The 56671-nt window shown below is 75.2% G+C and carries 55 protein-coding genes, 1 tRNA gene and 1 pseudogene (2 of these 57 cut by a window edge); 29 read left to right on the plus strand and 28 right to left on the minus strand.

The genetic code is table 11. The features are described 5' to 3' along the window. Positions 1-712, minus strand: the 5' portion of a protein-coding gene (locus ACFTZA_RS01010; RefSeq protein ID WP_378189781.1) for a D-alanyl-D-alanine carboxypeptidase family protein. It extends 707 nt beyond the left edge of the window; 712 of the gene's 1419 nt are visible here — the first part of the coding sequence; its start codon is at positions 710-712; its stop codon lies off the left edge, out of view. A gap of 413 nt (positions 713-1125) precedes the next feature. Continuing rightward, positions 1126-1536 carry a hypothetical protein gene (locus ACFTZA_RS01015; RefSeq protein ID WP_378189783.1) on the minus strand — a complete coding sequence of 137 codons (411 nt, stop codon included), beginning with the start codon at positions 1534-1536 and terminating at the stop codon, positions 1126-1128. 119 nt (positions 1537-1655) lie between these two features. Between ACFTZA_RS01015 and ACFTZA_RS01020 the strand changes: the two genes are divergently transcribed. Further along, positions 1656-3266, plus strand: a complete 1611-nt coding sequence (locus ACFTZA_RS01020) for a mechanosensitive ion channel family protein (protein ID WP_378189786.1) — start codon at positions 1656-1658, stop codon at positions 3264-3266. Between the two features lie 18 nt (positions 3267-3284). Here ACFTZA_RS01020 and surE read toward each other — a convergent pair whose 3' ends face one another. Then, entirely contained in the window at positions 3285-4037 is a 753-nt protein-coding gene (surE, locus tag ACFTZA_RS01025) for a 5'/3'-nucleotidase SurE (RefSeq protein ID WP_378189788.1), read from the minus strand. Positions 4038-4095: 58 nt separating this feature from the next. Beyond that, the gene (locus tag ACFTZA_RS01030; protein ID WP_378189790.1) at positions 4096-5058 is read right to left on the minus strand and encodes a 1-phosphofructokinase family hexose kinase; all 963 of its coding nucleotides are present in this window, start codon (positions 5056-5058) and stop codon (positions 4096-4098) included. A gap of 100 nt (positions 5059-5158) precedes the next feature. Between ACFTZA_RS01030 and ACFTZA_RS01035 the strand changes: the two genes are divergently transcribed. Continuing rightward, positions 5159-5689 (plus strand): hypothetical protein, encoded by a 531-nt coding sequence (locus tag ACFTZA_RS01035; protein WP_378189792.1) that lies wholly within the window; start codon positions 5159-5161, stop codon positions 5687-5689. Positions 5690-5695: 6 nt separating this feature from the next. On the opposite strand, the gene ACFTZA_RS01040 is transcribed toward ACFTZA_RS01035, so the two are convergent. Together ACFTZA_RS01040 and ACFTZA_RS01045 are read right to left on the minus strand one after the other, a co-directional pair. Continuing rightward, positions 5696-6328 carry a TIGR03086 family metal-binding protein gene (locus tag ACFTZA_RS01040; RefSeq protein WP_378189794.1) on the minus strand — a complete coding sequence of 211 codons (633 nt, stop codon included), beginning with the start codon at positions 6326-6328 and terminating at the stop codon, positions 5696-5698. A 58-nt stretch (positions 6329-6386) separates the two neighbouring features. Continuing rightward, positions 6387-6569, minus strand: a complete 183-nt coding sequence (locus ACFTZA_RS01045; protein ID WP_378189796.1) for a hypothetical protein — start codon at positions 6567-6569, stop codon at positions 6387-6389. A 104-nt stretch (positions 6570-6673) separates the two neighbouring features. On the opposite strand from ACFTZA_RS01045, the gene ACFTZA_RS01050 reads away from it, so the two are divergent. Next, positions 6674-7267 (plus strand): ASCH domain-containing protein, encoded by a 594-nt coding sequence (locus tag ACFTZA_RS01050; RefSeq protein ID WP_378189798.1) that lies wholly within the window; start codon positions 6674-6676, stop codon positions 7265-7267. A 25-nt stretch (positions 7268-7292) separates the two neighbouring features. Here ACFTZA_RS01050 and ACFTZA_RS01055 read toward each other — a convergent pair whose 3' ends face one another. Beyond that, positions 7293-7892, minus strand: coding sequence for a pyridoxamine 5'-phosphate oxidase family protein (locus tag ACFTZA_RS01055; protein ID WP_378189800.1), 600 nt, complete (start codon positions 7890-7892; stop codon positions 7293-7295). Between the two features lie 48 nt (positions 7893-7940). Between ACFTZA_RS01055 and ACFTZA_RS01060 the strand changes: the two genes are divergently transcribed. Then, positions 7941-8573: a DinB family protein gene (locus tag ACFTZA_RS01060; RefSeq protein WP_378189802.1), complete on the plus strand. Its 633-nt coding sequence runs from the start codon at positions 7941-7943 to the stop codon at positions 8571-8573. Here the strand turns inward: ACFTZA_RS01060 and rlmC are convergent. Both rlmC and ACFTZA_RS01070 read right to left on the minus strand, forming a co-directional pair. After that, positions 8570-9700, minus strand: coding sequence for a 23S rRNA (uracil(747)-C(5))-methyltransferase RlmC (gene rlmC / locus ACFTZA_RS01065; protein WP_378189805.1), 1131 nt, complete (start codon positions 9698-9700; stop codon positions 8570-8572). The two genes, ACFTZA_RS01060 and rlmC, sit on opposite strands and share 4 nt — an antisense overlap. Positions 9701-9757: 57 nt before the next feature. Further along, positions 9758-10045 carry a DUF4287 domain-containing protein gene (locus tag ACFTZA_RS01070; protein WP_378189807.1) on the minus strand — a complete coding sequence of 96 codons (288 nt, stop codon included), beginning with the start codon at positions 10043-10045 and terminating at the stop codon, positions 9758-9760. A 139-nt stretch (positions 10046-10184) separates the two neighbouring features. Here ACFTZA_RS01070 and ACFTZA_RS01075 point away from each other — a divergent pair, with 139 nt between their 5' ends. Beyond that, positions 10185-10421, plus strand: coding sequence for a three-helix bundle dimerization domain-containing protein (locus ACFTZA_RS01075; protein ID WP_378189809.1), 237 nt, complete (start codon positions 10185-10187; stop codon positions 10419-10421). A 30-nt stretch (positions 10422-10451) separates the two neighbouring features. Next, positions 10452-10865, plus strand: coding sequence for a VOC family protein (locus tag ACFTZA_RS01080; RefSeq protein ID WP_378189811.1), 414 nt, complete (start codon positions 10452-10454; stop codon positions 10863-10865). 455 nt (positions 10866-11320) lie between these two features. On the opposite strand, the gene ACFTZA_RS01085 is transcribed toward ACFTZA_RS01080, so the two are convergent. Next, a tRNA-Lys gene (locus ACFTZA_RS01085) sits at positions 11321-11396 on the minus strand. 81 nt (positions 11397-11477) lie between these two features. Next, positions 11478-12209: a DUF429 domain-containing protein gene (locus ACFTZA_RS01090; protein WP_378189814.1), complete on the minus strand. Its 732-nt coding sequence runs from the start codon at positions 12207-12209 to the stop codon at positions 11478-11480. Between the two features lie 306 nt (positions 12210-12515). On the opposite strand from ACFTZA_RS01090, the gene ACFTZA_RS01095 reads away from it, so the two are divergent. Then, on the plus strand, positions 12516-12797 hold the full coding sequence (locus tag ACFTZA_RS01095) for a HesB/IscA family protein (RefSeq protein ID WP_378189817.1): 282 nt from the start codon (positions 12516-12518) through the stop codon (positions 12795-12797). Positions 12798-12920: 123 nt separating this feature from the next. Here the strand turns inward: ACFTZA_RS01095 and ACFTZA_RS01100 are convergent, their stop codons facing one another. Beyond that, positions 12921-13610, minus strand: coding sequence for a M50 family metallopeptidase (locus tag ACFTZA_RS01100; RefSeq protein WP_378190079.1), 690 nt, complete (start codon positions 13608-13610; stop codon positions 12921-12923). 392 nt (positions 13611-14002) lie between these two features. Here ACFTZA_RS01100 and ACFTZA_RS01105 point away from each other — a divergent pair, with 392 nt between their 5' ends. Both ACFTZA_RS01105 and msrB read left to right on the plus strand, forming a co-directional pair. Next, on the plus strand, positions 14003-15550 hold the full coding sequence (locus ACFTZA_RS01105; protein ID WP_378189820.1) for a DEAD/DEAH box helicase: 1548 nt from the start codon (positions 14003-14005) through the stop codon (positions 15548-15550). Between the two features lie 73 nt (positions 15551-15623). Beyond that, positions 15624-16052 (plus strand): peptide-methionine (R)-S-oxide reductase MsrB, encoded by a 429-nt coding sequence (msrB, locus tag ACFTZA_RS01110; protein ID WP_378189822.1) that lies wholly within the window; start codon positions 15624-15626, stop codon positions 16050-16052. On the opposite strand, the gene ACFTZA_RS01115 is transcribed toward msrB, so the two are convergent. From ACFTZA_RS01115 to ACFTZA_RS01135, 5 genes are all read right to left on the minus strand, one after another. Next, the gene (locus ACFTZA_RS01115) at positions 16027-16446 is read right to left on the minus strand and encodes a DUF2809 domain-containing protein (RefSeq protein WP_378189824.1); all 420 of its coding nucleotides are present in this window, start codon (positions 16444-16446) and stop codon (positions 16027-16029) included. The two genes, msrB and ACFTZA_RS01115, sit on opposite strands and share 26 nt — an antisense overlap. Then, entirely contained in the window at positions 16443-16934 is a 492-nt protein-coding gene (locus ACFTZA_RS01120) for a MarR family winged helix-turn-helix transcriptional regulator (protein WP_378189826.1), read from the minus strand. The genes ACFTZA_RS01115 and ACFTZA_RS01120 overlap by 4 nt, the downstream gene beginning before the upstream one ends. A gap of 85 nt (positions 16935-17019) precedes the next feature. Continuing rightward, complete coding sequence (locus tag ACFTZA_RS01125; RefSeq protein ID WP_378189828.1) at positions 17020-18762, minus strand: MDR family MFS transporter; 1743 nt, start codon at positions 18760-18762, stop codon at positions 17020-17022. Then, complete coding sequence (locus ACFTZA_RS01130) at positions 18759-19319, minus strand: MarR family winged helix-turn-helix transcriptional regulator (protein ID WP_378189830.1); 561 nt, start codon at positions 19317-19319, stop codon at positions 18759-18761. Before ACFTZA_RS01130 ends, ACFTZA_RS01125 begins: the two co-directional genes overlap by 4 nt. 193 nt (positions 19320-19512) lie before the next feature. Further along, entirely contained in the window at positions 19513-20967 is a 1455-nt protein-coding gene (locus tag ACFTZA_RS01135; RefSeq protein WP_378189832.1) for a sugar porter family MFS transporter, read from the minus strand. Positions 20968-21182: 215 nt separating this feature from the next. Here ACFTZA_RS01135 and ACFTZA_RS01140 point away from each other — a divergent pair, with 215 nt between their 5' ends. The 4 genes from ACFTZA_RS01140 to ACFTZA_RS01155 all read left to right on the plus strand — a co-directional run bounded on the left by ACFTZA_RS01140 (position 21183) and on the right by ACFTZA_RS01155 (position 25103). Further along, complete coding sequence (locus ACFTZA_RS01140; protein ID WP_378190081.1) at positions 21183-21782, plus strand: hypothetical protein; 600 nt, start codon at positions 21183-21185, stop codon at positions 21780-21782. 542 nt (positions 21783-22324) lie between these two features. After that, on the plus strand, positions 22325-22945 hold the full coding sequence (locus ACFTZA_RS01145; RefSeq protein WP_378189834.1) for a DUF47 domain-containing protein: 621 nt from the start codon (positions 22325-22327) through the stop codon (positions 22943-22945). A 5-nt stretch (positions 22946-22950) separates the two neighbouring features. Beyond that, complete coding sequence (locus ACFTZA_RS01150) at positions 22951-23958, plus strand: anion permease (RefSeq protein ID WP_378189837.1); 1008 nt, start codon at positions 22951-22953, stop codon at positions 23956-23958. A 215-nt stretch (positions 23959-24173) separates the two neighbouring features. After that, positions 24174-25103 carry a hypothetical protein gene (locus ACFTZA_RS01155; protein WP_378189840.1) on the plus strand — a complete coding sequence of 310 codons (930 nt, stop codon included), beginning with the start codon at positions 24174-24176 and terminating at the stop codon, positions 25101-25103. Positions 25104-25218: 115 nt separating this feature from the next. On the opposite strand, the gene ACFTZA_RS01160 is transcribed toward ACFTZA_RS01155, so the two are convergent. Genes ACFTZA_RS01160 through mshD form a run of 3 tightly spaced genes read right to left on the minus strand, consistent with a single transcriptional unit; the run spans position 25219 to position 29660 of the window. Continuing rightward, a complete protein-coding gene (locus ACFTZA_RS01160; RefSeq protein WP_378189842.1) occupies positions 25219-26256 on the minus strand; it encodes an NUDIX domain-containing protein in 1038 nt (345 codons plus the stop codon). Between the two features lie 4 nt (positions 26257-26260). After that, a complete protein-coding gene (locus tag ACFTZA_RS01165; RefSeq protein WP_378189844.1) occupies positions 26261-28594 on the minus strand; it encodes an RNA degradosome polyphosphate kinase in 2334 nt (777 codons plus the stop codon). Positions 28595-28637: 43 nt separating this feature from the next. Continuing rightward, on the minus strand, positions 28638-29660 hold the full coding sequence (gene mshD / locus ACFTZA_RS01170; RefSeq protein ID WP_378189846.1) for a mycothiol synthase: 1023 nt from the start codon (positions 29658-29660) through the stop codon (positions 28638-28640). Between the two features lie 101 nt (positions 29661-29761). Here mshD and ACFTZA_RS01175 point away from each other — a divergent pair, with 101 nt between their 5' ends. Then, positions 29762-31153 (plus strand): MFS transporter, encoded by a 1392-nt coding sequence (locus ACFTZA_RS01175; protein ID WP_378189848.1) that lies wholly within the window; start codon positions 29762-29764, stop codon positions 31151-31153. 4 nt (positions 31154-31157) lie between these two features. Here the strand turns inward: ACFTZA_RS01175 and ACFTZA_RS01180 are convergent, their stop codons facing one another. From ACFTZA_RS01180 to ACFTZA_RS01200, 5 genes are all read right to left on the minus strand, one after another. After that, positions 31158-32030 (minus strand): pentapeptide repeat-containing protein, encoded by an 873-nt coding sequence (locus ACFTZA_RS01180; RefSeq protein ID WP_378189850.1) that lies wholly within the window; start codon positions 32028-32030, stop codon positions 31158-31160. A gap of 34 nt (positions 32031-32064) precedes the next feature. Continuing rightward, positions 32065-34086, minus strand: coding sequence for an acetate--CoA ligase (acs, locus tag ACFTZA_RS01185; protein ID WP_378189852.1), 2022 nt, complete (start codon positions 34084-34086; stop codon positions 32065-32067). A gap of 96 nt (positions 34087-34182) precedes the next feature. Next, positions 34183-35040 carry an RNA methyltransferase gene (locus ACFTZA_RS01190; RefSeq protein WP_378189855.1) on the minus strand — a complete coding sequence of 286 codons (858 nt, stop codon included), beginning with the start codon at positions 35038-35040 and terminating at the stop codon, positions 34183-34185. A 2-nt stretch (positions 35041-35042) separates the two neighbouring features. After that, positions 35043-36455: an NAD-dependent malic enzyme gene (locus ACFTZA_RS01195; protein WP_378189858.1), complete on the minus strand. Its 1413-nt coding sequence runs from the start codon at positions 36453-36455 to the stop codon at positions 35043-35045. Positions 36456-36748: 293 nt separating this feature from the next. Beyond that, positions 36749-37567, minus strand: coding sequence for an HAD family hydrolase (locus ACFTZA_RS01200; RefSeq protein WP_378189861.1), 819 nt, complete (start codon positions 37565-37567; stop codon positions 36749-36751). A gap of 167 nt (positions 37568-37734) precedes the next feature. Between ACFTZA_RS01200 and ACFTZA_RS01205 the strand changes: the two genes are divergently transcribed. From ACFTZA_RS01205 to ACFTZA_RS01235, 7 genes and pseudogenes are all read left to right on the plus strand, one after another. Then, a complete protein-coding gene (locus ACFTZA_RS01205) occupies positions 37735-38445 on the plus strand; it encodes a pilus assembly protein FlpE (RefSeq protein ID WP_378189863.1) in 711 nt (236 codons plus the stop codon). Continuing rightward, entirely contained in the window at positions 38442-39587 is a 1146-nt protein-coding gene (locus tag ACFTZA_RS01210) for a TadA family conjugal transfer-associated ATPase (RefSeq protein WP_378189865.1), read from the plus strand. Before ACFTZA_RS01205 ends, ACFTZA_RS01210 begins: the two co-directional genes overlap by 4 nt. Further along, a complete protein-coding gene (locus ACFTZA_RS01215) occupies positions 39584-40297 on the plus strand; it encodes a hypothetical protein (RefSeq protein WP_378189867.1) in 714 nt (237 codons plus the stop codon). The genes ACFTZA_RS01210 and ACFTZA_RS01215 overlap by 4 nt, the downstream gene beginning before the upstream one ends. Continuing rightward, positions 40294-40866 carry a type II secretion system F family protein gene (locus tag ACFTZA_RS01220; RefSeq protein ID WP_378189869.1) on the plus strand — a complete coding sequence of 191 codons (573 nt, stop codon included), beginning with the start codon at positions 40294-40296 and terminating at the stop codon, positions 40864-40866. The genes ACFTZA_RS01215 and ACFTZA_RS01220 overlap by 4 nt, the downstream gene beginning before the upstream one ends. Positions 40867-41023: 157 nt before the next feature. Next, complete coding sequence (locus ACFTZA_RS01225; protein WP_378189871.1) at positions 41024-41248, plus strand: DUF4244 domain-containing protein; 225 nt, start codon at positions 41024-41026, stop codon at positions 41246-41248. A 47-nt stretch (positions 41249-41295) separates the two neighbouring features. Then, positions 41296-41679 (plus strand): TadE family type IV pilus minor pilin, encoded by a 384-nt coding sequence (locus tag ACFTZA_RS01230; RefSeq protein ID WP_378189873.1) that lies wholly within the window; start codon positions 41296-41298, stop codon positions 41677-41679. Further along, positions 41676-42065 (plus strand): annotated as a pseudogene (locus ACFTZA_RS01235) (Rv3654c family TadE-like protein); the annotation flags it as partial. The gene ACFTZA_RS01230 and the pseudogene ACFTZA_RS01235, both read left to right, overlap by 4 nt. A 36-nt stretch (positions 42066-42101) precedes the next feature. On the opposite strand, the gene ACFTZA_RS01240 reads toward ACFTZA_RS01235, so the two are convergent. Continuing rightward, complete coding sequence (locus tag ACFTZA_RS01240; protein WP_378189875.1) at positions 42102-44567, minus strand: DEAD/DEAH box helicase; 2466 nt, start codon at positions 44565-44567, stop codon at positions 42102-42104. Between the two features lie 87 nt (positions 44568-44654). On the opposite strand from ACFTZA_RS01240, the gene ACFTZA_RS01245 reads away from it, so the two are divergent. Beyond that, entirely contained in the window at positions 44655-45338 is a 684-nt protein-coding gene (locus ACFTZA_RS01245; protein ID WP_378190084.1) for an SRPBCC family protein, read from the plus strand. Here ACFTZA_RS01245 and ACFTZA_RS01250 read toward each other — a convergent pair. Next, on the minus strand, positions 45316-46749 hold the full coding sequence (locus ACFTZA_RS01250) for a M18 family aminopeptidase (RefSeq protein WP_378189878.1): 1434 nt from the start codon (positions 46747-46749) through the stop codon (positions 45316-45318). The two genes, ACFTZA_RS01245 and ACFTZA_RS01250, sit on opposite strands and share 23 nt — an antisense overlap. A gap of 35 nt (positions 46750-46784) precedes the next feature. Between ACFTZA_RS01250 and ACFTZA_RS01255 the strand changes: the two genes are divergently transcribed. The 5 genes from ACFTZA_RS01255 to ACFTZA_RS01275 all read left to right on the plus strand — a co-directional run bounded on the left by ACFTZA_RS01255 (position 46785) and on the right by ACFTZA_RS01275 (position 53216). Further along, complete coding sequence (locus ACFTZA_RS01255; protein ID WP_378189880.1) at positions 46785-47579, plus strand: alpha/beta fold hydrolase; 795 nt, start codon at positions 46785-46787, stop codon at positions 47577-47579. Between the two features lie 77 nt (positions 47580-47656). Next, on the plus strand, positions 47657-49981 hold the full coding sequence (locus ACFTZA_RS01260) for a sodium-translocating pyrophosphatase (protein WP_378189882.1): 2325 nt from the start codon (positions 47657-47659) through the stop codon (positions 49979-49981). A 315-nt stretch (positions 49982-50296) separates the two neighbouring features. Further along, on the plus strand, positions 50297-50905 hold the full coding sequence (locus ACFTZA_RS01265) for a hypothetical protein (protein ID WP_378189884.1): 609 nt from the start codon (positions 50297-50299) through the stop codon (positions 50903-50905). Between the two features lie 108 nt (positions 50906-51013). Further along, positions 51014-51553 (plus strand): hypothetical protein, encoded by a 540-nt coding sequence (locus tag ACFTZA_RS01270; RefSeq protein ID WP_378189886.1) that lies wholly within the window; start codon positions 51014-51016, stop codon positions 51551-51553. Between the two features lie 28 nt (positions 51554-51581). Continuing rightward, the gene (locus ACFTZA_RS01275) at positions 51582-53216 is read left to right on the plus strand and encodes a methyltransferase (protein ID WP_378189889.1); all 1635 of its coding nucleotides are present in this window, start codon (positions 51582-51584) and stop codon (positions 53214-53216) included. 37 nt (positions 53217-53253) lie between these two features. On the opposite strand, the gene ACFTZA_RS01280 is transcribed toward ACFTZA_RS01275, so the two are convergent. Continuing rightward, positions 53254-53952, minus strand: a complete 699-nt coding sequence (locus tag ACFTZA_RS01280) for a vitamin K epoxide reductase family protein (protein WP_378189891.1) — start codon at positions 53950-53952, stop codon at positions 53254-53256. A gap of 291 nt (positions 53953-54243) precedes the next feature. Between ACFTZA_RS01280 and ACFTZA_RS01285 the strand changes: the two genes are divergently transcribed. Continuing rightward, positions 54244-55992 carry a DUF3375 domain-containing protein gene (locus tag ACFTZA_RS01285; RefSeq protein WP_378189894.1) on the plus strand — a complete coding sequence of 583 codons (1749 nt, stop codon included), beginning with the start codon at positions 54244-54246 and terminating at the stop codon, positions 55990-55992. Continuing rightward, positions 55989-56671: the 5' portion of a DUF4194 domain-containing protein gene (locus ACFTZA_RS01290; protein ID WP_378189896.1), read on the plus strand. It continues 37 nt past the right edge of the window; only the first 683 of its 720 coding nucleotides appear in the window; the start codon lies at positions 55989-55991; the stop codon falls past the right edge of the window. Before ACFTZA_RS01285 ends, ACFTZA_RS01290 begins: the two co-directional genes overlap by 4 nt.

The following is a 56671-nucleotide window of genomic DNA, read 5'->3' on the forward strand; positions in this document are numbered from 1 at the left end:
CGGCCGGGGCGGACGCCGCCTCGGCGGCCTCCGCGTCCTCGGCCGACAGGGCGACGAGCGGCGCGGCGAGGGTCGGCGCGTCCTCGAGGGGCGCGGCGAGCTCGTCGAGCGGGGTCCGTGCGGTGGAACGGCTCGCGCGGTCGCCGTCGCGGGAGGCCAGGGCCTGCGCCGTCTCCTCGTCGGTCGTCGCGGCGGCGTCCTTCGCGGGGGCGTCCTGCGGTGCCGCGTCGGTCGCGGTCGTGCCCGCCCCGGTGTCCGTCCCCGCGCCGGTGCCGCCGGCCGGGGTGGCGGCCGCGGACGACCTGGCGTTCGCGAGCGCCGTCTCCAGCGCGGCGCGCGCCTTATCGATCTGGGCGGCCTTGTCGCCGGGGATGGCCGCGGAGGACTCGCGCGTGAGGAAGTCGGCACGGACGAGCTCGTCGCTGGCCGCGTCGACGACGGCGGGGTCGGCCGTCACGACAGGGGTGCCGAAGGCGGTCGCCGCGGGGCTCGCGGCCGCGGAGGACGCGCTCCGGGCGGTGGGCGCGCCGTCGAACAACGTCGCGGTGGCGGTGCTCGCCGTGAGCGCGACGGCCGCGACCGCGGCGCTCGCACCGACGAGCGATCGACGGGTCAGGGACCCGGCGGCACGGTGCGCGAGCCCGGCACCGAGGCGGGCCGTGGCGTCGAGCGCCGTGAGGACGGAAGGACGGGAGGCGGTGTGACGGCCCATGTTCAGCACTCCTCGCCGGTGGTCGGCCGGCGGGTCGCGCGGGCGTCGGGAAGCAGCAGAGACAAGCGAGCAGGTTCCGATCGTGAGGGGCGGTGGCCGGGCGCGGCGGCCGGCTGGCCGCTGTGGACGCGCGCGAATCGCCCGGGAGCGGGCGGTGACCACGATGGCGTGCGGGGCGTGGTGGAGCGGTCGGGCCGCGCACACCACGGTGCCGACGGTGCGGGTCGCGGTGCGGACCACTGGCCCCGACGGCTGTTCAATCCTCAACTAGACGCACGTCCAGACAGCCCGAAATCCGCGAGGATGCGTCGCGAATCGCGTGCGAGGCCGGTGCGCGGCGTGTGAAGACCGCCCGTCCCTCGCGTCTCGCGGCCACGCACACCTCGTCGTGAGCCGCCGTCAGCCCTCAGCAGTCAGTCGTCGGCGCTCGCGGTGACGAGGTCGAGCAGCGCGCGGGCGTAGGCGTCCGCGGGATCGGCGGCCGGGAACCGGCGCTCGGTCCCGAGCAGCTCCGTGCGCACCGCGTACCCGGCGTCGGTGCGCTCGAGGGCGCGGAACGTCCCGCCCAGCAGGTCCCGCAGCTGCCCCTCGAGGGGGTGCCACAGCGCGTCCTCGAGCGCGACGGAGTCGAGCGCCCACTCCGTGGTGCCGTTGAAGCCGAGGACGACCCCGGTGTCGAACTCGTGCGGCTCGATCGTCATGTCGCTCACCGTGTAGACGTCGCCGCCCGGCCCGGTCGCGAGGAGGCGGAACCGGTCGCCGGACACCGGCGCCCACCGCAGCCCGGCGTGACACAGGGCGAGCGCCAGGTCCCACGAGATCATGCGGCCCACCGTAGGGCGCGCCACGGCGGCGTGCTCGTCGCGCGGCGGGTCGAGCGGTGTGGCGTTGTTCGCACCCGACGGCGCGCGCGGCGCCCCACCGCGCTGCCTAACCTGACGGGATGGAACCCGAGATCGAGAACGCCACGGACGTCCTGGTGACGCTCGGCGCCGTCGCCGCCGGGCTGGTCGCCGCGTTCCTGCTCGGCAGCGTCCTGTCCGCCGTCGTGCGCCGCGTCGGCCACCGCAGCGCGCTCGCCCGCGACCTCTCGCGCCGCCTGCGCAAGCCGGACCGGGCCGTCCTCATGGTGATCGCGGTGTGGGTCGCGGTGCGGCTCACGACGGACCCGTCGGTCCCGTGGGTCCCGGTCGTCGAGCACCTGCTCGTCATCGCCCTGATCGGGGTTGGGGCCTGGTGGGTGGGGGCGCTCGCGTTCGTCCTCGAGGACTCGGCGCTCCAGCGCTACCGCGTCGACACGGCGGACAACCGGCACGCGCGGCGCGTTCGGACGCAGATCACCGTGCTGCGCCGCCTCACGGTGGCCGTCATCGTGGTGTGCGCCGTCGCCGCGGTGCTCCTCACGTTCCCCGGTGCGCGCGCCGCCGGGGCGAGCATCTTCGCGTCCGCGGGGCTCATCTCGATCGTCGCGGGCCTCGCGGCGCAGACGTCGCTCGCGAACATCTTCGCCGGCATGCAGATCGCGTTCACGGACGCGATCCGCGTCGACGACGTCGTGGTGCTCGAGGGCGAGTGGGGACGGATCGAGGAGATCACCATGACCTACGTCGTGGTGCACCTGTGGGACGACCGTCGTCTCATCCTGCCGTCCACGTACTTCACGACGAGCCCGTTCCAGAACTGGACGCGGCGCGCGGCCGACCTGCTCGGGACCGTCGAGCTCGACCTCGACTTCGAGGTCCCGGTCGGCGAGATGCGCACGGAGCTCAAGCGCCTGCTCGGCCTCACGGAGCTGTGGGACGAGCGGGTCGGGATCCTCCAGGTGACGGACGCCGTCGGCGGGCTCGTGCGCGTGCGCGCGCTCGTCAGCGCGCACGACGCGCCCACGCTGTTCGACCTGCGGTGCTACGTCCGCGAGGGCCTCGTCGACTGGGTCCAGCGGGCGGCGCCCTGGGGTCTGCCGCGCACGCGCTTCGAGGGCGCCGGCTCGGCGACGCCCGACGACGCGGGCACCGCTCCCGAGCACGAGGCACGGCCCGCCGAGGAGCCCGGTCCGTCCGCCGCGGGCACGGTCGAGGAGCCGACGGAGCAGGGCGGTCAGGAGCTGCCCGTGCCGCCCGCGCGGCCGCCCCGCCTGCCGGCGCAGCGTGGCGCGCGACGCGCCGACGCGCCCGTGGTGCTCGGCACGGTCCGGAAGGCCGGGCGTGCGGGCGCGACGCCCAGCGAGGACCTCACGACGGTGCTGGGAGCCGTGCCCGGGGCGGAGCCCGGCGGTCCCGTCCGGACCCGCGTGGTCGCGGGCACCGAGGACGAGGCCGCGCCCGCGGCCGCGGAGTCGGCCTTCTTCAGCGGGAGCGCGGAGGGCGAGCAGCGGTCGCGCGCGTTCGCCGGACCGGGCCAGGACGTCATCGAGGAGCGGGAGCGCACCGCCGAGCACGCCCGCGTGGACGACGACGGCGACGACCTGCGCGACGACCTGCGCGACGACGGGCGGGACGACGAGCGGGAGCGTCGCCACGACGACCCGGGCACCGACCACGACGAGCGCGGCTGACGGCCGGGCCGCGACGGCTCAGGGCAGCGCGGGCACCTCGAGGTCGTGCTCGGCGTAGGGCGCGCGCAGCAGGGTCGCCGTGGCCCAGCCGCGGGTGAGGAGACCGGTGTCGGACTCCGGCTCCGAGTGCCGCTCCGTGCCGGCGTACTGGAGCATGAGGTCGCGCTCCTCGTTCTCGTGGATGCGCGCCTGGACGAGGCCGAAGCTCGCGAGCGGCGCGTTGCGCAGACCGCGCAGCCGCTCCGGGGTGCAGTCCGGGACGTTGACGTTGAGGGTGCGCCCGTTCAGCGGGGTGCGGCGCACCCAGCCGAGCACGTGGTCGGTCACCAGGCGTGCGGTGTCCCAGTGCTGCGGCTCGGCCGCGTCGACGGACACGGCGACGGACGTGATGCCGTGGGTCGTGGCGGACAGCGCCGCGCCGACGGTGCCCGAGTGCAGGACGGCGTACCCCGTGTTGGCCCCTTTGTTGACGCCGGACAGCACGAGGTCGGGTTTCGGGCCGAACCCGCGGTGCGCGGCGACGAACGCGATCAGCGCGGGTGCGGCCCGCACCGCGAGCGACGTCACGCCCTCGGGCAGCCCCGGGGCGCGGCGGGGCTCGACGACGAGGCGGCCGTCGTGCTCCGCGCCGAGCAGCGACGCGCTCGCCCCGGAGGACTCGCGTGCGGGGGCCGCGACGGTCACGTCGTAGCCGGCGTCGAGCGCGGCCCCGGCGAGCACCGCGAGGCCGGGGGAGTCGATCCCGTCGTCGTTGGTCACGAGGGCGTGCACGGTGTCCTCCTGAGTTTCTCGTCGTGCCTGGTCATGGTCCGGAGCCGCGTCGCGAGCGTCACGAGACCTCCTCCACGGTGACGCGCTCGGCGAGGCGCTCGATCTGGTCCCGGCGCCCGCTGCCCAGTCCGCGCCGCGTCACGTTGAGCGCACCGGCGGACGCGCCGAGCCGGACGGCGTCGGGCAGCTCCAGCCCGCGCGCGAGCCCGACGGCGATCCCGGCGGTCATCGAGTCCCCGGCACCGCGGTGGTCGACCGTCGTGACGTCGGGCGCCTGCACGGAGTACGTGCGGTCGGGCGTGACGAGCAGCGTCGGGTCCTCGGCCCGCGAGACGACGAGGGCGCGGGGACCGCCCGCGACGAGCTCGCGGGCCGCGGCGAGGAGCGCGCTCTCCGAGTCGTCGTCGCTGAACCCGCTCTCGACCATCTCCTCGTGGCTGATCTTGAGGATCGCGCCCGTCCCGGACGCGACCGCCCGCGCCTGCTCCCCGGACAGGTCCGCGACGACGGTCCGCCCGGAGGCGTGCAGGTCGTTCGTGAGGCGTTCGAAGAAGGAGGGCGTGACGCCGACGTCGGTCTCGGACCCGGTGAGGATGGTCACGTCGGCGTCGAGCGCGCTGACGAGCACCGTGCCGTACAGGTCGTCGACCTCGTGCCGGTTCAGCACGTAGGGGTCCATGGTCACGACCTCCTGGCGCTCGCCGCTGCGGCGGTCGTGCACGAAGGCCCCGTTGCCGCCGGTCGTGGTGGCCCGCAGGTCGAGGTTCAGCGTGCGCGCGAGGTGGGCCGCGACGGTCCCCGTCTCGCCGCCGAACGGCCCGCAGACGACGACGTGCGCGCCGAGCGAGTACGCCATGCGGCCGAGCCACAACCCCTGACCGCCCGGGTGGACGTGCACCTCGGGCGACTCGTCGTGGGGACCGCCGGGCTCGATCTCGATGGTCAGCAGCGGGGTGAGGGCGAGCACGCACACCGTCGGGGCGTGCTCGTCGGGCGGGGGCGGCGGCTGGGTGTCGGCCATCCGTCGAGGCTAGGGCGCCCGGCGGCGCCTCACCCGTCGAACCGACGACCTGCGCCGCGGACGTCGGCGCCGTCCAGGTCCGGGTGGTTTCATGCTCCTCATGAGCGTCTCGCCCCGTCCTGCCCCCGGCCTCCGTGCCGTCCGGCCCGCCGTCGTCGCCGGCGTCGTCGGCGTCCTGCTGCTCGGCGCGTGCTCGGGGGGCGCGGACGGCACGGCCGACCCTGCGCCGTCGGACACCCCGACGAGCACCGCCACCGGGACGGCGTCGCCGGAGGGGACGCTCACGGTCCAGGAGGCGTGCAGCGCGATGTACGTCGACGGCGACACCTCGCTCGAGCGGCGCGTGGTCGCGGCGCTCGTCGACATCAGCGAGGGCGCGGACACCGACTCCGTGGCCACGATGACGGCCGTGGGCATCGAGCTGGGCTCCCTCTCGGTCGACGTGCCCGCCGAGCTGGCCGACGCCGTGGACGCGGTGCGCGTGCCGTTCCTCCAGCTCCAGGAGAACCTCGACGCGGGGACGGAGCCCTCCGTGGAGCTCGACGTCGCCTCGGCACGGGCCGGGCTCACCGAGTACCGTGAGGTGTGCGACGCCGCGGGCGGGCCCGCGGGCGACGACGCGGGAGCCTGACGCGCCTCAGCGGCGCCGGCCCGTGAGCGCCAGGAGGCGCGTGAGGTCGTCCACGGCGTCGTCCACGTCGAGCGGCCCCCGGAAGAGCGGGCCGGCGTCGAGGAGGGTCGAGCGGGTCTCGGCGTAGTGCAGCGCCCACGACACCAGCGCCGGGTCGAGCTCCTCGTCCGCACCCGTCGCGCGTGCGACGTCCCACGTGTGCACGACCAGGTCGAACGTCGTCTGCGCGCAGTACTCGGCGGCGCTCGTGTCGCCGTAGGACAGGTGCACGACGCGGTCGAGGGCGTCGGGGGCGAGGAACGCCTCGCGGGCCTGCACCGACGCGTCGACCCACGCGTCGGCGGGTGCGTCCCCCAGCACGTCGCCGGCGAAGGCGTCGCCGACCTCCTCGACGGTCCTGCCCGCCAGGAGCTCGGGCGCCCACAGCTGCTCCGCGGTCACGTGGTTGACGAGGTCGCGCACGGTCCAGTCGTCGTCGGGCGTGCGCAGCGACCACTGGTCGTCGGTGAGGGGGCGGACCCGGGCGTCGAACGCGCCGATCGCGTCGCCGTGCGCGGCGATGACGTCCATGCGGGCCTCCTCGGCGGCGTCCGGGTGCCGCGTCGCCTCGGCGCGGCGGTCCTGGGCCCACCGTGGCACGGATCGTCCGCCCTGGCGCGGTGGCCGGACCGGACGGCGGTGCGCCCCGAGGTGCCGGTCAGTTCCGCAGGGCGAGGGCCACGGCGAGCACGATCCCGCCCCACAGGACGATCCCGGCACCGACGCCGATCGCGAGCCCGTGCGCCCCCGTCGAGCCGTCCCGGCGCGCGCCCCGCACCGCCCCCGCGGTGATCGCGAGGCCGGACACGACGAGCGCAGCCCCCACGACGATCCAGAACATCGCGAAAACAGTCCCACACGTGCGGTGCGTGCCGCAGCGCGACGCGCGACGTTCCGCGCCCGGCGAACCGATCAGGACGCCGACCCGCTCGTATGCTCGGAACCGTGCTGCTCGACGCGCCGACGCTGCGAGGCGTCCAGGACGGGACGGTGACGCTCGCGTTCCGGCGCTGGACCGTGCCGCGCGTACGCGTCGGGACGCGGCAGCGCACGCGCGTCGGCGTGGTGGAGGTGACGTCGGTCGAGCGCGTCCCGCTCGGCGAGGACGGCGTGCCGGTCGTGTCCGACGACGACGCCCGGCGCGCGGGGATGGGCTCGCCCGCACGCGTGCTCGCCCGGGGCGCCGGCCGCGAGGGGGACCTGTACCGGGTGGGCCTGCGGTTCGCGGGCGAGGACCCGCGCGTCGCGCTGCGGGCCGACGACGACCTCGACGCCGCCGCCGTCGAGGGCATCCGGGCTCGGCTCGACCGCATGGACCGCGCCGCACCCGAGCCGTGGACGCGCGCCTACCTCCAGCTGGTCGCCGCGAACCCCGGGGTGGTCGCGCGCGAGCTCGCCGCCGGGATCGGCATGGAGCGCGACCCGTTCAAGGTGCGCGTGCGCCGGCTCAAGGAGCTCGGCCTGACCGAGAGCCTCGACGTCGGCTACCGCCTCTCGCCGCGCGGCGCCGCGTACCTCGCGGCCACGACGGGCGGTTGACGGCGGCGCGAGCGGCCCGACGCGGTCAGGACTCGGCCGGTCGGGAGGCCGGTGCGTCGTCGACCGGACCGTGCCGCCCGATCGCCGGGAGCCCGTCGATGCTGCGGGCGTTGCGCTCCCGCCGGTACGTGTCGAAGTACTCGGGCTCGCGCCGCTCCTGGGCGCGGTCGAGGACGTCGCGGTCGTCGACGAACGTCATGCGTGGCACCGAGAAGCCGCACGAGTCGGACACCCGCTGGACGTCCACGACGACGATGCCGCGCTGGCCCAGCTCGCGCTCCTTGGCGAAGTGCGGCCGTAGCTCGTCGAACTCGTGCGTGCCGACCTCGACGTAGCGGCCCGTGCCGTGGAACCGCACGATGTTCGGCGGCCCGTCGAACGCGCAGAACATGACGACGACGCGCCCGTTCTCGCGCAGGTGCGCCGCCGTCTCGGCGCCCGACCCCGTGTAGTCGAGGTAGGCGAACCGGTGTGGGTCCAGCACGACGAAGGTGCCCGCCATGCCCTTGGGCGACACGTTGACGTGCCCGTCCGCGGCGAGCGGCGCGGTCCCGACGAAGAACACCGGCTGGGCGAGGACGAAGGACGCGATGCGGTCGGTGATCTCCGGGTGCACGGTCGCCATGGCCGGAGTGTGGCACCGCTGCGGGAGGCTCGCGGTAGCGTCCGCGATATGACCGAGACCACACCCGAGGCCGGACGGCCGGACCGGACCCTGGAGCCGAAGGCGGTGCTCCAGCGCTACCTGGAGGAGGAGCGGGCGACGTTCGTCGCCAAGCTCGACGGACTGGGCGAGCGCGACGTCCGCCGACCGCTCACGGCGACGGGGACGAACCTGCTCGGCCTCGTCAAGCACGTGGCGAGCGTGCAGGCCGACTACCTCGGCGCGGTCTTCGGTCGGCCGTTCGACGTCCCCATGCCGTGGATCGCCGACGACGCCGAGGTGAACGCCGACATGTGGGCGACGGCGGACGAGTCGCGCGCGGAGATCCTCGAGCTGTGGCGACGCTCGTGCGAGCACGCCGACGCCACGGTCGCGGCCCTCGACCTCGACGCGCCGGGCGTGGTGCCGTGGTGGGGACCTCGGGTGCGCGACGTCACCCTCCAGCGGGTCCTGGTGCACCTGCTCGCCGAGATCTCCCGGCACGCGGGGCACGCCGACATCGTGCGCGAGCTGGTCGACGAGCGGGCGGGGAACGACGACGGCAACCTGCCCGAGCAGTCGCGCGAGGAGTGGGCGGCCTACCGGGCGCGCCTGGACGCCGCCGCGACCGAGGCGGCGCGGCGCGCGGGCGAGGAGGCCTAGGCCCGTTCGAGGAGCACCGCGACCTCGTAGTGCGCGGTGTGGGGAAACATGTCGAGCACCTGTGCCTCGCGCGGCCGCAGCGACGGCATGAGCGCGAGGTCGCGCGCGAGCGACGTCGCGTTGCAGCTCGAGTACACGACGTGCCGCACGCCCGACTCCTCGAGCCACGTGCTGAGCGTCTCGCCGATGCCGCGGCGCGGCGGGTTCACGACGACGAGGTCGGGCCGCGCGGCAGGCGGCTGGGCGAGCGCGAACGCGGTCGCGTCCTGCGCGAGGAACGTGGCCCGGTCGAGCCCGGCGTCGTGCGCGGTGTGCCGCGCGCTCGCGACCGCCTCCGCGCTCGTCTCGACCCCGACGACGTCGCGGTCCTGGCCCGCGACGTGCAGCGCGAACCCGCCGACCCCGCAGTACAGGTCCCAGACCGAGGCGGGGGCGGCGTCGTCCACCCACGCCCGCCCCTGGCGGTAGAGCGCGGCGGCGACGTCCGTGTTGGTCTGGAAGAAGCTCTGCGGGCGCAGGTGCAGGTCGACGTCGTTGACCGTCATGCGCAGCGTCTCGGTCCGGGTGAGGAGCAGCTCGGTCTCGCCCTCGACGACCGCCTTGTGCTCCGGGTGGATGTTCGCCGAGACGACGCGCAGCGCCGGGAGCGCGTCGAGCAGGGCCGGCAGGTGCTTGCGCAGGCGCGGCACCGACTCCGTCGAGCGCAGGACGAAGCGCGCCATGAGGTCGCCGTCGGGCGAGAGCGTCACGAGCACGTACTTGAGCTCGCCGCGGCGTGCCCGGACGTCGTACGGGACGAGGCGCGCGCGCGTCACCAGGTCGGCCAGCGGCCCGAACGCCTCCTGCAGCGCCGCGGGATACAGCGGGCAGTCGGTGAGGTCCACGCCACCGTGCTCGTCGAGGATGCCCAGGACCGGGGCGTCCACCGTGCCGGTGACGACCATCTTCGCCTTGTTCCGGAACCCGGACTCCGCGGACTCGACGGGCGCCAGCCAGCGCAGGCCGGGCGCGAGCGGGGCGAGGAGGTCCGCGCAGTGCCGCTGCTTGCCGGCGAGCTGCGTGGGGTACGGCTGCGCGAGGAGCGTGCACGACCGGCAGCGCGCGGCGTCGTAGTGGTGGCACTGCACCCGTTCGAGTCTACGGGCGGTGCCGCCGGGGCGGAGCGGGCCCCGGCGGCCGCCAGGTCACGCGGGCTTCGTCGCCCTGCCGTCGAGCCACAGCGTGTCGGACTCGTCGCGGTGCGTGCCGTCCGTGCCGACGTGCTTCGTGCTGATCTGCGGGCCCTTGGTGATGACGTGGACCATCGCCATGCCGTGGCCGCGGCCCAGCCCGTAGTCCTCCTTGAGCCACGCCAGGATCGGGCCAGCCTTCGTCGACTCGTCGAAGCCGCGCTCGTGCGCCAGGTCGACGAGCTGGCGCGGGGTGAGTCCGGTCTTGTCCTCGACCGCGTCGAGGTACGCCTGGAAGGACACGTGCTGCTCCTCTCGTGCCGGGCGCCGTGCCCGGTCGTCGGTGTCGACGTGCACCGCGCCCGGAACTCATCGGTCGCGCGCGACCGAGTGTTCATCCGCGGTTCCGGAGTAGGCCACCAGCGTCTGCGATCCTCGGTGCATGAACGACGAGTCTCGCGAGATCGACGTCGTGGTGCAGCGCATCGCGGACCGCTTCCCGGACCTTCCCGTCGACCAGGTCCGCGAGCAGGTGCTGGCCGAGCTCGACGCGTTCGACGACGCGAACGTGCGCGACTTCGTGCCCCTGCTGGTCGAGAACGCCGTGATGGACACGCTGCGCGCCTCGCTCGACCCGGAGCCGGTGGGCGTGCCCGACGAGAGCGCGTCGGGAGCCTGATCCCGCGGCCCTCGTGGTTAGCCTGAGTCGATGGACGTGGAGTACATCGCAGGCTTCGGCCCGATAGGCGCGGACGCGAGCGCGACGCACGACTTCTGGGCGGGGACCCTCGGCATCGGGTTCGACGAGCTCGCGCCCGGCTACCACCACACCGAGCGCCTGGGCGGGGCGAAGGCCTTCGCGCTGTGGCCCCTCGACCAGGCGGCGCAGTCCACGTTCGGGACACCGGAGTGGCCACGGGACCACCCCGTGCCGCAGGCGTGGCTGGAGCTCGAGGTCTCCTCACCGGAGGCCGTCGCCGACGCGGTCCGCGAGCTGCGCGCCGCAGGTCAGGAAGTCCTGCGGGACGCGCACGAGGAGCCGTGGGGGCAGACGGTCGCACGACTGCTCAGTCCCGAGGGGATCCTCGTCGGCATCTCGTACCTGCCGGACTTCCACCGGTGACCTGAACCCCGGATCGGCGGAGGCTGCCTCGCTGCTCAGATGACAGCGCGGTCGTGCCACGCTTCGGAGGGTTGTGCAAGAGAGGCGCGCGGAGGTTGTCGGGTTTCACCCGGTCCGTCGCGTCACGGAGAGGACATCTCGCACGTCCTTCTCCTCGTGCGCCACCAGCAAGACGAACGACACCCCGAACCCATCGCCCTCGCCCGCCCCATGCCGTCCGAGCACCGGACGCGGGACCGGCACGGCCGGCCCGTGACGCTGCACGGCGTCGTGACCCACGTGGCAGGCCGCCGCGTGGCCTTCGAGTACCGCCACCCGGAGCGGGGGCTGTGGCACGTGTGGGTGGCCGACCACACCTGCTTCCCGGTGAACGACGCAGGCCTCGACGACGTCGCGGTGACCGCGACGACCACCGCGGCGGGATCCACGCCGACGGATACCGGCACGACGGACGGTGGTGGGCCCCGTGGGGTTCGAACCCACAACCTACGGATTAAAAGTCCGCAGCTCTGCCAGTTGAGCTAGAGGCCCGCGGCCGGGAGCGCCCGGACGCCACGCCTAGGCTACCCGCGCGCGCCTGACGGCCGGACGGGCCCCGCGGGCCCCGACCGGTCACACCCAGATCGCCGCCGGCCAGCCGTCGTCGAACACCTCCGGCGGGTCGGGCAGCGGCACGGCCTCGCCGCGCGCGACGCGTCGCGCGGTCCACGCCGCGGCGCCGGCGTCGAGCACGTCGTCGACGCCGGCGTCCAGCCCGGCCAGCCCGAGGTCGCCCGCGAGGACGACGCCCTGCTCGGCGAGGAGGCGCCGTCGGAGCTCGCTGCCCGCCCACGTGGCCTTGCGCGACGTGAGCGGGGAGCCGTGCATCCGGGCGAAGCAGACCTCGGGGTGGGCCTCGACGACGGGCACGCCCACGGTCCGTACCCAGGCGTCGACCTGGAGCAGCTTGACGCGCAGCGCGTACGCCTGCACGGAGACGCCCTCGCCGGCGTGCTCGCGGTTGACCCGGACCGCGGTCGCGTGGTCGGGTGCGAGGAGCGCCGGTCGGACGGGCGTCATGAACACCGACGACCGGAGCGGTCCGACCTCGGCCCTCGCGAGCACGTCCGCGCGTCGTCGCCCGGAGTCGGGCAGCCCGACGGGGATGTCGATCGCGACGGCCGCGAGCGGCCCGTCCTGCGACGCGCGGGCGACGAGCGCGTCGATGGTCGCCTCGACGTGCGCCGTGACGCGAGGCCCGGCGTGCGCCGCGGTGCGGTCCGCGTCGTCGGGTGGGTCGTCGAGCGCGACGCCCACCCAGCCGGCGCGGCACGCGTCGACGCCGAGCACCCGGTACGTGGTCACGTCCCCTTCGTACCGGGTGCGGCCACGGGCGGCGAGGGCGGCGCGCCGGGAGTCGCGGGCCGGGCCGGCGGGTGCCTCCCAGGCGCGCGAACCCTACGCAGACCGGCGAGCGCTGTCGCACGGAGTCTTGCTGGGCGAGAACTTCGGTGAGATGCGGCCGTCTCGCTTGCGGTCGCACGCCGATCTTGCTTGGTTGGAGGAGACCGAGGGGCCCGCGGGAGGGTGCACCGACGGAAGGTCGCACCTCCAGGTGTGCACCGCACGGACGTGTCCCGTGGCCCCCGCCCGGCGACGAGAGGAGCTCTCGTGCTCACCCTGACCGACAACGCCCGTTCCGCTGTCCAGGACCTCACCACGCAGGCCGGCGTCCCCGAGGGAGGCGGTCTGCGGATCGCCGAGTCCGCGGACCAGGCCGGCAGCTTCGAGCTCGCGCTCGTGCCCGCCCCGCAGCCCGACGACACGGTCGTCGAGAACGGCGAGGCGAAGGTGTTCGTGGAGTCGGCCACCGTGCCGACCCTGTCGAACCTCACGCTCGACACCGACCCGAACGCTCAGGGTCCCTCGTTCGTCCTGACCCCTCAGGGCTGACGACGCAGCACGGTCTTCGACGGCGCGCTCCTTCCTCCTCCGGGCGCGCCCTCGAACCCCCGACGGGCCGTCCGCATCACGCGGGCGGCCCGTCGTCGTGCGCGGGGCGTCCGGTGCGCCCGGTCAGGCCGCGGGCCCGACGATCCACCAGGCGCCGAGCACCGCGGCACCGATCGTGACGAGCAGGAACACGCCCACCCAGAACAGGCCCGGGACGCGGGTCAGCTGGGCGAGCATGTCGGCGTCCGACCTCCCGCCGCGCCCGCGCGACCGCTGCGCCTGGAGCTCGAGGACGGGCCGCACCGCGCCGAGCAGCAGGAACCACGTCACGGCGTACGCGACGGCGCTCTGCACCGGCGGCGTGGCCCACCACGACACCCCGACGAGCGCCGCGCCGCTCACGAGGACCGACCACAGCCCGAACCAGTTGCGGATCTGCAGCAGCATCACGGCGAGCAGGAGCACGAGCAGCCACAGGAGCCCGACGGCGTACCCCTGCCGCAGCAGCGCGGCGGCGCCGAGCCCGACGAGGCCCGGCCCGACGTACCCCATGAACGCCGTGACCACCATGCCGAACCCGCGCGGCTTCCCGTAGGACACGGTCAGGCCGGACGTGTCGGAGTGCAGGCGGATGCCGGACAGGCGCCGCCCCGTCAGCAGCGCGGCGAACGCGTGCGCGCCCTCGTGCGCGATGGTCACGACGTGCCGCGCCACGCGCCACACGGGCGTGACGAGCACGACGGCGAGCGCGACCACGCCCATGGCCGTCACCACGGCGGGCGCCGGGGGAGCGACGGGCGTCACCGCCGCGATCCAGATCTGCCCGACGACGTCGGTCACCGTCGTCCACACGTCAGCGCCGCCGGTGGTGCCTTCTCCGGCCGCGGCGAGCGGCGTCGTCGTCTCCTGGTGCACGCGCGCCATTCCACCACAGCGCCCTGTGCCGTCGGCCGAGCACGACGCTGCTCGCGCTCGATCGCGACGTCGGTGCCGCCACGGCGCCGAGAACGTCACCAAGGTCGTGCTCGGCACCCCCTCGGAGGCCTCACCGGCGGTGACGCGCGCCGCGTTGCGGGGCTCCGGCGCCGGGCATGAGAGACTGGACGCCTGAGGGCAGCGCGAACCGCGCGCCCCACGTCGTGGAGATCCCCCCGGATTGCGTGCGGCGGACCCCGACCCCCAGCCCCGAGAGGCCTCGTACTTCTGTGACTTCCTTCGCCGACTTCGGCCTGCCCACCCCTGTCGTGCGCGAGCTCGCGCGCCAGGGCATCGACTCCCCGTTCCCCATCCAGACGGCCACGCTTCCCGACTCCCTGAAGGGCCGTGACGTGCTCGGCCGCGGACGCACGGGCTCCGGCAAGACGCTCGCGTTCTCCCTGCCCACCGTGGCGCGCCTCGCCGGGGCGAAGACCTCGCGCCACCCGCGCCGGCCGCGCGCTCTCGTGCTGTGCCCCACGCGCGAGCTCGCCAACCAGATCAACGCCACCATGGAGCCCGTCGCCAAGGCCCTCGGGCTGACGACGACGACGATCTTCGGCGGCGTCGCCCAGTCCCGTCAGGTGACCGCGCTCGACAAGGGCGTGGACATCGTCATCGCCTGCCCCGGCCGCCTCGAGGACCTGCTCAACCAGCGCCTGCTCACGCTCGACGGCATCGAGATCACCGTCCTCGACGAGGCCGACCACATGGCCGACCTCGGCTTCCTGCCCGGCGTGAAGCGGATCATGGACAAGACCCCGAAGCAGGGGCAGCGCATGCTGTTCTCCGCGACGCTCGACAACGGCGTGGACCAGCTCGTCAAGCGCTACCTCAGCAACCCGGTGCGCCACTCGGTGGACGACGCCGCGGCCGCGCCCCCGCAGATGACGCACCACATCCTGGCCGTGCGCGACGCGGAGGCGAAGAAGCAGGTCGTGCACCAGCTCGCCTCCGGCACGGGCCGCCGCGTGCTGTTCATGAAGACCAAGCACCAGGCCAAGAAGCTCGCGAAGCAGCTCACGGCGTCGGGCGTCCCCGCGGTCGACCTGCACGGCAACCTCGGCCAGGGCGCGCGCGAGCGCAACCTCGAGGCGTTCACGTCGGGCGCGGTGAAGGTGCTCGTCGCCACCGACATCGCGGCACGCGGCATCCACGTCGACGAGGTCGAGCTCGTCGTGCACGTGGACCCGCCGGCCGAGCACAAGGCGTACCTGCACCGCTCCGGCCGCACGGCGCGTGCCGGCTCCGAGGGCGTCGTCGTCACGGTCATGCTCCCCGAGCAGCGCGGCGACGTCCGCGACCTGACGCGCAAGGCGAAGATCACGGCGCAGCCCAAGCCCGTCGCACCCGGCGACGAGACCATCACCGGGCTCGTGGGCGAGGTCGCGGAGTACGTCCGCCCGGCCGACATCACGCCGCCGCAGACGCAGGCGAAGCGCGGCACCACGTCGACCAACGGCGGGTCGCGCACGTCGCGCCGCGGTCGGGGCGCGCAGGGCGGTACCACGGCCCCCCGCGGGCAGGCCTCGTCGGGCGGCCAGCGATCGACGGACCAGCGCACCGGTGCGGCGCGACCGGTCGGCCAGGCCGGCGCGGGCGGTCAGGGCGGGCGCGGTGGCTCGGGTCGCCGGGGTGGCTCCGGCCAGGGCGCGCCGCAGGGCGCGGGGCAGCCGTCCGGCCAGGCGTCGGGCCGACGCCGTGGCGGGCGCGGTCGCGCCCAGCGCCCCGCCGGCTCGTCGGGCCCGACCGTCTACTCGACGTCGACCCCGCGCTGACCACGACCGGGACGGCTGACACGGCCGGGAACACCGGTCGGGGACGTGTGGTTGGGACCGTCGGAGGTGGAGCATGACCAGTCAGACCCATGACAGCCAGCCCTACGAGGTCACGAAGACCGACGCGCAGTGGCGCGCCGAGCTCTCGCCGCAGGAGTACGCCGTGCTGCGTCAGGCGGGCACGGAGCGCCCGGGGACCGGCGAGCTGCTCGACGAGCAGCGCACCGGGGTGTACCGGTGTCGGGCGTGCAGCAACGAGCTGTTCCGCTCGGACACCAAGTTCGACGCGCACTGCGGGTGGCCGAGCTTCTTCAGCCCGCTCGCCGGTGACCGGGTCGAGCTCATCGAGGACCGCAGCCACGGGATGGTGCGCACCGAGGTGCGCTGCGCCCGCTGCGGGTCGCACCTGGGCCACGTGTTCGACGACGCGCCCCAGACCCCGACGGGCGACCGCTACTGCATGAACTCCGTGAGCCTCACGTTCGAGGCCGCGCAGCAGTAGCCGGTCCGGCGGCGAGCCGCCGGAGTCCCGCGTCGACGGCGAGGGCCAGTCCCGCGCCGGCCGCGTAGCAGGCCAGGTCCCGCACCGCGAACGTGCTCCCCAGGAGCCACGCCGCGGGCGGGACCTCGGCGTTCACGGCGGAGGCGAGGCCCGTGGCCTGCACGCCCTCCACGACCCAGCACCATCCGAGCGCGAGCGCGGCCACGACGACGGGCCGCAGCCGCGGCAGCACGAGCGCGACGAGCGCGTACGCCGCCACCGCGTAGAGCACGTCGCCGCCGACGTCGCCGGCGGGATCGGGAACCTGCGTCGCCACGACGAGGCCCGCGACGACGACCGCCACGAGCGCGGTGCCCGCACCGGCGCGGCGACGCGGCGCCGCCGCACGGCTCACCGGGCGGAGTTCCAGCGCACGACGTCCTCGGAGTAGCGGTGCAGGAGGCTGGCGAGGGTCGCGACGTCGTCCGGGTCCCACCCCCCGAGCGCCTCCGTGATCGACGAGACCCGGCCCCGGTGGGCCGCCTGGAGCCGCTGCGCGCCGTCGGGCGTGAGCGTGATGAGCTGGCCGCGCGAGTCCTCCGGGTCGACCTCGCGCGCGACCAGGCCGAGGTCGTGCAGGCGGCTCAGCTGCCGCGAGATCGTGGCCCGGCCGACGCCGAAGTGTGCCGCGAGCTCCGACCCGCGCACGCCCGGGTGGTCGGCGATGTGCGCGAGCAGCGGGTACGCGCTCGCCTCGAGGTCGGGGTGGATGCGGCGCGCCATCCCGCCGGCGACGGCGCCGGCACGGCGAAGCATGACGCGGAGCTCGCGTTCGAGGTCGACGTACGCGGCGTCGGTCCCCGTGGCGAGGTCTGCGGTGGGAGCGGGCGTCTCTGCAGGCACAGGCCCATCATGGCCCGTGGAGGCCGCGCCGGTCACCCTCGGGCCGGGACCAGCGCGGCCTTCGTCGCGGCGTGGCGCCGTCGGCTCAGCGCACGCGCGTCGCCTCGCTGGGCTCGTCCTCCTCCTCGACGACACCGCCCGGCGCGACCGCGTCGGCGAGCGTCGCCTCGGTCTCCTCGGCGAGGCTGACGCGGCCGTCGTCCGCCGGCGGGACGTCGGCGGGTCGGCCGTCGGGCGTGGTCGCCGCGTCGCCGGCCGCGGCCGCCTCCCGCTCCAGGCGCTCCTGCAGGCCGGTCTTGGTGCCGAGCGGTACCTCCTTGAGGAGCACGACGGCGACGAGCGCGACGAGCGCCAGCGGCACCGCGACGAGGAAGATGTCGGCGATCCCGTCGCCGTAGGCACGCTCGACGAGGTCCCTGACCGGAGCCGGGAGCGTGTTCACGTCCGGGACGGCGTTGCTGCCGCCCATCGAGTCGGCGGGGACGCCGAGGTCGGCCAGCCCCGACCGGATCGACGACGTCACCTTGGAGGCGAGGATCGCGCCGAGCACCGAGACGCCGACCGCGCCGCCGAGCGTGCGGAAGAACGCGACGGTCGACGTGCCCGCGCCCATCTCCTCCACGGCGAGCGTGTTCTGCACCGCGAGCACGAGGTTCTGCATGAGCATGCCCATCGAGGTGCCGAGGAAGAACAGGTAGACGCTGATGAGCACGAAGCTCGTGTGGTAGTCGATCGTCGACAGCGCGAACAGCGAGGCGGCCAGCAGCGCGGCACCGGTCACCATGATCGCCTTGTACCGGCCGAAGCGGGTGATGAGCTGGCCGAACAGCGTCGAGGCGACGAACGTCCCCACGATCATCGGCACCGTGAGGAGGCCCGACTCCGTCGGGGTCTTGCCGCGGGCGACCTGCATGTACTGGCTGAGGAACACCGCGGTGCCGAAGAGGGCGAGGCCGACCGCGACGCTCGCGACGACCGCCAGCACGAAGGTGCGGTTGCGGAACAGCCGGAGCGGGATGATCGGCTCGGCGGTGACCCGCTCGACGAGGACCGCGGCGACGAGCGCGGCGACCGCGCCGCCGACCATGAGACAGGTCTGCCACGACAGCCACTCGAAGTTCTGGCCCGCGAACGTGACCCACAGGAGCAGCGTCGAGACGCCGACGCTGATGAGGCCCGCGCCCCAGTAGTCGATCTTCACGACGCGGCGCGCGGCCCTGGGCAGGTGCAGCGTGCGCTGGAGGACGACGATCGCGGCGATCGCGAACGGCAGGCCGACGAAGAAGTTCCAGCGCCAGCTCGCGGTGTCGGTCAGCACGCCGCCGAGGAGCGGTCCGCCGATCTGGCTCACGGCCATCACGCCGCCCATGAGGCCCATGAACTTGCCGCGCTCGCGTGGGGAGATGATGTCGGTGACGAGGACCGTCGCGAGCGCCATGAGGCCGCCGGCGCCGAGGCCCTGGAAGGCGCGGAACGTGATGAGCGTGCCGACGTTCTGCGACAGCCCGGCGAGCGCGGACGACACGACGGCGATGATCAGCGCGACCTGGATGAGCACCTTGCGGTTCGTCAGGTCGGCGAGCTTGCCCCAGATCGGCGTCGAGATCGTCGTCGCGAGGAGCGTCGCGGTCACGACCCACGTGTAGGAGGACTGCGACCCGTCCAGGTCGCTGATGATCTTCGGCAGCGAGCTCGACACGACGGACGTGGCGAGGATCGCGACGAACATGCCGAGCAGGATCCCGGAGAGCGACTCCAGGACCTCGCGGCGGGACATCGTGGCCTCCCCGGCGGAGGCGCGTGGTGCCTGGGTGGTGGCGGCGGTCATGCGGTGGGGGCTCCTCGGAGGACGGGTTCGGTGCGGGAGAGAGGGGTGGAGGCCGTGCGCCCCGACGCGGCGCCCGGGTCGTGCGACGACGCGACGGCGGCGGCGACCCGGTCGATGTGCGCGGTCGCCGCGGTGAGCTCGTCGGCGCTCCAGTCCGCGAACGTCGCGGCGCTCATGGCCTCGATGAGGTCGTGGGCGCGCCGGAGGAGGGCGCGGCCGTCCGCGGTGAGCTCGACGGTGCGGGCCCGGCGGTCGTCGTCGTCGACCGTGCGGCGGGCGAGGCCCGCGTCGACGAGGTGGCTCACCTGACGGCTCGCGACGGACAGGTCGACACGCAGCCGCGACGCGACGTCGCCGAGCGGGACGGGTCCGCAGCGGTCGAGCAGGCGCAGCACGCCGAACGACGCGCGCGGCAGGTCGAGCTCGCGGGCGAGACGCCCGGCGGTCTCGCGCTGGACGCGCGCGAGGTCGTCGAGCGCTCGGACGAGAGCCGCGGTCGGGCTCGGGTCCGGGGAGACGGCGGGAGCGCCGTCGGGGACGACAGCGGTGCTGGGCACGGGTCACACTCCTTGGTTGCTGCAGGCAAGCGTACGCCTTCCAGTTGCTTTTAGCAACCATTGCGTGCGGCAAGGAGTCTCTCCGCGCGAAGCCCGCGTGGTCGGCTTGGAACGCACGGAACCCGGGGTCACGCACCGACCGGGACGACGGTCGGTGCGTGACCCCGGGTTCGGCCGGGACCGTCAGGCGCGGTCAGGCGGACCGGCGTGCGTGGGCGTCCTCTCCCATGTCCTCGAGCTCGACGTCCTTGGTCTCGCGGACCTTCGCGAGGACGAAGAAGAACGACAGCGCCGCGAAGATCGCGTACATGAGGTACGGGATCGACGCGCCGAAGGCGGCCAGCAACGGCGGGAACGTCAGGGTGATCGTGAAGTTGGCGAGCCACTGCGCCATCGCGGCGACACCGAGCGCCGCCGCGCGGATCCGGTTCGGGAACATCTCGCCGAGGAGGACCCACACGAGTGGGCCCCACGAAGCCCCGAAGAACACGACGAACGCGTTCGCGGCGACGAGCGCGGTCGTCCCCCACGCGCCGCCGAGCGAGATGTCCTCGCCGCTGCCCGACGCCTGGGTGAACGCCAGCGCCATGATGCCGAGCGAGATGGTCATCCCCGCCGAGCCGACCAGGAGGATCGGCCGGCGGCCCACCTTGTCGACGAGCGCGATGGCGATGAAGGTGACGGCGACGTTCGTCACCGACGTGATCGTGGACACGAGGAACGACTGGCTCTCGTCGAAGCCGACGGCCTGCCACAGCGTCGTCGAGTAGTAGAAGATCACGTTGATGCCGACGAACTGCTGGAAGACCGAGAGCAGGATGCCGACCCAGACGATCGGCTTGAGCCCGAGGGCGCTGCCGCGCAGCGAGGACTGTTCCGCGAGCGCCTCGTCGGTGCGGATGGTCCGGCGGATCTCGCGGAGGCGGTCGTCGACGTCCTCCTCCGGACCGAGCACCGACTGCAGGACCTGGCGCGCGTCGTCGTCCTGGTCCTTGGCCACGAGGAAGCGCGGGGACTCGGGGATCCGCAGCGCGAGCACGCCGTAGGCGACGGCCGGGACGGCCTCGACGAGGAACATCCAGCGCCACGCCTCCCAGCCGAACCACAGCTCGTTCGCCGCACCGCCGGCGGACTCTGCCAGGATCTGGTCGGACAGGAGCGCGCCGAAGATGCCGACCGTGATCGCGAGCTGCTGGAGCGACCCGAGGCGGCCGCGCAGGCGGGCGGGCGCGATCTCGGCGATGTAGGCCGGGGCGATGACGGACGCGATGCCGATGCCGATGCCGCCCATGAATCGCCACACGGCGAGGTCCCAGGCCGTGAACGCGGCGGCGGACAGGATGGCGGAGGCGAAGAACAGCACCGCGCCGATCAGCATGACGCGCGTACGGCCGAGGCGGTCGGCGAGCCGTCCGCCGAGCCAGGCGCCGAGCGCGCACCCGAGGAGCGCGACGGCCACCACGAGGCCGGTGATCGTGGGGTTCAGCTCGAACTCGCCCTCGATCGCCTGGACCGCACCGTTGATCACGGAGCTGTCGAAGCCGAAGAGGAAGCCTCCGACGGCGGCGGCGAGCGCGAGCGCGATCGCCTTGCGGTGCGCGCTGCGCACGGCGTCCGACTGTTGACCTGCGATGTCGCTGCGTGCCATGGGTCCCTCCGGTCGTCCTGGGACTCCAGCGAGGGCCCCTTTCGTCACTGTAGGACCGACCTCCTCGCCCGGCGCGGGGAACGACGCACGTCACAGCAGGACGGGCGCGCGACGCCCCGGTGGGCCGGGTGCAGACTGGTCGGGTGCCCGACGAGATCCCCGACGCCCCCGACCCTGGACGGTCCGACCGCACGGCCCGGCCGCGGCGCCCCGCGATGCTGGACCCTCGCGACGCCGAGGACCTGCCGGGCGAGCTCGACCCCGCGCTGCGCGAGCAGGTCGCCCACACCACCGCGCACGCGATCGTGCACGGCGCCCGCGACGCCGAGGACCCCCAGGTGGTCGCGCGGCTCGTGCACCTCGTCGAGACGGAGGGTCTCGACGTCGTCGCGTCGCTGTGGTCCGACGCCGCGCCGAACTCCCTCCCGGGTGCGCTGTGGCGCCTCTACGTGCTGCGCGAGTGGGTGCGGCGCGACCCGCAGACGGTCGCGCTGCGCTACCGCCTCGGCGTCGACGCGGCACCCGTGCACGAGGCGATCGCCGGGGTGCCGCGGCCGCCCGAGCCGCAGGACCTGCGCGAGCTCGCGGACGCCGTGCTCTCGGGCGTGTTCTCGGGCGACCTCGCCGTCGCGCTGGAGCGCGCCGCGTCGTTCTGCCGCATCCTCGCGACCGGTGCCGCGTTCGACGCGGACGCCCGGGAGCCCGCCGACCCGGACGGCGCGCTGCGCATGACCCGCGGCGCGTCCTCGCTGCAGCGCACCGCGCAGGACCTCGAGCACGCCGCCACGCTCTGGCGCGCGGACCGGCTCGACTGACGCGCGCAGTCCCGCCCGGTGCCCGGCCCCGCCGACGGCGGACGGTCGCACCCGCCCGCCGCCCTCGCACCCCGGGCGGGGGCCGTCTCGCGGAGCGCGAACACGGCACCCTCCCGGTTCCCGTGGCCGGGGTCGGCACGTACGATGGGCGAGACGCCGGACCGCGGTAGCCCCGGGCTCCACACTCAGCCGCTACGAGCGGCCACGCGCCGAGAGGCGCTCCCGGTCCGGCGTCGCTCCGTGGCCCGCGCGGCCCGCGACGAGGCGGGCGGCGACGGGCGATCTCTCCCGCGGCACGACCGCGGTCCACGACGGCACGGCCTCTCGCCGGCGTCCGTGCGCGCCCGCCCGGCCGCGTGCGAGGGTGGTGCGAGGGCGAGTGCGGGTGCACGCCCGGCGTCCGCTACATTTGACGGGAGTTCGGCCGGCGTTCACCCGGCCCTCACCGACAGACCCTCGACTCACCGCAGCGGAACCGACCGAGACCGAATCGCCCCGCGACTCGCGACGACCCCCACCCCGCCGTACTACCGGAGCCTCCTGTGCGCCTGCGCCTGACCCCGCGCGACACCTCGTTCTTCGACCTCCTCGCCGCCTCGGCCCAGCACCTCGTCACAGGATCCACGCTCCTCGCGGAGCTGCTCGGCGCCGACCGCCCGACGCGCAAGGAGCTCGCGAAGCGGCTCAGCGACACCGAGCACCTCGCGGACGACGCGACGCACACGATCATGCGTCGCCTGAACCAGACGTTCGTCACGCCGTTCGACCGCGACGACATCTACGCGCTCGCGTCCGCGCTCGACGACTGCATGGACTACATGGAGGAGGCGGCCGACCTCATCGTCCTGTACAAGGTCGAGGAGCTGCCGGCCCGCGTGTCCGAGCAGGTCCAGGTGCTCCAGCGGGCGTCCGAGCTGACGGCCGACGCGATGCCGCGGCTGCGCTCCATGAGCGACCTCGCCGAGTACTGGGTCGAGGTCAACCGCCTCGAGAACCAGGCCGACAAGCTCCACCGCAAGCTCCTCGCCGAGCTGTTCGACGACGTGTCCGACCCCATCCTGCTCATGAAGCTCAAGGAGATCGTCGAGGTGCTGGAGGAGGCCGCCGACGCCTTCGAGAAGGTCGCCAACACGGTCGAGACCATCGCGCTCAAGGAGTCCTGAGCGCCGTGGGTTCCGAGGTCGTCCTCGTCGTCGTGGTGGTGGCGTTCGCCCTGGCGTTCGACTACACCAACGGCTTCCACGACGCCGCCAACGCGATCGCGACGTCGGTGTCCACCCGGGCGCTGACGCCGCGCGCCGCGCTCATCATGGCGGCGGTGTTCAACTTCGTCGGCGCGCTGCTCGGCACGGAGGTCGCGCAGACGATCGCGGAGGACATCGTCGCCGTCGCCGACGTGCCACCGCACCAGGGGCTCGTCATCGTGCTGTGCGGGCTCGTCGGCGCGATCACGTGGAACCTCATCACGTGGTGGCTCGGGCTGCCGTCGTCGTCGACGCACGCGATCATCGGCGGGCTCGCGGGTGTCGGCATCGCGTCGGGCATCACCGTGCACTGGGAGGCGATCCTGGACAAGGTCGTGCTGCCGATGGTGTTCTCGCCGCTCATCGGGTTCGGCCTCGCGTTCCTCCTCATGGTCGGCGTGCTGTGGCTGTTCCGGAACGCCCTGCCGACGCGCGCGTTCCGCCGGTTCCGCATCGCGCAGACCGCCTCGGCCGCCGCGATGGCGCTCGGCCACGGGCTGCAGGACGCGCAGAAGACCATGGGCGTCATCGTCCTCGCGCTCGTCGCGGGCGGCTACCAGGACGACAACACGATCCCGCTGTGGGTCAAGCTGTCCGCCGCCGCAGCGATCTCGCTCGGCACCTACGCCGGCGGGTGGCGGATCATGCGCACGCTGGGCCGCAGGATCATCGAGCTCGACCCGGCGCGCGGCTTCGTCGCCGAGTCGGTGGCCGCGCTCGTGCTCTACACCAACGCGTTCATCTTCCACGCACCCGTCTCGACGACGCACACGATCACCTCGGCGATCATGGGCGTCGGCGCGACGAAGCGCCTGTCCGCCGTGCGCTGGGGCGTCGCGAAGAACATCGGCGCGGCCTGGGTGCTGACGATCCCCATGGCGGCTCTCGTCGCCGCGGTCATGTACTGGATCCTCGGCCCGCTGCTCGTCTGACGCGACGTGTCAGCACCATGGCCCGCTCTGGCGGCGTATGGTGCTGACACGCGCGGGGCCCCGTCGACGCGTCAGCACCGTGGACCGCCCGAGCGGTCCAGCACGCTGACAGGTCGCGGCGCGAGGCCGTGCCCAGCCCCGGCCAGCGCAGCCGTCGTCCACAGCCGGGCGCCGCCGCCCGACGCCGCCGCGCCGCGTCGAGCACCCTCGCCCGCGTGACAGGTTCTCGAGAGGTCCACCGCGTCCCCGGCTTCGCGAGGCTCCGCGCCGAGCAGGCCTTCGTCGCGACACGCGCCCAGCTGCGGGCCCTCGGCATCACCCCGGGTCACGTCGCGACGCAGCTGCGGGCGAGACGCTGGACGCAGGTGTCGAGCGACGTGGTGCTGCTGCACAACGGACCGCCGACGGCGCGGAGCGAGCTGTGGATCGCGGTGCTGGGCGCCCCCGAGCCGGTGGCGATCGGCTCGTGGACGGCCCTCGCGCTGCACGGTCTGACCGGCTGGCCGCGTCCCGGGGTCCACGTCGTCGTGCGGCGCGGGGCGCGCACCGTCCGCAGGGCGGGGCTCGTCGTGCACGAGTCGCGTCGTCCGGCACCCGAGGACATCGTGCGGCTCGACGCGCTGCCGGTGCACCGTGTCGAGCGGTGCGCGATCGACGCCGCCGCCTGGCAGACGTCGGCGAGGACCGCCGTCGGGCTGCTCGCGGCGGTCGTGCAGCAGCGGCTGACGACCCCGGACCGGCTCGGGGAGCAGCTCGACCGGGTGGGGAAGGTGCGCTTCCACCGCCTGCTGCGTGCCGGCATCGCCGACATCCGGGGTGGTGCGGACGCGCTGAGCGAGATCGACCTCGTCCGGCTGTGCCGCTCGCACGGCCTGCCGGAGCCGCGACGGCAGGCCCGGCGACAGGACGCCCGCGGGCGCACGCGGTACCTCGACGCCGAGTGGCGTCTGCCGGGCGGGAGGCGGCTCGTGGTCGAGGTCGACGGCGTCGGGCACATGGAGGTCGCGCGCTGGTACGACGACCTGCTCCGCGACGCCGAGCTCGGGCAGGGGGACGGCACGACGACGATCCGCCTGCCTGCCTCGGCGCTGCGCGTCGAGCCTCGGCGTGTCGTCGCGATCCTCGCCCGCCACCTGCTGGCCTGATCCGCGACGTGTCAGCACGACGCGCTACCCGGACGCGTCGTCGCGCTGACACCTCGATCGTGTCACTCGGTGGTCAGCACGACACGTTGCCGGGGCGCGGTGTCGTGCTGACAGGTCAGTGCAGCGGCGGCGCGACCTTCTCCGCCGCGACGACGCGCGGACCCTTCGCGGTGCGCGCGACGTGCGCCACGAGCATCTCCCCGGGGTCGAGGTACGGGTCCTGCGTCGGCAGCGCGCTCGCGACGGGGCGGCGCGAGTGCTGGCCGAGCACGTCGAGGATCGTCGGCAGCACGGGCCGGTGGGTGCACAGCACCGACGAGCGGTCCGACTCGAGCAGTTCGAGGACGGTCCGTGCGACCCGCGCGGGAGAGCGCTCGTGCTGCGCCTCCGACAGGTGGTCGCTGCACACCGGCTCCAGGCCGGTGGCGCGGGTGTACGGCGCGATGGTCTGCGCGCAGCGGTCCCACCGGCTGGTCACGACGGTCTCGACGCCGTACGCGGCCAGCACCGGGACGAGGGCCATGGCCTGCGCGTACCCGGCCGGGGTGAGCGGGCGCTCCTGCTCGGCCCCGTGCCAGGCGGTGCGCGCGACCGCCTTGCCGTGGCGCGCGATGATCAGCACCTGCGTCGCGAGCCGCCCCTCCTCGTGCTCGCGCACGAGGACGTCCAGGGGCGTGCGGTCGGCGGCGCGCGTGAGGCGACGGGCGGCGTCGGGCACCGCCAGCCACTCGGCCTGGTCGATCTCCTGCGGCGAGACCGGCGGGACCGGTGGCCGCGCGGCGAGCGCCCCGGCGTCGCGCGACCGCGACGCCCGGCGTCCCGCCCAGTAGTGCACGCGCTTCACGCGTCCCTCGGACGTCAGGTACTGCAGCCCCGGGAGCGGGACCCCGAGCACGATCGGCTTGCCCGTCTCCTCCGCGACCTCGCGGGCCGCGGCGGCCTGGAACGTCTCGCCGGGCTCGAGCTTGCCCTTGGGCCAGGACCAGTCGTCGTACCGGGGCCGGTGCACGAGCCGCACCTGCAGCTCGCCGCCGTGCAGGCGCCACACGAGCGCACCGGCCGACTCGACGACCGGCGTGTGCTCCACGTGCGTGGGACCGAGCGCGGGGACGAGCGTGATGCCGTTGCCCGGGCCTGAGGACGGCACCGCCATCCGGTCACCGCCTCCCGGCGAGGCGGCGGCGCTGCCGGTTCACGAGGCTGGCCTGGAGGTCCACGAGGGGGGTCCCGTCCGGGCCCGTCTCGGGCCGCTCCCACGTCCCGTCCGGGCGCAGGCGCCACGACGCCGTCCCATCCGCCATGGAGGTGTCGACGAGGTCGATGAGCTCGCGGACCTGGTCGGGCTCGGAGATGCGGACGAGGGCCTCGACGCGCCGGTCGAGGTTGCGGTGCATGAGGTCCGCCGAGCCGATGAAGACCTCCGGGCCGGACTCCGGCCCCTCGCCGATCGTGGGACCGTCCGCGTTGGCGAACGCGTAGATGCGCGAGTGCTCGAGGAAGCGACCGAGGATCGAGCGCACGCGGACGTTCTCCGACAGGCCGGGGACACCGGGGCGCACCGCGCAGATCCCGCGCACGACGATGTCGACCTTCACGCCTGCCTGCGACGCGCGGTAGAGGGCGTCGATCGTCGTCTCGTCGACCACGGAGTTCACCTTGAGCTTGACCCACGCCTCGCGCCCCTCGGACGCCGCGGCGACCTCGCGCTCGATGCGCTCGACCAGGCCGGAGCGCACCGTGCGGGGCGCGACGAGCAGCCGGTGGAACCGCGACTGCGGTGCGTAGCCGGACAGCTGGTTGAACAGGCGCGTGAGGTCCTGCCCGACGTCGGGGTCGCACGTGAGCAGACCGTGGTCGGTGTACAGGCGCGCCGTCTTCGGGTGGTAGTTGCCCGTGCCGACGTGGCAGTAGCGGCGCAGGCCGTCGGACTCCTGGCGGACCACGAGGGAGAGCTTGCAGTGCGTCTTGAGCCCGACGATGCCGTACACGACGTGCACGCCCGCCTGCTCGAGCTTGCGCGCCCAGGAGATGTTCGCCTGCTCGTCGAAGCGGGCCTTGATCTCCACGAGCGCGAGGACCTGCTTGCCGGCCTCGGCGGCGTCGATGAGGGCGTCGACGATGGGGGAGTCGCCCGAGGTGCGGTACAGCGTCTGCTTGATCGCGAGGACCTTCAGGTCGGCCGCCGCCTGCTCGAGGAACGTCTGGACCGACGTCGAGAACGAGTCGTAGGGGTGGTGCAGGAGGACGTCGCGCTCGCGGATCGCGGCGAACACGTCCGTCGGGGACGAGCTCTCCACCTCCGCCAGGAAGCGGTGCGTCGTCGGGACGAACGGTGGGTAGTGCAGGTCCGACCGGTCGAGGTCGGCCATGAGGTTCAGGCCCGTCAGGTCGAGCGGCTCGGGCAGCTCGTAGACCTCCTCCTCGACGACGTCGAGCTCGCGCACGAGCAGCGCGCGGATGCGCGGGCTGATGCCGTGGGTGAGCTCGAGCCGCACGGGCGGCCCGAACCGGCGACGCAGCAGCTCCTTCTCCATCGCCTGCAGGAGGTTCTCGGCGTCGTCCTCCTCGACCTCCACGTCCTCGTTGCGCGTGACCCGGAACGTGTGGTGCTCGCGCACCTCCATGCCGGGGAAGAGGTGGTCCAGGTGCTGGGCGATGACCTCCTCGATGGGCACGAACGACGTCGGGCCGCGGTCGGTCGCCGCCGTCTGGGAGGTGGGTGCCGACGGGCGGCCGCGGGCGTCGACCGCGATGAACCGCGGCAGCAGCGGCGGCACCTTCACGCGCGCGAAGTGCTCCTTGCCCGTCGCCGGGTTGGCCACGACGACCGCGAGGTTGAGCGAGAGCCCGGAGATGTAGGGGAACGGGTGCGCCGGGTCGACGGCGAGCGGCGTGAGGACGGGGAAGATCTGCTTGCGGAAGTACTTGTGCAGCCGCTCCTGCTCGCGCGTCTCGAGCTCGTCCCAGTGGACGAGGGTGATGCCCTCGGCGGTGAGCGCGGGCTGCACGTCGCCCGCGAACACCTTGGCGTGGCGGGCCATGAGCTCGTGCGCGCGCTCGCTGATGGCGTCGAGCACCTGCCGGGGGGACAGGCCCGACGCGGCGGTCACCGCGATACCCGTCGCCATGCGGCGCTTGAGGCCGGCGACGCGCACCATGAAGAACTCGTCGAGGTTGGACGCGAAGATCGCGAGGAACCGCACGCGCTCGAGCAGCGGCTGGCGCGGGTCCTCCGCGAGCTCGAGGACCCGCTCGTTGAACGCGAGCCAGCTCAGCTCGCGGTCGGCGAAGCGGTCGTCGGGCAGCGGTGCCCCGTCGGTGACGAACGCGGTGCCGTCGAGCTCCGGGTCCTCGGCGATGTGCTCGGCGATGTGCGCCGCGAGCGACGGGTCGAGCCCGGGACGGGCCACCGCGCTCGCGTCCTCGTCCCCGGGCACGAAGCGACCCTTGGAGTCCCGGGTGCGTCCGCTCTTCTCGGCAGTCGTGCTCATGCGCCTATCGTGTCATCGCCGGATGAACGGCGCGTGACGGGTCTCACTCGGGCGCGTACTGCACGTGGACCTCGCGCCGGGTGAACCCCGCGCGCTCGTACGTGCGCACCGCGGGCGCGTTGTCGCCGTCGACGTAGAGGACGGCGGTGGTCACGCCCGCGCCCGCCAGGTGGGCGAGGCCGACGCCGGTCAGCAGCCCGCCGAGCCCCTCGCCCTGGGCGTCCGGGACCACGCCGACGACGTAGATCTCGCCCTCGCGGGCGCCGTCGTCCTGCCCGACGGGGATCTTCGTCCACACGAACCCGACCAGCTCGCCGGACCCGTCCCGCTCGAGCAGCAGCAGCCCCGCGGGGTCGAACCAGTCCTCGCGCACCCGGTCGTGCAGGTCCGCGACGGTGATCCGGCCCTGCTCCGGGTGGCTCGCGAACGCGAGCGCGTTCGCCCGGACCCACGCCTCGTCGTCCTGCCCCGGCACGAACGCGCGCAGCCGCAGTCCCGCGGGGACCACGGGCAGCGGGTGCTGCGCCGCACCCCCCAACGGACGCTCGAGCACGAGCAGCTCGCGCACGGGCACGTAGCCGGACCGCGCCGCGAGCGCACGGGCCGCCGGCAGGTCGCCGTGCGCCCACACGCGCAGGGGCGGCCGGCCCGAACCGGCGGTGGCACTGCCGGCGGTGGCACTGCTGGCGGCGGCACTGCCGGCGGCGGGCGACGTGCCGTCCTCCTCGCCCTCGTCCGGGCCGGCGGAGCCCGCGGCCGCGCGGTCGCCCGCGCTCGCGAGCAGGTGGAAGCCGAGACCGTGCCGCCGGTGCGCGGGGCGCACGACGAGCTCGGCGCTCGCGACGTCGCCCCGCCGGTCGACCTGGGCGTACCCCGCGAGCTCGCCGGACCGCCAGGTGAGCAGGTGCACGACGTCGTCGCTGTGCGTCCGCAGGTTCAGCAAGGGCTGCTCGGACAGCGGCGCCGCGCCGTCGGTGCGCTCGGCGTCCGCCGCGAGGGCGTGCACCTGGGCCACCTCGTCGTCGTCGATGAGCGGCCCGGTGTGCCAGAGGATCGCGGTCTCCACCGGTCCATCTTGCCCCGACCCCGCGGACGCGGCAGGAATCCGTCGGTGCGCGGCGGTCACGACCCTGGTCACCGCGAGCACGCGGGCCTACCGTCGGGGGCGTGACCGACGTGCAGCACGACCTGACGACCGCCCGTGCGCAGCGGCGGACGCTCGCCACCCTCGCCGCGAGCCAAGTCCTCGCCGGGATCGGTGTGGCCACGGGCGTCGCGGTGTCGTCCCTCGTCGCGTCCGAGCTCTCGGGCTCGGACGCGGTCGCCGGGTTCACGCAGACGGCCGCCGTGGTGGGTGCCGCGATCGTCGCCCTGCCGCTCGCCCGCGTCGCCGCCCGGCACGGCCGGCGACGCTCCCTGTCCTCGGGGTTCGGGCTCGCCGCCGTGGGTGCGGTGCTCGCCGCGCTCGCGACGTGGTGGGGTTCGTGGCCGCTGCTCGTCGTGGCGATGCTCGCGTTCGGGGCGGGCAGCGCGACCGGGCTCGCGGCGCGGTTCGCCGCCACCGACCTCGCGACGCCGTCGCGGCGCGCCACGGACCTGTCGGTCGTGGTGTGGGCGACGACGGTCGGCTCGGTGCTCGGGCCGACGCTCGGCGGCGTCGCCGACCGCGTGGGTGCGGGGCTGGCCGGGAACGCCGCTCACCACGGCGGGGGCACGGGGGCCTCTGCCGAGGCCGGGCCGACCGCCGCCCCGTACGTGCTCGCGACGGTGGTCTTCGTCGCGGCGGCCGTCGTCGTCTGGGTGTGGCTGCGCCCCGACCCGCTGCACGTGGCCGCGCGGCTCGCCGGTCGCCCGTCGGGCGACGTGCTCGGTGACGCGCCCGGTGAAGCCTCGGGCGACGCACCCGGCGCCGCGCTCGGTGCGGCGGCGACCGCGCCGCCGGGCGGCGTCCGCCGCGGGTGGGAGGTCGTGCGCTCCTCGGCGACCGCGCGCCTCGCGCTCGCGGCCGTCGTGCTGAGCCACCTCGTCATGGTGGGGCTCATGACCATGACGCCGGTGCACATGAACCACGGCGGCGCGACGCTCCAGGTGGTCGGGCTCGTGATCAGCGCCCACATCGCGGGGATGTACGCGCTGAGCCCGGTGATCGGCTGGCTCGCGGACCGGCTCGGGCACGCGCGCGTCCTCGTGGTCGGCGGGGTCGTGCTGCTCGCGGCGGCGGTCGTCGTCGCGGGCGCTCCCAGCGACGACGCCGGGCGGCTCACCGTGGGGCTCGTGCTCCTCGGCGTGGGCTGGTCGTGCGGGCTCGTCGCCGGGTCGGCGCTGCTGGTCGACGCGACGCCGGACGGTGCGCGCACGGCCGTGCAGGGCGTGTCGGACCTCGCGATGAACCTCGGCGGGGCGCTGGGCGGCGTCGTCGCGGGCCTCGTCATCACCGTGTCGTCGTACTCCGGCCTGGCGTGGGGTGCCGCGGGCCTGCTCGTCCTGTGCCTCGTCGTCGGCTCGCCGGTCGCGCTGCGCCCGGCGCGCGGACGCCGGCCGGAGCCCGCCGTCCGCTGAGGGGTCAGGACCAGGACGACGGGCGTCCGAGCGCCGCGGGGAGCCGCGTCGCGGTGTCGCCGTGCGCACCGCCGACCTGAGGGGGCAGCAGGAACAGCGCCCGCGACAGGTCGGCGCCGCGCACGTCCGCACCGCGCAGGTCGGCGCCCAGGAGGTCGGCGCGGTCGAGCACGGTGCCGCGCAGGTCCGCGCCGAGGAGCAGCGCTCCGCGCAGGTCCGTCCCGGTGAGGTCGAGACCGGACAGCGACGCACCCACGAGGTCCGCGCCCGGGTGCAGCCGGCGGCCCAGCGCGGGCGCAGGCGTGCCGCGGCCGCGGGGCGCCGCGGCGCGGACCGCCTCGCTCGCCCGGTCGACGACGGGGCCCACCCGCCGGCGCACGGGACCGACGTCGAGCGCGAGCAGCTCCGCGGGGGCGAGCCCCGTCAGGGCGGACGTGTCCGCGAGGGCCTGCCGGGCGTCGTCGTGCACGGGCGCCGCGTCCGGGTGCGCGAGCACCTCGGAGAGGTACCACAGCAGCTCGTGCAGCTGCGTGACGGCCGGGAGCGCCGCGAACGCGTCGCGGGCCGCCGCGGCGTCGTCCCGCCACGTCGCGCCCTCGTGCGTCGACCGCACCGCCGCCGTCACGCGCTGCCCTGCGCCGAGGCAGTCGTAGGCCGTGCAGCCGGGGAAGCCGGACGTGCGCAGGCGCGCGTGGATGTCGCAGCCGAAGCTCTGCTCCAGGTGGGGGCAGGGTGTGCCGGAGGGCTTGTCGATCGCGAAGTCCGCCGACCGGGTCAGCGTGAGCGCCACGCAGCACAGGCCCGTGCACCGTGCGCAGTCGGCCCGCAGGTCGAGCTGCTCCAGGAGCAGCGCGCGGTCGGTCGGGGGAGCGGTCACGCCTCGACGGTACCGTTTCCCCGACGCCGGGCGGTCAGTCCTGGGACGCGGCCGCCGGGGTGTGCAGGCCCGCGGCGATGAGCTCCATCACCGAGGAGTCGGCGAGCGTCGTGGCGTCGCCGACGGCGCGGTCCTCGGCGACGTCGCGCAGCAGCCGGCGCATGATCTTGCCCGAGCGCGTCTTGGGCAGCTCCGGCACCACGAGGATGCGCTTCGGCTTGGCGATCGGGCCGATCTCCCGCGCCACGTGGTCGCGCAGCTCCTTCTGCACGGCGGCCGCGCCCTCGGCGTCGGCGCCCCGCGCCGCGTGCTCGCCGCGCAGGATGACGAACGCGACGACGGCCTGCCCGGTCATCTCGTCCGTCGCACCGACGACGGCGGCCTCGGCCACGATCGCGTTCGAGACGAGCGCGGACTCGATCTCGGTCGTCGACAGGCGGTGGCCGGAGACGTTCATGACGTCGTCGACGCGACCGAGGAGCCAGATGTCGCCGTCCTCGTCCTTCTTGGCGCCGTCGCCCGCGAAGTAGATCCCCGGGAAGCGGGACCAGTAGGTGTCCTGGAAGCGCTCCAGGTCGCCCCAGATGCCGCGCAGCATCGACGGCCAGGGCTCCGGGACCACGAGGTAGCCGCCCCCGCCGTCGGGCACCTCGTGCGCCTCGTCGTCGACGACGGTCGCCACGACCCCGGGCAGCGGCACCTGGGCGGAGCCGGGCTTGGCCGCCGTGACACCGGGCAGCGGGGAGATCATGATCGCGCCCGTCTCCGTCTGCCACCACGTGTCGACGATGGGCGCGCGGTCGCCGCCGATCACGCGGCGGTACCACATCCACGCCTCGGGGTTGATGGGCTCGCCGACCGAGCCGAGGACGCGCAGGCTCGACAGGTCGTACCGCGCCGGGATCTCGTCGCCCCACTTCATGCACGCGCGGATCGCCGTGGGCGCGGTGTAGAGGATCGAGACGCCGTACTTCTCGACGATCTCCCACCAGCGGCCCTGGTGCGGGGTGTCGGGCGTGCCCTCGTACAGCACCTGCGTCGCGCCGTTGAGCAGCGGCCCGTAGACGACGTACGTGTGGCCGGTGACCCAGCCGACGTCGGCGGTGCACCAGTAGACGTCCGTCTCGGGCTTGAGGTCGAACACGGTGCGGTGCGTGTACGCGGCCTGCGTGAGGTACCCGCCGGTCGTGTGCAGGATGCCCTTCGGCTTCCCCGTCGTGCCCGAGGTGTAGAGGATGAACAGCGGGTGCTCGGCCTCGACCCACACCGGGTCGTGCTGCGTGTCGGCGGCGGCGAGCGCGTCGTGCCACCACACGTCGCGGCCCTCCGTCCACGCGGTGTCCTGCCCGGTGCGGCGCACGACGAGGACGTGCTGCACGGTCGTGGGCGCCGCGCCCTCCTTGGGGGCGAGCGCGTCGTCGACCGCGGGCTTGAGCGCGGACGGGGCGCCGCGCCGGTAGCCGCCGTCGGCCGTGATGACGAGTGTCGCCTCGGCGTCGGCGATGCGGCTGCGCAGCGCGTCGGCGGAGAAACCGCCGAACACGACGGAGTGCGGCGCGCCGATCCGCGCGCACGCGAGCATCGCGACGACCGCCTCGACGACCATCGGCAGGTAGATCACGACCCGGTCGCCGGTGGAGACACCCAGCGCCGCGAGGGCGTTCGCGGCGCGCGCGACCTCGCGCTGCAGCTCGGCGTACGTCACCGTGCGCGTGTCGCCCGGCTCGCCCTCGAAGTGGATGGCGACGCGGTCGCCGAGGCCCGCCTCGACGTGGCGGTCGACCGCGTTGTACGCGGCGTTCAGCGTGCCGTCGGCGAACCAGCGCGCCACAGGCGCCTGCGACCAGTCGAGCGTCTCGGTGAAGGAGGTGTGCCAGCTGACGAGCTCCGTGGCCTGCTCCGCCCAGAACGCGAGCCGGTCGGCCCTCGCCTCCTCGTAGAGCTCCGGCCCGGCGTTCGCCTGCGCCGCGAACGCGGTGCTCGGGGGGAAGCTCCGGGTCTCGTGGAGGAGGTTCTCCAGCCCGGCACGGGCGGTGGTGGGCTCGTTCTCTGGCACGCTGACCTCCGGTGCGCATCGACTCTGGTGCGCGAGGGCTCGCCCCCGCCGTCGCGAGTCTAGCGCCGGCGACGTGACCCCCGTCACGCCGGACCGTCACGCCCGACGACGCTGGCGCACCGCCTCGTACAGCACGACCGTCGTGGCGCTCGCGGCGTTGAGCGAGCTCGCCGCGCCGAGCATCGGGATGCTCACCATGACGTCGCACGCCTCGCGCCAGCCGCTGCTGAGCCCCGTGGTCTCGTTGCCGACGAGCAGGAGCGTCGGACCGGTGAGGTCGTGGTCGGCGAGCTCGACGTCGCCGTGCTCGTCGGTGCCGACGAGCGTGAGCGGCCGACCGGCGGCGCGCTGGGCGGCGACCCAGTCCAGCACCTCGCGGCCGGACGGGACGCGCACCGCGGGGACGGAGAAGATCGAGCCGGTGCTCGCGCGCACGGCGCGGGGGTCGTACGGGTCGGCGGCGTGACCGGCGACGACGAGACCGTCGCCGCCGAACGCGTCGAGCGACCGGGCCACGGTGCCGACGTTCCCGGGGTTGTTCGGGCGGTCGAGCACCACCCCGAGGAACGGGGAGCCGGCGGTTCCCTGTAGGCCCCCGGTGCCGCCCGCGGCGTCGGTGCCGACGGAGATCCGCCCGAGGTCGTCCGGCGGCATCGCGACGACGGCCAGCAGCTCGGGCGCCTCGTCCTCCTTGCCGCCGAGCTCGCGCATGAGGTCGGTGGACAGCGCGTAGCGCGGCCCCCGGACGCGGTCGAGCATGGCGTGCGCCCACGACGACAGCGAACGGTCGGCGTCGACGAGCCACGTGCGCACGGTCCAGCCGTGCTCGACGGCGAGCGTGATGGGCCGCACGCCCTGCACGACGAGCTCGCCCGCGCGGTGGCGCTTGGTGCGGTTGGTCAGCAGCGCCTGCCACTGCTGGAACGCCGCGTTGCGGGTCGTGACGCGCTGCACGGTCAGGCGCCCGCCGTCACGACGTCGGCGTCCTCGCGGGCGGACTGCTCGACCGCGGCGGCGACCAGGGTCGTGATCTCCGGGTTGAACACGCTCGGGATGATGTACGTCGGGTTGAGCTGGTCCGGGTGGACGGCGTCGGCGAGGGCCTTGGCCGCGGCGAGCAGCATGTCGTCCGTGATGCGGTGCGACTGCGCGTCGAGCAGGCCGCGGAACACGCCCGGGAACGCGAGCACGTTGTTGATCTGGTTCGCGAAGTCGGAGCGTCCCGTCCCGACGATCGCGGCGTGCTGCGCGGCCTCGACGGGGTCGACCTCGGGGCGCGGGTTCGCCATCGCGAAGACGATCGCGTCCGGTGCCATGCGGGCGACGTCGTCGCCCGTCAGGACGTCCGGCGCGGAGACGCCGATGAACACGTCGGCGCCGACGACAGCGTCTCGCAGCGTCCCGCTGACGCCGCGCGGGTTCGTGTGCGCGGCCGTCCAGGCGAGCGACTCCGACAGGCCGGGGCGGTCCGGGTGCACGACCCCCTCGACGTCGGCGACGACGACGTCCCGGGCGCCCGCCGCGAGCAGCAGCTTGAGCACGGCGGTGCCGGCGGCGCCCGCGCCCGACAGCACGACGCGCACGTCCGCGAGCTCCTTGCCGACGACCTTGAGCGCGTTGCGCAGCGCGGCCAGCGCGACGATCGCGGTGCCGTGCTGGTCGTCGTGGAACACGGGGATGTCGAGCTCGGCCCGCAGGCGCTGCTCGATCTCGAAGCACCGCGGCGCCGAGATGTCCTCGAGGTTGATGCCCGCGAACACGGGCGCGATGGCCTTGACGGTGCGCACGATCTCGTCGACGTCCGTGGTGTCGAGCGCGACGGGGAACGCGTCGATGTCGGCGAACCGCTTGAAAAGCGCCGCCTTGCCCTCCATGACGGGCAGCGAGGCCAGCGGGCCGATGTCGCCGAGGCCGAGCACGGCCGAGCCGTCCGTCACGACGGCGATGGTGTTGCGCTTGATGGTGAGGCGGCGCGCGTCCTCCGGCTTCGCGGCGATCGCCTCGCACACGCGCGCGACCCCGGGCGTGTAGATCATCGACAGGTCGTCACGGTTGCGGATCGGCACCTTCGACTCGATCTTCAGCTTGCCGCCCAGGTGCAGCAGGAAGGTGCGGTCCGAGACCCGCTCCACGACGACGCCGCGCAGCGCGCGCAGCGCCTCGACGATCTCCCCGGCGTGCGCCTCGCCGCGCGTCGCGACCGTCACGTCCACGGTGATCCGCTCGTGGCCGGACGCCGTGACGTCGAGCGCGGAGACGATGCCCCCGGTCTGCTCGATGGCGCCCGTCAGCTCGCTCACGGCGGTGGGGCGCGCCTCGACCTGGAGGCGGGCGGTGATGGAGGAGGACACGCTGGGCGCAGAGGTCATGCCCCTCAGTATCGCGGCTCGCCCGGGCCCGGGACGGGCCGGACACGGCCACGGCGCCCTCTCGGACGCCGTGGTCGCCAGCGGACGGCGGCTATCAGGCGTGCACGGTGTGCCGCTGCAACGGGGCGTGCCGGGGCACGCTGGCCGGTCAGCGAGTCCTCCGTGTGGACTACCTGCGCGTGGGTACCGCCGCGCTGCCGTCTGTCGCTCTCCTTCGTCGTCCCATCAGACTCCCGGTGCGCGACGCACGCAAGGCAGGAGCGCCGTCGCGCCGGCCTCGCCCGGCCGGCGCGTCAGCGGGTGCCGTGGCGGCGCAGGACGCGCCACACGACCCACCCGGCCAGGGCGAGCGCGGTGACGCCGAGCGCGGCCAGGGCGGGCGTCGTGGGGTCGAGGCGCGAGCGCAGCGCGACGGGCTTGGTGAAGGTCAGCACGCCCCAGCCGTGCTCGGCGGCGAGCCGGCGCAGCGTCCGGTCGGGGTTGACCGCGAAGGCGTGGCCGACCTCGTGGAGCATGGGGGCGTCGGTGACGGAGTCGGAGTAGGCGTAGCTCGCGGCGAGGTCGTACCCCTCGCGCGCGGCGAGCTCGCGGATCGCCGACGCCTTGTTCTCCCCGTACGCGTAGAAGTCGATGCCGCCCGTGTAGCGGCCGTCCTCGACGGTCATGCGCGAGGAGATGACGTGGTCCGCGCCGAGCACCGCCGCGACGGGCTCGACGACCTCGCTGCCGGACGCGGACACGACGACCACGTCGTGCCCGCGGGCGTGGTGGGCGTCGATGAGCTCGACGGCCTCCGCGTACACGACGGGGTCGATGAGCTCGTGCACCGTGTCCGCGACGATGCGGGACACGGTCGCGACCTCCCAGCCCGTGGCGAGGCTCGACAGGTGGGCGCGCATGCGCTCCGTCTGGTCGGCGTCCGCCCCGCCGAGCATGAACAGGAAGTGGGCGTACGCGCTGCGCAGGACGTCGCCGCGCGTGATGAGCCCGCCCGCGAAGAACGGGCGCGAGAACGCAGCCGCGGAGGACGTGGCGATGATCGTCTTGTCGAGGTCGAAGAACGCGGCGATCGTGCCGGCAGGGCGCGGCGGTGGTCCGGACGGCGAGCTCACCCGGCGAGCCTATCCGTGGCGCCTGGCCGTCCACAGACCCGACGCGCAGCGGTCGTGTCCACAGGGCGGGCGCCCGGGCGTGCGCTGCTCCGGACCGCTCGGCGACCGTGGGCCGGACGGTGCGGGACAGGTGCGGGACGGGTGCGGTACGGGTGCGGGAGGTCGGCGTGGGTGCGGTGGTGGGTGTCGTCGGGGCGCGCGGCGGGGCCGGGGCGAGCGTGGTCGCGGCGTCGCTCGCCCGGGCAGCCGGACGTCGCGCACCCGCGTGCCTGGTCGAGCTCGCCGGCGACGGCGCCGGGATCGACGTGCTGCTCGGCGTCGAGGGTCTGCCCGGCGTGCGCTGGCCCGACCTGGACGACGCGCGCGGCAGGCTCGACGGCGACGACCTGCTGGAACGACTCCCGTCCTGGGACGGCGTCCCCGTCGTCAGCGCGACCACGGAGGGCGGGCCGGCGGCCGACGCGGTGGTCGACGTGGTCGCGGCGCTCGCCGAGACCGTCGTCCCGCGCGAGGGCACGGTCGTGCTCGACCTGGGTCACGGTGCACTCCTCGCCGGCACCCCCGCGCACGAGGTGCTCGGAGCGTGCGAGGAGGTGCTCGTCGTCACCCCGCTCGACGTGCCCGCCGTGGGCGGCGCGGCCGTGCTCGCCGCCCGGCTCGGCATACCCGCCGCGCTCGTCGTGCGGCACCCCGCACCCGGTCGCCTGACTCCCGCCGAGGTCGCGCACGCCGTCGGGCTGGACGTGGCGGCGACGGTGCGCCACGACCGCCGCGTCGCCGGGGCGGTCGAGCGCGGCCACGGCCCGTGCTCCGGTCGTGGACCGGTCGAGCGCGTCGGCCGCGTCCTCGCGCGCCGGTACGCCGGGGCACGGGCATGAGGCCCGAGCTGCTCGACGGCGTCCGCGAGCGCCTCGCCCAGGGCGCGCCCGACGACGCGCGGCTCGCCGAGGCGCTGCGTGCGTCCGGCCGGGTCCTGGGGTCCACGGCTCTGCGGGAGCTGACCCGCACGGCGCGCGCGGAGCTGTTCGGCGCCGGTCCGCTGCAGCCGCTGCTCGACGAGCCGGGCACCACCGACGTGCTCGTCAACGGTCCCGACGACGTCTGGGTCGACCGCGGCGCGGGCCTCGAGCGCGCCGCCGTGTCGTTCGCGAGCGCCGCCGACGTCCGGGCCCTCGCGGTGCGCCTCGCCGCCGCTGGGGGAGGTCGGCTGGACGACGCGTGCCCGGTCGTCGACGCGCGCCTGCCGGACGGCACGCGGCTGCACGCGGTCGTCGCGCCCGTGTGCGAGGCGGGCGCCGTGATCTCGCTGCGCGTGCTGCGGCCGAAGGGGTTCGCGCTGGCGGACCTCGTCGCGCGCGGCACCGTCCCTGCGGTCTGGGCGCCACTGCTGCGCCGGCTCGTCGAGCGGCGTGCGTCCGTGCTCGTGTCCGGGGGCACGGGGACGGGCAAGACGACGCTCCTCGCCGCGCTGCTCGCGCTCGTCCCGGCCGACGAGCGCGTCGTGTGCGTCGAGGAGGCGCGCGAGCTCGTGCCCGACCACCCGCACGTCGTGCCCCTCACGGCCCGCCGGCCCAACGTCGAGGGAGCCGGCGGGGTGGACCTCGCCGACCTCGTGCGTGCGGCGCTGCGCATGCGGCCCGACCGCATCGTCCTCGGCGAGTGCCGCGGCGCCGAGGTCCGCGAGGTCCTCATGGCGCTCAACACTGGGCACGAGGGAGGGCTCGCCACCATCCACGCCAACGACGTCGCCGTGGTCCCGGCGCGGCTCGAGGCGCTCGCGGCGCTCGCGGGCATGGACCGCGCGGCGGTCGCGGCGCAGGCCGCGGGTGGGCTCGACGTCGTGCTGCACCTGCGCCGGGGCCGGCGCGACGGGACGACGCGGCGCCACGTCGCCCAGGTGGGCGTGGTCCGCCGCGACGAGGTGTCCGGGCTCGTGGTGGACCTCGCGGCCTCGTGGGACGGCGTCGCGGAACCCGTCGCCGGGCCGGCGTGGGACCTCCTCGCACGGCGGTGGGCGTGACCGTGGTCGTCGGACTGCTCGTCGGCCTCGCGGTGTGGATCGTGCTGGACCCGGGCGGGCGGACCGCCACCCGAGCCGTGCGGGGCGCGCCGTGGGCCCGTCCGCGCCGCGACGCGCGTGCCGGACCGGCCGGTTCGGGGCTCGGCGTCCCGGGCGTGGACGGTCGTCCGCCGCGCTGGTGGCGCCGGGGCGACCGCGGGCCGCACGGGGCGGAGCTCGTGCGCCTCGTGGTGACGCAGGTCGGCGCGCTGCTGCGCTCCGGGGCCGCTCCCGGCGCGGCGTGGGAGCGCGCGACGGGTGTGCGTGTGGACGCCTCCGGGGTGCCGCGCGTCGACGACCTCGCGGCGCACCTGGGGAGCGCGGGCACCGCCCGCGCGGTCGTCGCCGCCTGCCGCCTGGCCGGTGAGGTCGGGTCACCGCTCGTCGCCGTGCTGGAGGAGGTCGCGGCCTCGCTCGCCGCCGACGCGGAGGCCGACGCCGCACGGGATGCCGCCCTCGCGGGGCCGCGCGCCACCACCCGCGTCCTGCTGTGGCTGCCGGCCGTCGGGGTGCTGCTCGGCTACGTGCTCGGTGCCGACCCCGTGGCCACCGCCCTCGACGGCGGGGTCGGCACCGTCGGCGTGCTGCTCGGCGTGCTCCTGCTGCTGGCCGGCCGGGCCTGGTCCGGGCGCCTCGTGGCGCGCGCCCGCACGGCGGGGGAGGAGCGGTGACGGCCCTCGTCGTCACCGGCTGCCTCCTCGCCGCGGCGTCGCCCTGGTGGGTGGCGCGGGCCACGGTGCAGCGGCGGGCACGGTCCGTCGCGGCGCCCGGCACCGCACGCGCCGCGCGAGGCCTCGCCGACGCCGAGGACGGCGCGGTCCGCACCGGTGTGCTGCTCGAGCTCCTCGCCGCGGCCGTGCGTGCCGGCGCGTCGGTGCCGCGGGCGCTCGAGACGGTGGGCGCCGCGGTCGGCGGCGCGGACGGCGAGGGCCTGCGCCGTGCGGGCGCCGCGCTCGTCCTCGGCGCGACGTGGGACGCGGCCTGGTCCGGCGCCCCGCGGCGGCTCGACGTCGTGCGTCGCGCGCTGCGCCCGGCCTGGGTCCACGGCGCCGGTCCGGTCCAGTCGCTGCGCGCGGCGGGCGAGTCGCTGCGCCAGGAGCGGACGGCCGCGGCGAGGACCGCGGCGGCCCGGCTCGGTGTGCAGCTCGTGCTGCCGCTCGGTGCGTGCTTCCTGCCGGCGTTCGTCCTCGTCGGCCTGCTCCCCGTCCTGCTGTCGCTCGGCTCCGGCCTGCTCGGCTGACGGCGGGTTCCGGGCAGCGCGGGCGCCGTGGCCGTCCACAGTCCCGGTCACCGGCGGGCCCGTCCACGGGACGTCGACCGCGTCCGGCGGGCGGGCACGGTCCGCCACGACAGTGGGCGCACCGCCCGCGACCGTGGGCCACGAGAAGGGAGAGACCATGACCAGGACGAGGACCGTGCCCGGAAGCGTGCGTCGCACGCTCGCACGACTGACCGGGCAGCACACCGGTCAGGACCAGGAGGCCGGGCTCGCGACCGCCGAGTACGCCATCGCGACGGTGGCGGCCGCCGGGTTCGCCGGCCTGCTGATCGTCGTGCTCAAGAGCGGCGAGGTGCGCGAGCTGCTGGTCGGCGTCGTGCGCAGCGCGCTGTCGCTGGGCTGACCGTGCGACGGGAACGGGTGCGGCTGGGACGGGTGCCGCTGGAACGGGTGCGACCCGCACGCGCGGTCCGCCGTGGGCGGCGGTCCGCCACCGCCGACGGGGAGCGGGGCGCGGTCACGGCCGAGCTCGCCGTCGCCCTGCCCGCCGTCGTGCTCGTCCTCGTCGCCGTCCTCACCCTCGCCGCGGCCACGGGCGCCCAGATGCGCTCCGCGGACGCGGCGAGGGCGGGCGCCCGGGCGGCGGCGATCGGCGAGGACGACGCCGTCGTGCGCTCGACGGCGCAGCACGTCGCCGGGGACGGTGCGCGGGTGAACGTGGTGCGCGGCGACCCGTGGGTCGAGGTCACGGTGAGCACGCCGGTCGTCGGCGGCTGGCTCGCGTCGACGCCGCTGCGTGCGGACGGCCGCGCCGTGGCGCGGGTGGAGCCGTGACGGCGACCCGGCGCGCACGGGGCGGCGGGGCGGGCCGCCGGCGGCTCACCGACGGGCACGACCGCGAGCGCGGCGCCGGCACGGTGCTGGTCCTCGGGATCGTCGCGGGCCTCGTCGTCGTGCTCGTCGCCCTGGGCTCGCTCGCGCAGGCTCAGGCGCTCCGAGGCCGTGCGCAGACGGGTGCGGACCTCGCGGCGCTCGCGGCGGCGTCGGGGCTGCGGGACGGCTGGGACGCATGCGGTCGTGCCCGCGAGACGGCAGGGCGCAACGACGTGCGCGTCACCGGGTGCGCGGAGGCCGGGGAAGGCAGCGTCCGCGTCGACGTCACGGCGGGGCCGGTGGTCCACGTGCTCGGCGTCGCGCTCGGTGAGGCGACGGCCGCGGCGCGCGCCGGTCCGTCGTCCGCTCGTGGGGCCGTGGCGTCAGTCGGGCGCGTGCGCGAGGACGGCGTCGAGCAGGCGGACGGCGGCGTCCTTGTCGAGCGGCGCGTTGTAGGAGCCGCACTTGGGGGACTGCACGCACGCGGGGCAGCCGTCGTGGCAGGGGCAGCGCGCGATGGCGTCGCGCGTGGCCCGCAGCCACGTCGCGCCGAGCTCGTAGCCCCGCTCGGCGAAGCCCGCCCCGCCAGGGTAGGCGTCGTAGACGAAGACGGTCGCCTCGCCGGTGTCGGCATGCAGGTCGGTCGAGACGCCGCCGAGGTCCCAGCGGTCGCACGTCGCGAGCAGCGGGAGCAGCCCGATCGACGCGTGCTCGGCCGCGTGGAGAGCGCCAGGCGCCGCGTCGGCGTCCACGCCCGCGGCGTCGAGGACGGACTGCGGCGCCGTCCACCACACGGCCATGGTCGGCAGGGTGCGCTCGGGGAGGTCGAGGTTCTCGGTCCCGAGGATCTGCAGGTCGGGCAGGCGCCGACGCTGGAAGCTGATCACCTGCGAGCTGACGTCCACGGGGCCGTACCCCCAGCCGACCGGGCCCCAGCGCCGCTCCACGACGTCGCGCCCGGCCGCGGCGTCGCCGGGCCCCGGTTCGTCGGCGATCTCGATCGACGTCACCGAGCGCGACCACGTCCCGTAGTCCACGTCGCCGCGCCGCACGAGGGCGACGCCGTCGGTGAGGTCGAGGTGGTCCACGACGTACGTGGAGCCCTGGTGGACGTACACCGCGCCGTCGTGCACCGAACCGTCCGCGGAGGCGGCGTCGACCGTGCCGAGCAGCCGCCCGGTGCCGACCTCGGCCACACGGACGGGCGAGCCGCCCGAGCCCCGCAGGTCCGTCATGCCCGCGGCCGGCTGCGCGTGCGTCCAGTACCAGCCCGACGAGCGGCGGCGCAGCGCGCCCCGGGCGACCAGCACACCGAGGAGCTCCGTGACCGCGGCCGGGTCGCCGAACGCGGCCAGGTCGGCCTGGCGCAGCGGGACCTCCGCCGCCGCCGCGCACAGGTGCGGCGCGAGGACGTACGGGTTCGCCGGGTCGAACACCGTGGCCTCGAGCGGCGCGTCGAAGATCGCCTCGGGGTGGTGCACCAGGTAGGTGTCGAGCGGGTCCTCCCGGGCGACGAAGGCGACGAGGCCGTCCGCGCCCGCGCGGCCGGCCCGGCCCGCCTGCTGCCAGACGGACATGCGCGTGCCCGGCCAGCCCGCGACGAGCACGGCGTCGAGCCCGGAGATGTCCACGCCGAGCTCGAGCGCGTTCGTCGTGGCGAGCGCGCGCACCGCTCCCGAGCGCACCGCCTCCTCGAGCTCGCGGCGCTCCTCGGGCAGGTACCCGCCGCGGTAGGCCGCGACGCGCCGCGCGAGGCCCGCGTCGACCGGGCGCAGGTAGTCCTGCGTCTGCACCGCGACGGACTCGGCGCCGCGCCGCGACCGCGTGAAGGCGAGCGTGCGGGCCCCGGCGAGCACGAGGTCCGCGAGCAGGTCGGCCGCCTCGGCCGTCGCGCTGCGGCGCGGGTGCTCGGCCGGCTCGGCCGCCGTGGGTACCGACGGGTCGTCGGGGTGCGGCGTGCCGGCGCCCTCGACCACCGGTGGCTCCCACAGCGCGAACGTGCGGTGGCCCGACGGCGAGGAGTCGGCCGCGACCGTGACGACGTCGTCGGTCTCCACGCCCACGAGCCGCGCCGCGCTCACCGCCGGGTCCGCCGTCGTCGCGGACGCCACGACGAACGTCGGCGCCGGGTCGCCCTCGCGCGCGTAGTGCGCGGCGAGCCGGCGCAGACGGCGCAGCACGAGGGACACGTGCGCGCCGAACACGCCCCGGTAGGCGTGCCCCTCGTCGACGACGACGTAGCGCAGGTCGCGCAGCAGCCGCGACCAGCGCCGGTGGTTCGGCAGGAGGGCGAAGTGCAGGAAGTCGGGGTTGGTCAGCACGACGTCGGCGTGCTCCCGCACCCACCGGCGCTCGTCCGGCGAGGTGTCGCCGTCGCACGTCGCGACGCGCACGTCGCGCGTGCCCGCGGCGTCGAGCAATCGGTGCAGGCCGGCGAGCTGGTCGGCCGCGAGCGCCTTGGTCGGCGACAGGTAGAGCACGGCGCCGCGGCGGCTCACGGACTCGATGCGTCCGGGGTCGAGCGCCCGACGGGCCGCGTCGGCGCGCACCGCCGTCAGGGCAGGGAGCCAGAACGCGAGCGACTTGCCCGACCCGGTGGACGTGGCGAGCGCGACGTGCCGGCCCGACCACGCGGCGTCGGCGGCGACGGCCTGGTGCACCCACGGGCGCTGCACGCCGAGCGCGCGGTACCCGGCGACGAGCGCCGCGTCGGCCCAGGACGGCCAGTCGCCCTGCACGCCCTCGCGCGCCGGCAGCTCACGCACGTGCGTGAGCCGGTCGGCGCGACGGCCGCCGGCGACGAGCACGTCGAGCAGTGCGTTCGTCGGCGGGGCGGGAGCGTCGGGCACGGCATCGAGTCTCCCACCCCGCACCGACCGCGAGGTCGGGACGTACGCCCCTCGCGCGCGCAGGTCCGGGCAGCGGACGATCGAGGCATGAGGCGGACCGGACGGCGTGGGGTCGACGTGCTCGCGGTCGTGGCGGTGGCCGTCGGGACGCTGCTCCTCACGCGGCGCATGACGCAGACGTGGGGCACGCGCGACGACGAGCACGACGCGCCGCTGCCCGGGGACGAGCTGGTGACCGGTCCGGGCGTCGTGGTCGCGACGCGTGCCGTGTCGATCGCCGCCGCGCCGCGTGACGTCTGGCCGTGGCTGGTGCAGCTCGGCCAGGGCCGAGGGGGCTTCTACTCCTACGACGCCCTGGAGAACCTCGCCGGGCTGAGGATCCGCAGCGCCGACGCGATCGAGGACCGGTGGCAGGCGCTCGCCGTCGGCGACGACATCCACCTCGCCGAGCAGGTCGCGCTGCGCGTCGCGCTCCTCGAGCCGGAGGACCACCTCCTGCTGCTGGGCGCCCCGGAGCCGGGCGAGACCGACGTCATGCCGTTCGCGTTCTCCTGGGCGTTCGTCGTCCGTCCCCTCCCGCCGGGTGACGAGGACACGGTCCGCACGAGGCTGCTCGTGCGCGAGCGATACCGGCCGGCGCACCCGTGGGGGCGCGCCGTCGTGGAGGCCGTGCAGCCGGTGAGCTTCCTCATGACGCAGCGGATGCTGCGCGGCGTGCGGGACCGCGCGGAGGGCCTCGCCGACGGGCTCAGCCGCGGAACACCTCGGTGACGGCGCGCGCGAGGAACCACGGGTCGACGACGGCCGTGAGCTCGCGCGCCGAGTGCATCGACAGGATCGGCACGCCGACGTCGACCGTCCGGATGCCGAGGCGCGTCGCCGTGAGCGGCCCGATCGTCGACCCGCACGGCACCGTGTTGCGCGAGACGAACTCCTGCGTCGGCACACCGGCCGTCGCGCACGCGCGCGCCCACGCGGCCGCGCCGTGCGCGTCCGTGGTGTAGCGCTGGTTCGCGTTGATCTTGAGGATCGGCCCACCGCCCGCGAGCGGGCGGACCGCCGGGTCGTGGCGCTCGGGGTAGTTGGGGTGCACCGAGTGGCCGACGTCGCTCGACACGCACAGCGAGGCCGCGAGCCGCCGGTGGCGCTCCTCCTCCCCGGCGCCCGTCATCGCGTCGATGCGCGCGAGGACGTCGGCGAGGAACGGTCCCGAGGCCCCGGACCGCGACTCCGACCCGATCTCCTCGTGGTCGAACGCGGCGAGCACGGGAATCGTCGCCGGGGCGGCGGCCGTCGTCCCGGACGCCTCGTCGGGGGTGCCGGACGCGTGGCCCGCGACCGCGAGCAGCGCCGTGAGCCCGGCGTGCACCGAGACGAGGTTGTCGAGCCGGCCGGAGGCGAGGAACGCGCCCCGCGCGCCGAAGACGCGCGGCGCCTGCGTGTCCGCGACCACGACGTCGTAGCCGGTGATCTCGCTCGCCCGCACCCCCGCGTGGTGCGCGAGCTCGGCGAGGACGTCCGCACCGGCGTCGTGCCCGTCGTGGTCGCCGCCGTCGCCCGGTGCGGAGGCATCCGACCCCGGGGCACCGGCCGCGGACGCCAGGCCCCACACCGGCTGGGTGTGCTGCTGCTTGTCGAGGGCGAGACCCTCGTTGACCTGCCGGTCCAGGTGGATCGCGAGCTGCGGGATGCGCAGCAGCGGGCCGGTGCGCACGAGGTGCACGTCGTCGGGCCCGGTGTCGGCGCCCGTGACGACGCGCCCCGCGAGCTCGAGCTCGCGGTCGAGCCACGAGTTGAGCAGGGGGCCGCCGTACACCTCGACGCCCGCCTGCCACCAGCCCTCGCGCACGCCGCTGGGCCGGGGCTTGAGCTTGAACCCGGGGGAGTCGGTGTGCGCGCCGAGGATCGCGTACGGCGTCGTGGCGGTCGCGCCCGGCGGCACGACCCAGGCGATCACCGCGCCGTCGCGCACGACGACGTACCGGCCACCGGATCCGGCGTCCGAGCCGGGATCCGTGTCGGCAGCCCGGGGCCACGCCGCCGTCTCCTCGAGCCGCACGAAGCCCGCCGCCTCCAGGCGGCGCGCGACCTCGTGCGCGGCGTGGAAGGACGACGGCGACGCCTCGACGAACGTCGCGAGGTCGTGGGCGTGCGCGAGGGCTTCGGGCGTCGGGGCAGGCATGGGGACCAGTCTCGCACCGGGCCTAGCCTGTGGACGTGGCCGAGGACCGTACGCCCGTCGTGGTGCTGCCCGGGCTCGCGCTCGCCCCGGAGGACTTCACCCCGCTCGCCCGCGCGGTCGCACCCGACGGCGACGTCCGGGTCCTCGACGCGTGGTGCACCCCTGTGACCGACCCCGTCGACGCGGTCCGCGACGCGCTGGGTGTCGACGGCGCGTCCGGGGTCGTGCTCGTCGGGCACTCCTCGGGCGGCCTCGCCGCGCTCGAGTGGGCCCTGCTCCATCCGGAGGAGGTGGTGCGGCTCGTGCTGCTCGACCCCGAGAGCCCGTTCGAGCCCCACCTCCCCGGGCTCCACCCGGGCACGCCGGTCGCGCGGGCGGGCACGGCGGCGGCCGGTGCGCTCGGACGCGCGCTGGCCCCGGCGGGCACCGCGCTCCGCCGCGCCGCGGTCCGGCTCGTCGCCCGCCGCGCGGACCCGCTCGCCGCCGAGGTCGCGGCCGCCCGCTACGGCGACGGCCGGGCGTGGCCCCTGCTCGCCGACCAGTGGTTCGCGAGCTGGCCGCAGTCCCGGCGCGTGCGTGCGCTGCTCGACGACGGCCTCCGCCTCGCGCCGACCACCGACGCTCTCCTCGTGACCGGAACACGCGCGAGCGCCCGGTTCCTGCGCTCCCAGAGGCTGCTCGCCGACCGGCTCGGCGTCCCATACGTCGGGCTCGCCGGGGAGGGGCACCTCTTCCCGCTCACCCGGCCGGACGTCGTCGGCCGGCTCGTGGCGGCGCGGTCCGGCGCGGCCCCTCGGCGGTCGCCCCGCGACCGGGCCGCGTGGTCGTGACCTGCGCCACTCGTGCGTAGACTCACCCCCATCGTGCCGACAGGGGAGCGGCGCGCCGCAGTCGTCAAGGAGGACGGATGCTCACACTCGGTGCCGGAAGTCTCACCATCGTCGGGGTGATCGCCGCGATCGGGCTGGTCGCCCTCGCGTTCGCCCTCGTGCTGCGCAGACAGGTCCTCGCGGCCGACGAGGGGACGGCGGCGATGCGCGACGTCGCGCAGGCCGTGCAGGAGGGCGCCGGTGCCTACCTCAACCGGCAGTTCCGCACGCTCGCCCTGTTCGCGGTGATCGTGTTCGGTCTGCTGTTCCTGCTGCCGGGTGACGGCGGCGTGCGCGTCGGACGCTCGATCGCGTTCCTGGTGGGAGCGGGGTTCTCCGCCGCGATCGGCTACCTGGGCATGTGGCTCGCGGTGCGGGCGAACGTGCGGGTCGCGGCCGCGGCCACACGGCCCGGCGGGCGGGCCTCCGGCGCGCGCATCGCGTTCCGCACGGGTGGCGTGGTGGGGATGTCGGTCGTGGGTTTAGGGCTGCTCGGTGCGGCAGGCGTCGTGCTGCTGTACCGAGGGGACGCACCTGCGGTGCTGGAGGGGTTCGGCTTCGGGGCGGCGCTGCTCGCGATGTTCATGCGCGTGGGCGGCGGCATCTTCACCAAGGCGGCGGACGTGGGTGCGGACCTCGTCGGGAAGGTCGAGCAGGGCATCCCTGAGGACGACCCCCGCAACGCCGCCACGATCGCGGACAACGTGGGCGACAACGTCGGCGACTGCGCCGGCATGGCGGCCGACCTCTTCGAGTCGTACGCGGTGACGCTGGTCGCGGCGCTCATCCTCGGCAAGGCCGCGATGGGCGAGGAGGGTCTGGTGTTCCCCCTCGTCGTGACCGCGATCGGTGCGCTCGTCGCCGTGCTCGGCGTCTTCATCACGCGCGTGCGCGGCCAGGAGAACGGGCTTCGGGCGATCTACCGCGGCTTCTACCTCTCGGCGCTCGTCGGGGCGCTCCTCGCCGCGGTCGCCGCGTTCGTCTACCTGCCGTCGTCGTTCGCGGCTCTCGACGGGACGGCGGATCTGGGCGAGCTGACCGGGCTGGCTGCCGACCCGCGCGTCGTCGCGAGCCTCGCCGTGGTCATCGGTGTCGTCCTGGCCGGCATCATCCTGTGGATCACGGGCTACTTCACGGGCACGACGTCGAAGCCCACGCTCCACGTCGCCGCGACCTCGCGCACGGGCGCGGCGACCGTCGTCCTGTCGGGCATCGGCGTCGGCTTCGAGTCGGCGGTCTACACCGCGGGCGTCATCGCCGCCGCGATCTGCGGGCTGTTCCTGCTCGCGGGCGGGTCCGTGTGGCTCGCGCTGTTCCTCGTCGCGCTCGCCGGGTGCGGGCTGCTCACGACGGTGGGCGTCATCGTCGCCATGGACACGTTCGGCCCCGTGTCCGACAACGCGCAGGGCATCTACGAGATGTCGGCGGGCGAGGGTGGCGCGGACGGCACCGCCGACCCCGAGGCCGCGCAGATCCTCACCGACCTCGACGCGGTCGGGAACACGACGAAGGCCATCACCAAGGGCATCGCCATCACCACGGCCGTGCTCGCCGCCACGGCGCTGTTCGGCTCGTACGCCGACGCCGTCGACCAGGCGATGCGCGACGTGCAGAACGCGGGCACGGGCCTGGTGACGTCGATGCTCGACTACGAGATCATCTCGCCCGTGACGCTCGTCGGCGTGATCCTCGGCGCCGCCACCGTCTTCCTCTTCTCCGGTCTCGCCATCGACGCGGTGACGCGCGCCGCCGGGGCGATCGTCTTCGAGGTGCGCCGCCAGTTCCGCGAGCACCCCGGGATCATGACCTTCGAGGAGCGCCCGGAGTACGGCAAGGTCGTGGACATCTGCACGCGCGACTCGCTGCGCGAGCTCGCCACCCCGGGGCTCCTCGCAGCGTTCGCCCCCATCGCGGTCGGCTTCGGCCTGGGCGTCGGGCCGCTCGCCGGGTTCCTCGCAGGAGCGATCGGCGCCGGGGTGCTCATGGCGGTCTTCCTCGCGAACTCGGGCGGCGCGTGGGACAACGCGAAGAAGATCGTCGAGGACGGCGCGTACGGCGGCAAGGGCTCGGAGGCCCACGCCGCGACCGTCATCGGCGACACCGTCGGCGACCCGTTCAAGGACACCGCGGGCCCGGCCATCAACCCGCTCATCAAGGTCATGAACCTCGTGTCGGTGCTCATCGCCCCGGCCGTGGTGCTGCTCAGCGTGCCGGCGGACGCGAACCAGGTGCTGCGGATCGGCATCGCGGTGGTCGCCGCCGCCATCGCGTTCGGCGCCGTCGTCGCGTCGCGACTGCGGGCCGCCCGCGTCGACCGCGACGAGGTCGCCCACGTGCGCGAGCACGTGACGAGCGGGGCCTGACCGCCGGCCCGTGCGCGGCCGCTCCGGGTCCGTCGCCGCCGGAAACCGCCGTCGGGCGCTCGTGACCGACGTCGCCGGGGGCGCAGGGCCGCCGAACCCGGGATCGTGCGGCACTCCGAGCGGCGTGTGACGCACAACCCGGGGTTCGGCGTCGTCGTGCCCCGAATCCCGGTTCGTGCGGCACCCGAGGTGCGTCGTGACACGTGACCCAAGGTTCGGCGTCGTCCGACCCGCGGCGAAGCCCCTGGCGCGCACGGCAGGGCGTCCGGTCCGGGCGGTTCGTCCTTCCTGCGTGCAAGGCACCATGATGTGGGCATGCGATCCCGGGCCCGCGTCGTCGCGCACGGCGTGGTGCTCGTCGTCATGGCGGGCCTGTGCGTCACGACGGTCGCGAGCGGGGCGTTCGACGTCGTGACGGTCCCCGGTGCGCCCGCCGCGGCCGGCGACGGCGGAGCTCCGCCCACGGCAGCGCCCGGTGCGCCGGGGGGCGGCGAGGAGCTCGACGACGCCGGTATCCCCGGGGAGGGCGACGCGGCGGACGACCCCGACGCCGGAGCGCCTCCGGCGACCGCGGACGGGACGGAGCCCGACGTGACGTGCCAGGCCGCCGGACGCGCGTGGGGCGACGCGGCCGAGGCACAGCTCGACGTCACGGTCGAGCATCCGAAAGACCTCGTCGACGGCTTCACGACGGCGCGCGACGTCCTCGCGCAGGCCGAGCCTCCCGACGCGATCGCGCGCGACTGGGGCGTCGTGGCGACGTACGTCGCGATGATCGCGGACGCCGTCGAGGCGGCGGGGCCGGGCGACCAGGACGAGCTCGCGCGGGCGCTCGACCGCGTCGGCCGCAGGATCGACACCGCGGCCCTCACCGGCTCGTCGGAACGTGTCACGGCGTTCCTTCAGCAGGGGTGCCCGGCCTGACGGCGTGCGGAGCGGCCGGGGCCCTATGGCGTTCCTCACATGGGCAGGAGTCCCCGCACGGCCTGCCTGGTGCGGCCGCGCGGGCGTTCCTCGGCGACGATGGTCCGCATGCGTATCCGGAACACGATCTCGACCACCACGACCGCCCTCGCGACGAGCGCCCTCCTCGTCCTCGGCCTCGCCGCGTGCGGCTCGGACGGCGAGAGCGACGCCGCCACCGAGGAGACGGCCTCTGCGGAGGTGACCGAGGAGAGCCCGGCCGAGGAGGACCCCGCGGAGGAGAGCCCGGCCGAGGAGACCGAGGCGGACGGCGAGACCGCGGACGTCTGCGCCGCGACCGAGTCCCTCGAGAGCCTCAGTACCGAGATGACGAACATCGACCAGAACGACCCGCAGGCGGCGATCGACACGTTCGAGGAGCTCACCGCGACGCTCGAGGGCGTCGAGCCCCCAGCCGAGATCGCGGACGACTGGAGCACCATGGCGACGTCGTTCCGCACCGTCACGGACGGCCTGTCGGGCGCGCTCGCGGACCCGTCGAGCCCCGAGGCGATGACGAAGGTCTCGGAGGCCATGTCGGCGATGAGCGACGCGTCGTTCCAGGAGGCGGCGCAGAACGTCGGCGCGTACACGACCGCCAACTGCTGACAAGGCCCTGATCGGCGAGGATGGACGCGTGCCCTCCTCACCGCGTCCTTCGTCGTCAGTCGTCGCGTCGAGCCCGCCACCGCCCGGTGCCGGGCTCGACGCCGGCCGGCTCGCGACGGCGCTCGGCGGCCTGCGCGAGGACCTGACCGCCGCCGAGTTCACCGTGGACGGCCTCGAGGAGCGACTGGGGTCCGTCGCGGTGGCGGCGCTCGGCCGCGAGCAGCCCGTGCCCGCACGGCGGGCGCTGCGCCGGGCGGACCCGGCCGGTACGCTCGCCGCGCTCTTCCTGCTCGGCGACGACGTGCCGCGTCGCGCGGTCGACGCCGCGCTCCCCGGGACCGGCACCGACGGCGTCGTCCGGCTCGGCCTGGTCGAGGCGGCCGGGCACGGACCGGACGACGCGGTCCGCGCCCGGGTCGACCTGAGCCCGCACGCCGCCACCGACGCGGCCGGCCCGGTCACGTGGTGGCTGGCCTCGGACCTCGCCGAGCTCACCACCGGGCGTCCGCTCGCCGCGGACCACGTGCTCGGCGCGGGCGGAGCCTCGCTCACGCTCGCCCAGGTGACCGTCCGCACGCCGGTGGACCGGGTGCTCGACCTGGGGACGGGGTGCGGTATCCAGGCGCTGCACGCCGCGCGGCACGCGGGCCGTGTGGTCGCGACGGACGTGTCCGTCCGTGCGCTCGGCTTCGCGGCCTTCAACGTCGGGCTCAACCTGCCGGCCGGGGCGGCCGGACCCGGCGCCGCCCCCGTCGAGCTGCGCGAGGGGTCGATGCTCGACCCGGTCGCGGGGGAGGTCTTCGACCTCGTCGTGTCGAACCCGCCGTTCGTCATCACCCCGCGCGGCGCGGGCGCGGGCGTCCCGGACTACGAGTACCGGGACGGCGGCCGCGCGGGCGACGACCTCGTGCGCGACCTGGTGACCGGCGTGGGCGCGGTGCTCGCGCCGGGCGGCGTCGCGCAGCTGCTCGGCAACTGGGAGCACCGGCGCGGCGAGGCGTGGGACGAGCGCGTCGGCGCGTGGCTGGACGCCGCGGGCCTCGACGGGTGGGTGGTCCAGCGCGAGGTGCTCGACCCGGCGCAGTACGCCGAGACGTGGATCCGCGACGGCGGCACGACCCCGGAGCGCGAGCCGCGCGAGTGGGCCGCCGCCTACGAGGCGTGGCTCGACGACTTCGCGGCGCGCGACGTCGAGGCGGTCGGCTTCGGGCTCGTCACCCTGCGCCGTCCGCTCACCGGCACGCCCACGCTGCGCCGGGTCGAGGAGCGCACCGGGTCCGTCCGCCAGCCGCTCGGAGGCCACCTCGCGGCCTCGCTCGCCGCGCACGACTGGCTGGCCGCCCGTGACGACGCGGCCCTCGCGGCCGAGCGGCTCGTCGTCGCAGGAGACGTCACGGAGGAGCGGTTCCACACGCCCGGTGCCGCGGACCCGAACGTCGTGCTCCTGCGCCAGGGCGACGGGTTCGGTCGTGCGGTGCGGGCCTCCACGGGTCTCGCCGCGCTCGTCGGGGCGAGCGACGGCGAGCTGGGCGTCGGACAGCTCGTGGGGGCGATCGCCGCGCTCTTCGAGGTACCTGCCGACGAGCTCGCGGCCGAGCTGCTGCCCGCCGTGCGCGGTCTCGTCCGCGACGGGTTCCTCGCACCGGCGGACCTCCGGTCCTGAACCCCGGTCCGGACCGGGCGGCGCCGGCGCCGCGGCGTCAGGCGAGCAACGACGGTCCGTACGTCGCCAGGACGAGGACGGCGAGGGCCACGAGCCACGCCGCGACGAGGTACCCGTACGCGCCCGACCGCACGAACGCGAGGAGGCGCGCCTGCACCCGCCGCGGCAGGTAGAGGTTGTCCTCGAGGACGTTCCAGTGCAGCAGCGAGGCGAACACGAGCGTCGTCGACACCGTGATGAGCAGGCACCACGGGCACAGCGCGCCGATGACGAGCATCGACTGCGTCAGCAGCCAGTACGCGAAGACCACGCCCAGGCCGTACACGCACTGCGCGGCGAACAGGAACCAGCGAGGGAAACGCGTCCCGCCGAGCGCGGCGACCGCCGTCGTGATCACGACCGGCTCCGCGACGAGACCGAGGAACGCGTTGGGGAAGCCGAACAGCTGGGCCTGCCAGGACTGCGCGACCGTGCCGCACGACAGGACGGCGTTGACGTCGCACGACAGGACGGCCGCCGGGTCCGCCGCGAGCACGACCGCGTCGTAGGACAGCACGAACGCCGCGACCAGGCTCAGGAGCGCGAAGACGAGCATCTCCCCGAACAGCAGGCCGCGGGAGTGGCTCCACCCCGTCGGTCGCTCGAAGGGGTCGAACGCCGGGGCCGCGTCCTCGTCGACGTCCCCTGGTTCGTCCGGGTCGGTGTCGAGGGCGAGTGAGGTGGTCGCGTCGCTCACGGTCTGTCCTTCGGTCGCGGCAGGGCGACGGGCTGAGGGGACGCGCAGGTCCTCCGGTGCGTGGTGGCGTCCGGCCGGCAGGGTGGGCGAGCTGCCGGCCCGACGCCACGACCAGGCTAAGGAGCGCGTGCCGCCCGGCGACAGGGACCATGGTCCTCGTCCCGGCGGACCGCCGGCGGCGTCGCGCACGCACCCCCGCGACGTGCCGCTGGCACGCCGCGGGGGTGCGGCGACCTAGGATCGTGCGGCGCCCGGGCGACCCGGGAGCCGACCCGACCCGGAAGGACGCGCGTGCAGCACGAGGACGTCGACGCCCTGCGGCGCACGAGCGCGGCGTGGCGGCTGCTGCGCGCGGACACCGCGCCGCTCGTGCTGTCCTTCCTCGGCGCGGTGTTCGTCGAGGAGAACGTCCGCGCCATCCCCGAGAGCGAGCTCGTCGCGCGTCTCGACGACCACCTGTGGGCGCTGCGCCCCGCGGACGAGCGCGGCGCCCCGGAGCAGGAGCGGCGCTACCCGCGCACGCCGCAGGCGTACGTGGACCACTGGGCGCACCCGGACCAGGGCTGGCTGCGCGCCTGGTACCCGCCGGGCTCGACCGAGCCGCACTACGACGCCACGCCCGCCGTCGAGCAGGCCGTCCGCTGGGTCGCCGGGCTGCGCGGGCGCGCGTTCGTCGGCACGGAGTCGCGCCTCAACACCGTCTTCGAGCTCCTGCGCCAGCTCGCGGTCGGCACGCAGACCGACCCGGCGGAGCGCCTGCGCGAGCTCGAGGAGCGTCGCGCACGCCTCGACGAGGAGATCGCCCAGGTGCGCGCCGGACGCGTCGCCGTGCTCGACGCCGCCGCGCAGCGCGACCGCTACCAGCAGCTCACGCACACCGCGGCCGACCTGCTGTCCGACTTCCGCGAGGTCGAGGCGAACTTCCGCTCCCTCGACCGCGCGCTGCGCGAGCGGATCACCGGCTGGGACGGCGCCAAGGGCGAGCTCCTCGAGGAGGTCGTGCGCTCGCGGACCGCGATCGCCGAGTCCGACCAGGGGCGCTCCTTCCACGCGTTCTACGACTTCCTGCTCGACCGGCGCCGGCAGGAGGAGTTCGCAGCGCTCGTCGAGCACGTCCAGTCGCTCGACGCCATCGCGCTCGACGCCGCGCCGGGAGCGGTCCCGGCCGGCCCGGTCGGCTCGGTCGGCTCGGTCGCGCGCCCGACCTCGTCGTCGACCGCCCTGTCGGACGCCGACCGCACCGCCGAGCACCGCCGCCTGCGCCGCATCCACTACGACTGGCTCGACGCCGGCGAGCGCACCCAGGCCACGGTGCGCACGCTGTCCGAGCAGCTGCGCCGCTTCCTCGACGACCAGGTGTGGCTCGAGAACCGTCGCGTCATGGACATCCTGCGCGGCGTCGAGGCGAAGGCGCTCGCGACGCGCGACGCCGCGCACGCGGCAGCGCGGGACCCGCGTGCGGACCCCGTGCTCGCGACGCCGCCCGGGATGGCCGTGGACGCGGTCGCGCCCGAGGTCGTCCTGCCCACCGAGCGGCCGCTGTTCGCGCCGCGGCCGAGCGCGCGCGTCGACTCCGACGTGGTCGAGGAGGGCGACGAGGACTTCGCGGTGGAGGCCCTGTACGAGCAGGTGCACGTCGACCCCGAGCGGCTCGCGCGCACCGTGCGCGACGCGCTCGGGCGGCGTGGCCAGGTCTCCCTCGCCGACCTCGTGCACGACGCGCCCCTCGAGCACGGCCTCGCCGAGCTCGTCTCCTACCTGTCCCTCGACGACCCCCGGTTCGCCGTCGTGCACGACGACGAGCGCACCGACGAGGTGAGCTGGACCGGCGAGGCCCCCGCCCCGCCGGGCACCGTCGAGGACCCGCACGACCCGGTGGTGCGGGTCGCCCGGCTGCCGCGCGTGACGTTCGCCCGCCGGTCCGCCGCCCCGCCCGCCCTCGCCCGCCCGGAGCACGCCCGTCCGGAGACCGCCCGCCCCGAGACCGTCCGCCCCGAGACCGCCCGCCCCGAGACCGCCCGCCCGGAGGAGACCCCGTGAGCACGCCCCGCCCCGCCCGCGGCCCGGAGCTGTCCGTCGTCGTCACGTCGCTGCTCAAGGGCGTCGTGTACCGCGAGACGAGCGAGGAGACGTGGCGCGACCTGCTCGCCCACGAGCCCCAGGTGCGCGACGCCGTCGCGATGCTCGGCCTCCAGGTCGTCGTCGACGAGGGCGACGGCTACGCCTACCTGCGCTCGCAGCCCGAGCACGAGCGCGACGAGCGCGTCCCGCGCCTGATCCCGCGCCGCGAGCTGCCGTTCGACGTCAGCCTGCTGCTCGCGCTCCTGCGCAAGCGGCTCGCGCAGTCCGACTCCGAGGGCGGTGACACGCGGCTCGTGCTCACGCGCGGGGAGATCGTCGACCTCGTGCGCGTGTTCCTGTCCCAGGACGCGGGCGCGGCGGCGAACGAGGCGCGGCTCGTGGACCGCGTCGACGCGCTGGTGCGGCGCGTCGTCGAGCTCGGCTTCCTGCGTCCCGCGGGCCGGGACGCGGCCGGCGACATCGCGGGCGCGCCGGACGCGCCCGCCGCCCCGGCGGCCGACGACGGACCGGCCGACGCACGGCGGTTCGAGGTGCGCCGGATCCTCAAGGCGTTCGTCGACGCGCAGTGGCTCTCCGACTTCGACGCGCGCCTCGCGCAGTACCTCGACGTCGCGGCCGGCCGGTCGGACGGCGGCGG

The sequence above is a fragment of the Cellulosimicrobium sp. NPDC057127 genome (assembly GCF_042670945.1).
Taxonomy (GTDB): Bacteria; Actinomycetota; Actinomycetes; order Actinomycetales; family Cellulomonadaceae; genus Cellulosimicrobium.

Bases quoted from the DNA above. Each gene is read 5' to 3' on its own strand.
- ACFTZA_RS01015 (WP_378189783.1), bottom strand. From the start codon at position 1,536: ATGATCTCGTGGGACCTGGCGCTCGCCCTGTGTCACGCCGGGCTGCGG.
- ACFTZA_RS01020 (WP_378189786.1), top strand. From the start codon at position 1,656: ATGGAACCCGAGATCGAGAACGCCACGGACGTCCTGGTGACGCTCGGC.
- ACFTZA_RS01030 (WP_378189790.1), bottom strand. From the start codon at position 5,058: ATGGCCGACACCCAGCCGCCGCCCCCGCCCGACGAGCACGCCCCGACG.
- ACFTZA_RS01035 (WP_378189792.1), top strand. From the start codon at position 5,159: ATGAGCGTCTCGCCCCGTCCTGCCCCCGGCCTCCGTGCCGTCCGGCCC.
- ACFTZA_RS01045 (WP_378189796.1), bottom strand. From the start codon at position 6,569: ATGTTCTGGATCGTCGTGGGGGCTGCGCTCGTCGTGTCCGGCCTCGCG.
- ACFTZA_RS01055 (WP_378189800.1), bottom strand. From the start codon at position 7,892: ATGGCGACCGTGCACCCGGAGATCACCGACCGCATCGCGTCCTTCGTC.
- ACFTZA_RS01060 (WP_378189802.1), top strand. From the start codon at position 7,941: ATGACCGAGACCACACCCGAGGCCGGACGGCCGGACCGGACCCTGGAG.
- ACFTZA_RS01075 (WP_378189809.1), top strand. From the start codon at position 10,185: ATGAACGACGAGTCTCGCGAGATCGACGTCGTGGTGCAGCGCATCGCG.
- ACFTZA_RS01080 (WP_378189811.1), top strand. From the start codon at position 10,452: ATGGACGTGGAGTACATCGCAGGCTTCGGCCCGATAGGCGCGGACGCG.
- msrB (WP_378189822.1), top strand. From the start codon at position 15,624: ATGACCAGTCAGACCCATGACAGCCAGCCCTACGAGGTCACGAAGACC.
- ACFTZA_RS01125 (WP_378189828.1), bottom strand. From the start codon at position 18,762: ATGACCGCCGCCACCACCCAGGCACCACGCGCCTCCGCCGGGGAGGCC.
- ACFTZA_RS01135 (WP_378189832.1), bottom strand. From the start codon at position 20,967: ATGGCACGCAGCGACATCGCAGGTCAACAGTCGGACGCCGTGCGCAGC.
- ACFTZA_RS01140 (WP_378190081.1), top strand. From the start codon at position 21,183: ATGCTGGACCCTCGCGACGCCGAGGACCTGCCGGGCGAGCTCGACCCC.
- ACFTZA_RS01160 (WP_378189842.1), bottom strand. From the start codon at position 26,256: ATGGCGGTGCCGTCCTCAGGCCCGGGCAACGGCATCACGCTCGTCCCC.
- ACFTZA_RS01165 (WP_378189844.1), bottom strand. From the start codon at position 28,594: ATGAGCACGACTGCCGAGAAGAGCGGACGCACCCGGGACTCCAAGGGT.
- ACFTZA_RS01195 (WP_378189858.1), bottom strand. From the start codon at position 36,455: ATGACCTCTGCGCCCAGCGTGTCCTCCTCCATCACCGCCCGCCTCCAG.
- ACFTZA_RS01210 (WP_378189865.1), top strand. From the start codon at position 38,442: ATGAGGCCCGAGCTGCTCGACGGCGTCCGCGAGCGCCTCGCCCAGGGC.
- ACFTZA_RS01225 (WP_378189871.1), top strand. From the start codon at position 41,024: ATGACCAGGACGAGGACCGTGCCCGGAAGCGTGCGTCGCACGCTCGCA.
- ACFTZA_RS01245 (WP_378190084.1), top strand. From the start codon at position 44,655: ATGAGGCGGACCGGACGGCGTGGGGTCGACGTGCTCGCGGTCGTGGCG.
- ACFTZA_RS01250 (WP_378189878.1), bottom strand. From the start codon at position 46,749: ATGCCTGCCCCGACGCCCGAAGCCCTCGCGCACGCCCACGACCTCGCG.
- ACFTZA_RS01260 (WP_378189882.1), top strand. From the start codon at position 47,657: ATGCTCACACTCGGTGCCGGAAGTCTCACCATCGTCGGGGTGATCGCC.
- ACFTZA_RS01265 (WP_378189884.1), top strand. From the start codon at position 50,297: ATGCGATCCCGGGCCCGCGTCGTCGCGCACGGCGTGGTGCTCGTCGTC.
- ACFTZA_RS01270 (WP_378189886.1), top strand. From the start codon at position 51,014: ATGCGTATCCGGAACACGATCTCGACCACCACGACCGCCCTCGCGACG.